A 57671-nucleotide genomic window follows, 5' to 3' on the forward strand; every position below is an offset into this window, starting at 1 on the left:
AAATAAATTAAATTATGATATAAATCAAATAATTAATTTAAAATAGATGACTATTCCTGATCATCAATGATTAAAAATGATTAAGTAAATGTATTTCATCAATAAATGATTGTTGATTTTCAATGAGCAGAATTGGGTTAAGGCGAATTTCCCAATCCTGTAGACGAGCACTTCCCGCAATTGTACCTCGTTGTTGATAGGTCACATTGGGTTCGGGAAAGGTTTGTTCAAGAAAATCACTTGCCTGAACTATTTTTTGTCGCAAAGTACGCATGACTGCTTGCTGAAGAGGAAGTGGAACTTTAACGAATTTCATAACAGCAATAATTATTAGAGTAACTTAGCTAACGAATATGTATGTTCATAGGTATAGCTACGGGCTAATACAATACTAAAAAGCCCGCTGGTATGGGCGGGCTTTTTAGGTATAACAGAGGTTATTTCAACCCTGCTGCATCACGTAGGATCGCGGCTTTATTTGTCGCTTCCCACGGGAATTGCTCACGACCAAAGTGACCGTATGCCGCTGTATCGCGATAGATCGGATGCAACAGATCCAACATCTTGATCAGGCCGTAAGGACGCAGATCAAAGAATTCGCGTACCAATTGGATCAGTGTTGATGTTGGCACCTTTTCAGTTCCGAACGTTTCAACCATGATGGAAGTTGGTTCAGCAACACCGATAGCATAAGACACTTGGATCTCACAGCGATCAGCCAGACCTGCCGCGACAATGTTTTTAGCCACGTAACGTGCAGCATAAGCTGCAGAACGGTCAACTTTAGATGGATCTTTACCTGAGAACGCTCCACCACCGTGACGAGCCATACCACCGTAGGTATCTACAATAATCTTACGACCTGTCAGACCACAGTCACCCATTGGTCCCCCGATCACGAAACGGCCTGTTGGGTTGATGAAATATTTAGTCATCGGAGTGAGCCATTCAGCCGGCAATACAGGCTTGATGATCTCATCCATAACTGCTTCATGCAGTTCTTTCTGGCCGATTTCTTCAGAATGCTGAGTAGAGAGTACGACTGCATCAATACCGACAATTTTACCGTTGTCGTACTGGAATGTAACCTGACTTTTGGCATCGGGACGCAACCACGGCAGGGTTTTGTTTTTACGTATATGAGCCTGACGTTCAACCAGACGGTGAGCATATGTAACAGGTGCTGGCATCAATACGTCGGTTTCGTTGGTTGCATAGCCAAACATCAATCCCTGATCACCAGCTCCTTGCTCCAGAGGATCAGCCCGGTCAACACCCTGATTGATATCAGGTGACTGTTTGCCAATCGCACTAATTACTGCACAAGAATTAGCATCAAAACCCATGTCTGAGCTGGTATAGCCAATTTCGCGCACAGTACTGCGGGTAATTTCTTCAATATCAACCCAAGCGCTGGTAGTAATTTCACCACCAACCATAACCATACCGGTTTTCACATAAGTTTCACAAGCTACACGAGCCTTGGGATCTTGTTCTAAGATCGCATCAAGAACAGCGTCGGAAATCTGGTCAGCAATTTTATCTGGATGACCTTCTGAAACGGATTCAGAAGTAAAAAGGTGTGTAGTCATTATATTTCGTTACCTTAAATATAATTTCGGTTTAAGGGTGGATGTTTTACCATCTAGACGGCTAGTCTAAGTTACTATTGCCGAATATACCAGTTTTTTTGGTTTTAAATATCTTTCACAGTATGACATTTTAGGTTTCTCCTCTGTATTTCTTTAGATTCGAAATCTATCGAGTAAATCTATCTAAATCTGTTAAGTATAAATAAATTTCGTTTTGCAATTTTGCAGGATTACAGGTATAAACAGCGCCCGTAACTGATAGGTTTTTTGCACTTCAAGTTATGGGCGTTTGCAGGGTGCGTTTATGCGTGTTCTGCTTCTCAATTGAGAAACGGCTTTCGTGATAATAAGCCATGTGGGGTGAATGGGGTTATGAACCATTATCTGCTGATTGTTAACGGCCAACAGCCACATTATGCCATTGATGTATCCACATCTTGTTCCTCTCTTATCGATATGAACTCAATCCGATGTTACCTGAAGCGTTCAAGCAGACGGGTAATTTTGAACTGAAGTTATATTGCAAACAGTAAATACATATTGTTTAGTTCCCTCTAAACGTTTCTATAATTTAAGAGCATGCTGTTCCCTGACATTTATTAATGCGCAAGATACGCACAATAAATAGCGTCTTGGGTTATTGACTACAGGTGAAGGCAAATCTCTACTCCATGAAGGAGACTGCCATGAATGATAATATCGCACGTAAAATGCGACAGACCTACAATATTGCATATTGGGGCGGTAACTATTACTACGTCAATGATCTGGGTAATGTCAGTGTTTGTCCAAATCCTGATTTGCCGGAAGCACAAGTTGAGCTTGTCGAGCTGGTAAGAAAAGTTCAGGAAGAGAAAAAACAGTTACGATTGCCTGCATTGTTTTGTTTTCCTCAGATCCTGCAACACCGTTTGCGTTCCATCAATGCTGCATTTAAACGCGCCCGTGAATCTTATGGTTATAAAGGTGATTATTTTCTGGTTTATCCGATTAAGGTAAACCAACAGCGCCGTGTGATCGAATCGTTGGCAAATTCTGGTGAGCCTGTTGGGTTGGAAGCGGGCTCCAAAGCCGAACTGATGGCTGTGTTGGCTCATGCAGGCATGACGCGGACTGTCATCGTCTGTAATGGCTATAAAGATCGTGAATATATTCGTCTGGCACTGATCGGTGAAAAACTGGGACACAAAGTGTATCTGGTTATCGAGAAAATGTCCGAAATAGAGATGGTGCTGGAAGAAGCGGAACGCATTAATGTCATTCCCCGTCTTGGAGTACGGTCGCGTCTTGCTTCACAGGGAGCAGGTAAATGGCAGTCCAGTGGTGGTGAGAAATCTAAGTTTGGTCTGGCAGCGGCGCAAGTGCTGCAATTGGTTGAAACCCTCCGTGCGGCCGGGAAGCTGGACAGCTTACAACTGCTGCATTTCCATCTGGGTTCTCAGCTTGCGAATATCCGGGATGTGGCAACAGGTGTGCGTGAATCTGCCCGTTTTTATGTCGAGCTGTATAAACTGGGTGTTAACATTCAGTGTTTTGATGTTGGCGGAGGACTGGGCGTTGATTACGAAGGTACGCGTTCCCAGTCAGAATGTTCTGTTAACTATGGCCTGAATGAATATGCGAACAATGTCATTTGGGGCATTGGTGATGCCTGTGAGGAACATGGCCTGCCCCATCCAACCGTGATCACTGAATCCGGTCGGGCATTGACGGCTCACCATACTGTTTTGATCTCCAATGTTATTGGGGTTGAACGTAATGAGTTCACTGATACAACGCCACCAGCAGAAGATGCGGCACGTCCTCTGACAAGTTTATGGGATACATGGCTGGAGATGCAGGAAGGGGGCTATAAGCGTTCTTTGCGTGAATGGTTGCATGACAGTCAGTTTGACCTGCACGATGTTCATACCCAATATGCGCACGGGATATTAAGCCTCTCTGAAAGAGCCTGGGCAGAGGAATTATATTTAAATATCTGCCGTCATATTCAGCAGGATCTTGATCCAAGTAACCGTGCTCACCGACCGATCATTGATGAATTACAGGAGCGCATGGCGGATAAATTCTATGTTAATTTTTCCCTGTTCCAGTCTATGCCTGATGCTTGGGGAATCGATCAACTGTTCCCTGTCCTGCCACTTGAGGGACTGGATAAGCCATTAGATCGTCGTGCTGTATTGCTGGATATTACTTGTGACTCTGATGGTATTATTGATCATTATGTTGATGGCGACGGTGTGGCAACAACAATGCCAATGCCAGCTTACGATCCGGAAAACCCTCCATTGATTGGTTTCTTTATGGTCGGGGCATATCAGGAAATTCTGGGCAATATGCATAACCTGTTTGGTGATACAGCGGCCATTGATGTTTACGTTTCAGAAAACGGTGAAGTCACTTATCAGCAGAGTGAAGAGGGTGATACGGTAGCCAATATGCTTCAATATGTGAAACTGGAGCCACAAGTGCTATTGACTCGTTTTCGTGATCAAGTGAAATCGACTGATTTAGGTGAAAATTTGCAAGAGCAATTCCTGCAAGAGTTTGAAAATGGCCTGTATGGTTACACTTACTTGGAAGATGAGTCATTCTGATTAGTTACTAATCTTCATTAATAGCCATTCTTTATCATGGATTTTAAATAATCATTTGATTTGGGATGGCTATTTATTTAATCACTATGCGAAGTCGCACTTTTTCTGTGAACTTTTTTTGCGATAAGTTCGAACACAAAAATAGCGGGTAAATTTAACAAAGAAATGTCTAAATATTTTGATAGCTCTTATGTGATGTGGCACATTGATTTTGGTTACCGTAATAAAAGTGATACTTTCACTTAGAAATTAGAAGTTCCCTTTCCTTCTTAAGCAAAGAAATAAGGAGCGAGTTAGTGATAAATATTAAAGATATTACCTTCTTCCCGGAGCCTGATCCTAATGAAAGTCCCTGGGTACATGGTAAACCTGCTGAAGAGACGATTGACGTTGTAGAATACAATCCTGAATGGTTAGTTACATGGCAATAACTTTCTTCGGTTATCAAAGAAACACTTGGTAACGTTGTCTTGAATATTGAGCACGTTGGGTCGACGGCAGTTCCTGGGATGGTTGCCAAACCTGTTATTGATATTGATCTTATTGTGGAAGATCCAACTCAAGAAGAAAAATATGTACCAGCATTGGAGCGGCTTGGTTATGATTTAACGGTTCGTGAACCGAATTTTTATCAACATCGATGCCTTCGCTTGGCAAAACCTAGAGTTAATCTTCATGTTTTTGGTCTTGATTGCCCTGAACACATCCGACATATTTGGTTTCGTGATTGGCTTAGAGAACATCCTGAAGATTGTGAACGATATATAGCTGCGAAGAACTGCTAAAAATAATGTTAAACAGGTAATGGACTATAATAAGAGAAAAGAAAAAGTGGTACATGAAATTTATCAACGTATATTTCAAAGTAAGGAATTGCTGTAATAATGTTTGATAATTATTGTGCGGAACAAAAAACAAATCTGTTTTGATTTCGACTGACAGAACACTTTTACGTTCTCATTTTTTATAGGCCCCCTATAAGGCGTTTTACCTTTCAAGCCACTGTGTGGTCTGTGATAATTGAAAATCACCTCCCATTTCGCCAAATTGATTCTAATCAACATTCCACATCTAATTCAGAACTAATAACTTAGTCTGTTAAGTCTGTTGCAACTATGAGAGCAGAGAGTGCGGATTTTTATCAGAGCTTTTTGAAGCCGAATAGATGTTTACCTTAATTAACTCTTGGTTAATGACCATAAAAAAAATCTAATTGCTTTTTATAAATTTAAGCATCATTGTTAATAAATAGCATCTTAAGAGAACCGCTAAATATGTTTTTTTAAGCAGTTAATTTGAACATTTTTTATAATTTACCTCATATATTAAAGGTGTTTTTACATACCATACAACGCTTTTATATGAATCAGTGAGAAAATTAACTATGCAGAATAAAATGAAAGATGTGAATGACTTGCTTGATGATTTAATTTCTAAACCTGAAGTACAGGCACGTTGGGAAAATGAACCAGAAAAGGTAATGCAAGAATATCAACTGACACCAGCACAATACCGCGCACTTTCTGAGGGCAATATAGATGCTTTGCTCAATGAAGGGTTAGCGGATAGACATGTCCAGCAAATGAGAATTAGCTGGTAATGATTGATTTCAGTTCCCATTTCGTTTCACTCAGTAAGACCATGATTTTCATCTAATCGAATTCAAGTCAACCCATTTCAGGTAGGTTATCAAACAACGGAGCTATCTCATGATTGAACAAATCCTCGTTTTTCTTTCAGGTCATCGTAGCATTTATTTAATGTAATTCTGCTCAAAATAGTGGTAAGAAAAAAATATGTCTAATACTATAGAAGTAGTTACCAAGCTAGAGTGTTTGGGACTTTTTCTGTTTGTACATGAATAAGTACATATCTGTTCTCTTTAGGCAGTAATTTATTGTTTTCAAATTTAATTTTAAAACCTAGACTATTTTGAAGTTAGCGTAATCAAGCTCCGTGTTCATTAAACATGGGGCTTTGGGGAAATATCATGAGTATTAGTTCCTTAGGAAACCAAATCGATAACTCCTTGGTTTCAAATGCCTTTGGCTTCCTGCGCTTCCCGTTGAATTTCCAACCTTATTCCAGTGATGCAGAATGGGTGATTATCGGCGTGCCTTTTGATATGGCTACATCGGGACGAGCCGGCAGTCGCCACGGGCCAGCAGCCATTCGTCAGGTATCGACTAATCTGGCTTGGGAAAGCAGCCGTTGGCCATGGAACTTCAGCTTGCGTAAACGCCTGAATGTCGTGGATTGTGGTGATCTGGTATTTAATTTTGGTGATGCTCAGGATATGAGCGAAAAGTTGCAGGCTCATGCTGAGAAAGTGCTGGCGTCAGGTAAGAAGATGCTTTCTTTTGGTGGTGACCACTTTGTTACATTGCCACTTTTGCGCGCTCATGCAAAACATTTCGGTAAAATGGCTCTAGTGCATTTTGATGCTCATACGGATACCTACCCGAATGGCAGCAAGTTTGATCACGGTACGATGTTTTACCATGCACCAAATGAGGGGCTAATCGATTCTGCCCATTCAGTACAAATCGGTATTCGTACCGAGCACGATATCGATAATGATTTCACGGTATTAGATGCCGGACAGGTTAATGATCGTAGCGTTGAAGATGTTGTTGAGCAGATCAAAGCTGTTGTCGGTGATCTGCCTGTATATCTGACCTTCGATATTGATTGTCTTGATCCGGCATTTGCACCCGGCACAGGGACACCAGTGATCGGTGGCCTGACTTCAGATCGTGCGTTGAAAATCCTGCGTGGTCTGCAACCTTTGAACATCGTTGGTATGGATGTCGTGGAAGTTGCTCCTGCCTATGACCAATCAGAAATTACCGCGCTGGCGGCAGCGACGATTGGATTAGAATTGTTGTATTTGCAGGCTTCGAAAAAGAGTGTTTAATATAATTCAGCCATAAATAAGCGCTGTTTTAAGACCCGTCCAATGACGGGTTTTTTCTTTTTTTACCGCCTTTACTGATCGTTACTATATCCAGTAGCCATATGAATAAAAAAATGCCCAAAAACGTACTTATTGTTGCCAAATTGAAACAATCAGGTAAAACCATAGCTTAATCTTGCAGCATAAAAAAACTGCGCTAGGATGTTTTTAAAGGCATTCCTATGAGGAGATAAGCGTGATAATCACTTCAACTGAATTTAAGAATAATGACTTCTTGCGCAAAGAACATGAATTTAACGAATTTGGTGCCAATGGTGGTAATCGTTCACCTGAGCTTGCCTGGACAAATGTTCCAGTCGGAACAAAAAGTTTTGCTATTACGGTTTATGATCCGGATGCGCCAACGGGCAGCGGTTTCTGGCATTGGGTTGTTTTTGATATTCCGCTGGAAATACAAACTTTGCCTGCAGATTCGGGACTGAGTGATGGCAATAAGCAGCCAGTCGGCATGATCCAAAGCAAAAATGATTATGGAGTATTCGGCTTTGGCGGGCCTTGTCCACCTGAGGGAGATAAAGCTCATCGCTATATTTTCACGGTGCATGCCTTGTCGGTAGAGAAACTGGGTATTGATTCAGAAACAACAAATGCGGTTGCGCGTTTTGTGATCCAGGCCAACACTCTGGCAACAGCCACTATTACCGGTTACTACCAGCGTTAACGGATTAATCGTTCTTCAGTTTTAAGTCAAAGGGTATCAATATATGAGCGGTAAAAAAATTCAATGGAATCAAGAGCTACAGCAGGAAGCGGTAGAGATCCTTTCTAATGATGGTGGAATGATTGTTTGTCCAACTAAAGTGGGCTACATCATCATGACTTCCGATGCGAAAGGGCTGGAACGTAAATTTGAAGCCAAGCAGCGTAATCGTAATAAACCAGGAGTGGTACTGTGTGGATCTCTGGAACAACTGAAAGAGCTGGCTCAGCTTAACCCGGAAATTGAAGAACTTTATCAAAAGCATTGGGATGCAGATGTATTGCTAGGTTGTATTTTGCCATGGAAAGCAAAAGCTGTAGGACGCATTCCCGATGATGGTTCCAAAGAATTGATGATGGATAATCGTGGTACAAGCTGTTTCGTGATTAAATTCGGCAGACCCGGCGAAATTCTGGCGAAAGAGCTGTGGGAAAAATATGGTAAATTCTCTTTTGCCAGTTCAGCTAATCCATCAGGTAAAGGTAATCGGGGATTGGTTGAATGTATCGGTGAACGTATTGAAGAGCGTGCAGATTTGATTATTGCCGCTAATGATTATGTTAAATCTATCCAGCCAAATGAAACTGAACAAACCCGTTATGAGCAGGGTGTGATGATTTCAATGGTGGATGAAAACGGCAAATTAGTTCCGGACCAAAATGGTCAGCGTGATATTACTCCGTGTCCGGTATTGATTCGTAAAGGTTTGGATGTAAACAAAATTATGGTAATGATGTCTGATATTTTCACGACTTGGGATTACCGTCATGGTAACTATTATTGATAGATAACTGTCACTGGTAATTGTTGGGCTAGCAGGATGATATTTGTTACGGGTACAGCATTGTGGATACAGTGCTGTACTCGTAAAAATCTTCTTGGCTTATTCCTGCCTGTCATTTTCCAGATCTTGTTTCAGCTTATGTTGTAAAGTGTTGGCAAAAAGCCGCACACGTGAAGAGAGTGTCTCTTCTGATTTAAACAATATCCAGGATTGATAGATATCCATGTTCCATTCGGGAAGAAGTCGTATCAGCTTTCCGGCTGCTACCGATTCACGGGTGATGTAATCCGGCAGATAGGCAATACCGGCACCAGCCAGTGCAGAACTCATCAATGCTACACTGTTATTGATGCGAAAACGGCTGCGTACTTCAATATCGAATTTATGTCTCTCTTTTCTAAACGGCAGAGAAATAGTATGTGCGGGGCCACGGAAGAGCAGGTAATCATAGTGGGGGAGATCTTCCGGTTTCTTGATGGCTGAAAACTGGCTGATATAGTCTGGAGCGGCGTAAAGCCCCCAAGTGATATCAATCAGAGGCATAACAAGTGGATGATTTGGTGTTTCACGCCCTATCACAACTGCTATATCGCAGTGATCATCTTCCATATTAATAACTCTGTCTGTCAGTTCCAGATCAACACTGACATGGATATTCCCGGCGACAAAATTGTTCAGGACAGGGACAATACATTGGCTACCAAAAGACACTGGGGCAATCAGACGGAGGCTACCCATTGGCTCTTCATGAAAATTGCGGATAAAACGTTCAGCGTTTTTGGCTTCATCAAGAATACGGTGGCAGTACTGGTAATAATTCATCCCGACTTCTGTCACCTGGATTTTGCGTGTGGTCCGGTTGAGTAATTGAGTGCCCAATCTTACCTCTAGCTGTGCAATTTCACGGCTGACAGAAGACTTGGACAGCCTTAATGATTTTGCAGCTTCGGTAAAACTCAGTGTCTCCACTACGCGAGCAAAGATCACCATTGAGGTAAGATTCTCAATATTATTCATAAAGTAACCTGATGATTTACTCCGAAAAACCATAACATATCACAGGTTCTGCGAAGAAATGCCAATATTCCTGGTGGCAATTTTTCATGTGGCGAACGACTGTTTCATTATAGAAACAGTGTGCTAGATGATGGCATTTCCCCAGAATAAAGAGTAGTAATCTTATCAGGATTACAATTTTTTCCTTTTCAGCATGTCTAAATCTTTTGGAGGGCAATGTGAGATGAACCAAACTATAACACAAAAAATCCTCGCACGAGCAAGTGGGCGCAAACATGTCACTCCGGGTGAGGTGGTTTGGGCGAAAGTGGATATTTTAATGTCTCACGATCCCTGTACTCCGGGTGTAGCCAGCGTGTTTAAAAAAGAGTTCGGACAGGATGCCAGGATATGGGATCCTGCCCGTTTTATTATGATCCCCGATCATTTTGTCTATTCCGCTGATCCACAGGCTAATCAGAACATTCGGGTAATGCGTGAATTTGCCGCTGAGCAGAATATTAAATATTTCTACGATGTTGGGACTCCCAATTATAAGGGGGTTTGTCATATCGGGCTGGCTGAGGGAGGGCATACCCGTCCCGGAGAAGTCCTGTTGGGTACAGATTCCCACACGGTAACTGCGGGGGCTTTTGGTGCATTTGCGATTGGGTTAGGTATTACCGATGCCGCTTATGCAATAGGGACGGGAGAAATTCCGCTCAAAGTTCCGAGTACTATTCGTGTGAACTTTATCGGTACTAAACCAGCTCATGTTCTGGCTAAAGATATGATCCTGGCGGTATTGGCGGAGTTAACTGTGGATGGAGCAACATATCAGGCTATTGAGTTTGGTGGAAATGTCATTGATGAATTATCTGTCGAAGAGCGCATGACGATTTGCAATATGGTTGTTGAGTGTGGTGCTAAAAATGGCATTATGGTGCCGAATCAGGCGACGCTCGATTATCTGGCAGAGAGAAATGATATTCCTTTTGACATCGTTTACCCCGATGAGGATGCGCAATATACCCGGGTGTTAAATATCGATGTTTCTGATATGCAGCCGAAGATTGCCAAACCCCATTCGCCGGATAATGTTGTTTCTATTGAACAGGTTGCCAATGTTGCGATTTCACAGGCGTATATCGGCTCCTGTACAGGTGGCAAACTGGAAGATTTTGTTGCCGCTGCCCGTATTATAAAAGGGCATAAAGTCAAAATTCCGACTTATGCTGTGCCAGCAACAAAAGAAGTGTTCCATAAAACTATCACCACCCAGATTGATGGTATGTCTGTCTATCAAATCTTAAGCGATGCAGGAGTGAAACTTTCTGCTGAATCTGGATGTGCCGCTTGCTGCGGTGGCCCACCGGATACCTTTGGTCGTGTTAATGATCCGATATCGGTGATATCCACCACCAACCGTAATTTTGTCGGAAGAATGGGGCATAAGCGCGCCAATATTTATCTTGCTTCCCCTTATTCTGTTGCTGCGGCAGCGATTACTGGTCAGATCACCAATCCGGGAGAATTTTTATGAGCGATGTTGTTATGAATGAACAAAAGGAAAATATCATTCGTGGTCAGGTCTATGTATTGGCTGACAATATTGATACTGACCAGATTCTGGCCGGAGAATATATCAAAGTAAATCCGTCTACGCCTGAAGGCTATGTGCAGTTGGCTTCATTGGCGATGTGCGGATTACCGGAAGGATCGTTGCCTTTTATTGATGAAGAAAAAGGAAAAGCAAAATATCCGATTATTGTAGCAGGGCAGAATTTTGGTTGTGGCTCTTCCCGTGAACATGCAGTGGTTGCTTTGGGCGCTTCTGGCGTAAAGGCGGTTTTAGCCCAATCTTATGCCCGTATTTTCTTCCGTAATTGCGTTTCTACCGGAGAATTATTACCTGTTGCGGCACAGGAGCGTTTGTGTGACAAATTAGTCACGGGAGACAATGTTGAGATTGATATTGAAAACCAGACGGTGACTGTGTTGAAAAGTGGTGAACAATATCCGACTGACCCTGTGGGAGAACTTGCCAATATTGTTGCTGCTGGTGGACTGTTCTCTTATGCGCGGGCAACCGGAAGAATTAAGTAATACTGGAACCAAATAATACCAAATAATATTGACGTAACATGCCAGTAGATTATGAACTGGCATGTATTTTTGTCATCTCATCTTGCAAGTTACAGTTTTGTAAGCTGCGTCGCCAAATCTTCCGGGTTTTTCATCCCTTATTTTTACCCCACAATATAGGTCAATATCTGTTGTTGTGGCATCAGAACGAAATTTCCATGAAACTGGCAACCAGCTTGATATTCATCAGATAATGTTTGTAGTAATTTGATGGTCATAGTGCGATGAATACAGTCAATTTCCATAATCTCTGCTGCATGAAAATCGAAAAATCGCTTTACATGGGGATAGAGCGCCTTAAAAAGGCTCTCTTTAATGGAAAAAACGAGAGTAAAAGCTTGAATAAAAGAAAGGGAGCATTTCGAAAGTAATTCAGCCTCAGCTTCATTGATAATACTGGCTGAAACACTGTCGATGGTGTCCTGTTTGATTTCCTTCTCGATATCAATGCCTATTAGTTGATATTTATCGCTGGAAGCAGCAAAAACGATAGCGCAATTGGTTGAATGAGAGATGGAACCGTAAATTTTTTCAGGCCAGACAGGGGAACGATCTTTTGCTGTTTCTACCTGAAACTCAGGATATCCCATAGTCTTCAATATCTGTCGGGTGCAGTAACGGGCTGCCAGATATTCTGCCCGTCGTTTGGTGACAGCATTATGCAACCGTGTGGGATAAGTAATGCCATATTTATCAAATAAATTATCCTGATAGAATCTGGGGGCAAAATAAGTCAGCATAACCTGAATCTCAGGGTGATCAGATAATTGGCCTCTTTGTATGTCCGTGAAAAAAGGTTCATTGATGGAGTTCGTTTGTACAGGGATAAAAGTCATTTTTTTCATTGTTGTTCGTGGGTATTGTTCATTGGAAATATTGGTAAATTGTCTTCGGCTGATTTTGCCATACTTGGTTTTTAGTTCACTAATTTGTTAACTCTTTTTATACTGTGCTTTGTTATCGTATATATCGATAAGAAACTGAAAATCGATACTATCCTATTGATTACATAGATTTTTTAATCAGTCCAATTGAAAAAGAGGTAAATGTGGAAATATTAGTGACAGGTGGAATGGGGTACATTGGCAGCCATACCTGTGTCCAGATGATTGAAGCGGGAATGACTCCGATTATTGTCGATAATCTGTGTAATTCTAATTGTGAAGTTTTGAATCGCATTGAAACACTAACCGATGTCAGGCCGCTGTTTTACGAAGGTGATATTTGTGATGAAGCATTCCTGGATTCTGTTTTCTCCCGTCACTCAATTGAGTCAGTTATTCACTTTTCTGGCTTGAAGGCAGTTGGGGAATCAGTCGCAAAACCTCTTGAATATTAAGATAATAATGTTAATGGAACTTTGGTATTGGTGCGTAGCATGCACAAAGTAGGTGTGAAAAGCATCATTTTCAGTTTATCGGCAACTGTATATGGCGATCCTGCGATTGTTCCTATCACAGAGCAATCTGCGGTAGGTAATACCACAAATCCTTATGGTACAAGTAAATATATGGTAGAACGTTGCCTGTCTGATTTCCATCATGCGGAAAATGACTGGTCAGTGGTATTACTGCGCTATTTTAATCCGGTCGGGGCACACCCTTCTGGTACGATGGGAGAAGATCCGCAAGGTATTCCTAACAATTTAATGCCGTATATCTCCCAAGTGGCGGTAGGGCGCCGGGAAAAGTTGTCTGTTTATGGTAATGACTATCCTACACCGGATGGAACAGGCGTCCGTGATTATATCCATGTCATTGACTTAGCTGATGGACATATAGCAGCATTGAATGCAGTTGGCAGGAAATCAGGTCTGCATATCTACAATCTGGGAACAGGCAAAGGAACGAGTGTATTGGAAATGGTGGAAGCATTCGGCCAGGCATGTGGTAAGTCTGTTCCTTATGAAATTTGCCCACGTCGTCCGGGCGATATTGCTGAATGCTGGTCAAGCCCGGAGAAAGCCGAACGTGAACTGGGTTGGAAAGCAAGTCGTACCATTGTAGAAATGACCAATGATGTGTGGCGTTGGCAGTCACAGAATCCTGATGGTTATAAAGCCGGATAACACAAGTCCGGTATCACATAAACATGGCAAGTATAGCGGGCATAAAGGCATTTATGCCCATCGATTCATGTAATTACACAACTCCAGCAATCGAGTGCAGCCGAGTTCTGACAAAGTGTGCAGTCGCCTTCTGAAAAAGAATTTGGGATGGTGATTTACGTCGACGATATTGAAGAAGCCTATTTGGCAACGTCACAATTTGCCGCATTAATGAATATTGATTTTTTGCCGGAGCCAGACAAATTCGATATTGCCGTTATTCCTGTTATTGATAACCCTTTATTTGGCTTAATGCTTAAAAAAACAGTATAACAATATTTTTGACGGTTCTGACTTACAATCCCATATTGGAGCGGTGTAGTTGATTACCTTAACTGACGTAAACAAGAACAATTATGAAGCTGTCTGCGGCCTATCAGTCACTGATGATCAGCTTGACTATATCGCGGAAAATGTGTGGTCCCTTGTTCAATCTAAATTTTACCCTTTATACCAAACGCGCGCAATTTGCCTGGATGGGGAGCCTGTTGGTTTTTTCATGTGGGTACCCGATGCTGACCAAAGAATAACGATTTGGCGGTTTATGGTGGATAAAAACCATCAAAACAAGGGTATTGGGCGTAAAGCACTATCGCTGGCGCTTGATGAAATCAGGCGCACAGATCAGTTGGAAGCAATAGCAATCAGTTATGATCCGAATAATCTCGTTGCGAAAAATCTTTATGCCAGTTTTGGTTTCGTTGAGGTTGGTATGGATGCGGAAGTTGAAGAGATGCTAGCTGTTATCAAGATTTAGGTGTGAATTTTTAGACCTCAACCAACATCGGTTCAATATATACAAACTTGTCAGACGGGGTCTAAAAAGTCACACGCAATGATAGAGATCTGGATATTGCCAATGGAGATCGTTTTACCGTCGAAGCGGTAAAACCAGATTGCGTTATTCTTACAAACGGTCACCGTACAATTGAATTAACAACAGAAAAACCGTTACATCTTGATTATGCTTATGCGAAAACCGTTCATAGTAGTCAGAAAAAATATGAGGCTGATTGATCATAGTTATTGCTGAATACCGTTTTGCAATTCATGCAAAGCAGCCATTTGCAAAAAGTGGCTACGGTTCTTGTACAAGTTTGGGCTTGTTTTAACCTGATCATCGATTTTCTTTGATAACAAATCAGGCAGAGTGACGTTTTCTTCATCTTTAATCCAGTAATCCAATGACTTTGCTTCTGGGGGTAATTGGTTCATTTCGGCTAATGACTCTAAATGCCCTGTGATAGTTTCCTTTGGCGTTTTTTATTGCGTCCTCCATTGAATCACCCGCCGAAAAGTTGCCTATTGTTGTTTCATCGGATGATTATGTTAAGGATATGCAAGACGATGCCATTTTATGCTTTTCTGAGTCTGGAGTTTTAGATTCTAAGATCAGATGTTTGAATTGATTGGGATCCAATATTGCAATGTAACTGGCTAAATAATGGTTACACCCCAAACTGTCAGCTATGTTCAGGCCATCTGGTGGATTGAGTAAGGTCACTTTTGACAGGGATTCATATTCCAGTATGAGTGGAATATGCAGGGGAAGATGAGGAACCAGATCTTTTTCATAGTTGAAGACTTCATAATTGGAGAAATGATTGTCGATATAGGTAACAAATTCATGATTTCCTGGTTTTGGGCTGGCGAACAAACAGGCTTTATGTTTATCACCAAGTAACGGAATATCTCTCATAAGATAAGCTGCAATGGTAGCACCAAGGCTATGACCAAGTATGGTATATGGTGTGTTGATTCCTATGAATTGTGCGATTGCGTTGGAGAATCTGAGATATTGGAGATCACCTTTATACTCAGGATCAACAATAGTAAGTTTTAATGAGTTATAAATACTATAGAAACCCATGCTGACTTTTTGTTCCGGAGTATCTGCCCATGGTGAGGTGAAAACAGGAACAAGGTCATGTAGAGCTTCAAATAGGTTTGAAATATCTGTCCCGCGAATAACAATAATATACTCTTTTGGCGTTTTTTTATTTTCTGCGATATATCCATAACAGACACTAACAGGCAGCATAATTAAAAATTGCTTATTAGTTTTTGGATCTACAGAGAAAGACAGATCATTACCACTAATATAACCGACAAGTTTCCAGCCATCTTCTTCTATACGCGGATCAGGAGGGGGAGTCGGATTGTTGTAATATTGTATGTTCATATCTGCTGCGTACAGTATTAATGATGCCAATTGGGCTTCTTTAGATAGCGTTATGTTATACATAATCTATTTCCTCTTTATTATTGTTGGCTGTGTGTATCATGAACATCTCTGGCATACTGCAATTCGAATATCTTGAGCATAAAAAAATATAAAAGGGTTAATTTAAGCGTATATCATTCTGTCAGAATTTCTGGGAATTTGAACCCACTATGTTTTTGACCAGTAACTAATTAGTAAACTTGTTGAATTAAGGGAACTATCGGGGAAATATTTTCTATTTATCAATATAGAATTAATTACATTTTGTTATATGTAGTTTTGATTTGTTCTTTTAAATCTGCCGCTATGCAGCGTTATCCTTTAGTAATCTGTAAGTATTATTTTTAAATATTACTGAATATTAAGAGGCTAATATGTCAGCACCACGTTCGGTTCTGGAACTGATAGGCAATACACCGTTACTGGAACTGACTCATCTGGACACTGGCCCATGTCAGTTATTTATTAAGTTAGAAAACCAAAATCCAGGTGGTTCTATTAAAGACAGAGTTGCACTCTCAATGATTGAGCAGGCGGAAAATCAGGGGTTACTGAAGCCTGGTGGCACTATCATTGAAGCTACAGCGGGTAATACCGGTATCGGATTGGCGCTGGTTGCTGCTATGAAAGGCTATAAGCTGATCCTGGTTGTGCCGGATAAGATGAGCAGAGAGAAAATATATCACCTGAGAGCACTAGGAACGGATGTTCGTTTGACTCGTTCTGATGTATGTAAAGGGCACCCGGAATACTATCAGGACTATGCATTACATTTGTCAAAGGAAATCAGTGGAGCTTATTATATCGATCAGTTCAATAACTCGTCGAATTCGCTTGCCCATACGACAACGACTGGCCCTGAAATATGGCAGCAAATGGAACATAACGTGGATGCAGTGGTTGTGGGAGTTGGCTCTGGTGGGACACTGGGCGGCTTAAGCCAATATTTCAAGGAAGTTTCTCCTAAGACTGAATTTGTTCTTGCTGATCCCAAAGGCTCTATTCTTGCTGATTACGTTGAATATGGTCACTACGATGAAGCAGGAAGTTGGTTTGTTGAAGGTATTGGGGAGGATTTTATCCCTCCGCTTGGAGATTTCACCCAAATTTGTCATGCCTATCGGATCACGGACGCAGAAGCATTTTCTTGTGCAAGAGAACTACTGCTACAGGAAGGTATCCTTGCTGGTTCTTCTTCAGGAACGTTATTGGCTGCTGCTTTATGCTACTGTCGTGCACAAAAAACACCAAAACGGGTGGTTACTTTAGCTTGTGACAGTGGCAATAAATATTTATCCAAAATGTTCAATGACTACTGGTTATTGGAGCAGGGATTACGTTCACAGCAGAAAGAGAACGATTTAAGCGATTATGTAACGTATCGTTACCGGGATGGTGCGACGGTTTTTGTTTCTCCACAGGATACCTTGCAAACTGCTCATGGGCGAATGCGGTTGTATGACATTTCACAACTTCCTGTGCTTGATAATGGGCAGGTTATCGGCATCATAGATGAGTGGGATTTGATGCATGCTATTCAGGCTGATTCCCGTAATTTCTCTTTGCCTGTCAGTCAGGCAATGACCAGTCAGGTTAATACTCTTCATAAAAAAGCGCCATTAGAGCAGTTGGTCGCGACTTTTGATGCGGGCCATGTGGCGCTGATTGTTGATGATGGTAATCACTTCATCGGCCTTGTTACCCGTACCGATGTGCTGAACGCATGGCGTCAACAACTCAATTAATCTCTTTCAGGAATAATTTAATGACTAAATTTGATACTAAAAGCGTTCATGCTGGCTACGTCCCTGACCATACTGGTGCTGTAATGCCTGCAATTTATGCAACATCCACTTATGCACAACCAGCACCGGGTCAGCATACAGGATATGAGTATTCCCGCAGTGGTAATCCTACACGTGATGCTTTGGAGTGTGCAATTGCTGAACTGGAAAATGGTAGCCGGGGTTATGCTTTTGGCTCTGGTCTGGCGGCCAGTTCGACTATTCTGGAGTTGCTGGATAAAGACAGCCACATTGTTGCAGTGGATGATCTGTATGGCGGAACCTATCGTTTGCTGGAAAAAGTACGTCGCCGGACGGCTGGTTTGCGCGTTACCTATGTTGAAGCGGGAGATATTGAGGCACTGGAAGCGGCCATTCAACCAGATACCCAAATGATTTGGGTTGAAACACCCACTAATCCGCTACTCAAACTGGCTGATTTAGCAGCGATTGCCCGGATAGCTCAACACCATAAGATTATCAGTGTTGCGGACAATACATTTGCTTCGCCTTATATTCAACGTCCGCTTGATTTAGGGTTTGATATTGTTGTTCACTCTGCGACTAAGTACCTGAACGGCCATTCGGATGTTGTCGCAGGACTTGCGGTGGTAGGTAATAATTCTGAACTGGCAGAGCAGGTTGCTTTTCTGCAAAATTCGATTGGTGGAATTCTTGATCCTTTCAGTAGCTTCCTTGTCCTGCGTGGAATACGGACGTTGGCACTGCGTATGGAGCGACATATCAGCAACGCAGAGAAGATTGCTCATTGGTTAGAGCAGCAACCACAAGTAAAAAAAGTTTTTTATCCCGGTCTTGCCTCCCATTCTCAGCATAAACTGGCAAAACATCAGATGAAAGGGTTTGGTGGTATGATTTCTATCGTGCTGAAAGGTGATAATAATTATACGAACAGGGTGATTAAGGCTCTGAAATTATTTACGCTGGCAGAAAGTCTGGGAGGTGTAGAAAGTCTGATTGGTCAGCCATTTACGATGACTCATGCTTCTATTCCGTTGGAAAAACGTCTGGCGGCAGGTATTACACCACAACTAATTCGTATTTCAGTGGGTATCGAAAATGCGGATGATTTGATTGCAGATTTGTCGCAGGCGCTGGGAACAGAAAATCTGTAGAAAAAATATAAGGTCACAATAAAAAGTCATATGCTGGCCGGGTTTCTCGGTTGGCATTTTTTATCACTATAATTTACCGATTTTGATTAAAATTGCCTGTATCCTCTATCTTGAAATCCATTGGGTATAGCGTGCTTGCCTTTTAGTGGTAAAGTATTTTTCAATCCATCCGGATGGGAAGAGATACTACTTTTTCTGAATCAGACGTAAGAGGTGTTTTAGCCGCCTCGTGAACAAAGGAGAATGGTTATGGCTGTTTTAGATATACTCACAATTCCTGATGAGAGATTGAAGCAGAAATGCGTTGATGTCACTCATGTAGAGGATGTTCAAACTCTGATTGATGATATGTTGGAAACAATGTATGACACGGGTAATGGTATTGGGTTGGCAGCTCCTCAAGTGGGGAGAAAAGAAGCTGTGTTAGTCATTGATATTTCACCAGAACGCAATCAACCTCTGGTTTTAATCAACCCTAAAATCGTTGAAAAAGAGCGTCGGGCTATAAATCAAGAAGGATGCTTATCTATTCCCGGATATTACGCAGACGTAGAGCGATTTGAAAAAGTAAAGGTGGAAGCTCTGGATCGGCATGGTGAAGCTATTACAGTGGCAAGTGAGGATTTTTTGTCTATCGTTATGCAGCATGAAATTGACCACCTGCATGGTATTATCTTCATAGATTACTTATCGCCATTAAAAAGACAAATGGCGCTAAAAAAAGTGAAAAAGTATTTGAATAGCAGAGCAAACTAACTGATTGTTACCAGTGAAAATAGTATCTTTAGTTTCATTTCAACACTATTGAATAGTGTGATTTATATATTGGTATTATTTAAATTATTCATTATAAATACATATTAAAAGATTTAAAATCTATACCCAATAGGTTTTGAACTATCGCGGCAATAAAATGGTTTTGGTTTTTGAGTGATTGTTTAGATGGTGAAATAAACAGGGGAGTTATTGTGATTGAGACAAGTGAAATTGTATTTTATCAGCAATCTAATTTTATTATCAGCCTGAGCTTGATAGATACCACTGATGCTAAGGACGGTAATTATGTGATGATGATTGAAGCAGAAGGTATTAATCATTTGAAGGTTTCTTCGGTTAAGACCGGAAATGAAATCAGGTATGCCCACATTCCTTCAATAGCGAGTAGTAATCGAATCACTTGTTCTATTTATATTCAGGACAGGGATAATGGTAGTTATCCTCTGGTTGGAACTATCTATGTTCACTACCATCCATCTTCGGGACATATTGATATTACTGAAATCAAGATATCTCCAAACTCTCTGCTCGACTTAGTTATTGATCAAGTGGATAACACTAAATTTCATTTTATACTGAGAAAAAGGTAATGAATTTGGTTTATTATGCCGAAAGTTAAGCAAGGTGGTCATACCCAGGCCACCGCAGGATTACAATAAATCAGACAAAAAATAATTATGCCGTTGTGAATTTAGCGGCAGTTTCTGGTCTTAGCGTATCCATAAATACGAATGGAGCTATATTAAATCTAAGTCAATACGGAATTATGGAAGAACGATATTGGGTATGATTATTAACTGTTTTATCCCCTTCGTTTTTCAAGTTGTAGTTTTGTTGGCTGCGTTAATCAGATCCTACGAAAAAATGACGGGCCAATAATGGTGCTGTAAAACTTTTCTTTAAATAGAAACCGCGGGGAAGTGTCATAATTGGTTGACCATGTTCACCAATAGCTTCTGTTAATGCCCGGCTATTTGCCGCCTTCGGGCGTAATTGGAGTACTTCACCATAACGGGCGGTAATATTCTCAACTTTACCTAATACAATTAAATCCATTAACTCTTCCCAATCACATCTTAGTAGTTCTTCTTCAACCAAATTTGGACTCCAGAGGAGTGGAGAACCAATACGACGTTCAGAAAGTGGAATTTCTCTTTCTCCTTCAACAGGCACCCATAGAACACGTGACAATTTGCGTCTGACATGGCAATTTTCCCATGTGATACCACTGTTTCCGGTTAAAGGCGCGACACAGACAAAGGTTGTTTCCAGAGGTGTACCTTTTCTGTCCACTGGGATTGTTTTCAATTCAACACCGATATGTTCGAAATCCTGCTCAGGTTTACTGCCCGCATTTGCGCCCAGATAATATTCAAGCAACATACCTACCCAACCTTTATCACGTTTCAAATTAGGTGGTATAGGGAGATTAGCTTGTGCGGCTAGCTCTCCCATGCTTAAACCTGCCAGAGATTGAGCACGTTCGAGTAATTGCTGTTCATTTTCTGGTGGTGTCGGCGGTATGAATTGCATGTTTATAAGATATATTTAATGATGTTCAAAAAATGAACACGTGGTTGTGGAAGTTCATTATAAGTTTATTAGTATACTGATTGACTTGATAATAGCATGATATAAAAGATTTTTTCACGTGTGTTTTTAGTATTAAAAATAGACTCATTATTATTGTTCACCTATTCCCAGTGATAATAAACAGGATCTTACACCATGTTATCCACAGATTTATGGGATAAGTAGTAAAAAGTGGGATTACTGGTTTGATTTACAGCCTTATCAAAGGTGGTTTTCTACAAAAATAAGCAATTTTTGTTTAACTAAAAGGCATATCCTGTGGATAAATTCACCATTGGTTGATCTTTGCTCAGTGAGAGAAGATCGAGAAATTGTGATATATCGCACAGGTTGTAAAAAAGGGAGATATAAACATTAACGTAATGAAAAATAATAGATATTTATTTAATCTTATAAGACATTGTAAAATGCGAAAGAAAATTATACCTGTCTTACCCCTGACTTTTTCACATACATATCCACAGAAAAAGTGAATAAAATTATCATTGTCAGACTATAATTGTTTATAACTTTGGCTTTTTCTGTGAATTATCCTTTCAGAGGTGTAAGCCATGCAGATTTAAAGTCAAACCATCCAAAAGTGTTCATTTTTACCTCTCTCATACTATCGGCGAGTGTCTGTAGGGTGGTTTCAGGGTTTTTATCCTGATAGTGCTGCCACAAATGGATGAATTGTTGTTGCCAAGCGAAGGTTCAGCATAAAAGAGGAACTCCACTGATTTTATCATCAATTTTTATTTCCTTATATTAAACCGATAATAAATCAGATTTAAAGTCATTTATAAGTAGAAAATTCACTTACTAACTCCCGATTTTTTGAGTAATGGTATTTTATACCAGCCAGTAAGGTGACTTACTGGCTTTTTTCAATATTAGCCCTTCTTTATTTAAACTTAGTGCTTAACTTTTAGCGCTTAATTTCCCCCGTCCCCGGCAATATATCGGGCGATAATATCCCCCATTTCATCAGTGCTGACTGCTTTGTCATTACCTGCTAAATCAGCCGTTCGATAACCCTGTTCCAGTGCGTCATTGATAGTGTTTTCAATAGTATCTGCAATATCATCACGTCCAAGGCTATAACGTAGTAACAGTGCTGTGGATAAAATCTGGGCGATTGGGTTAGCGATATTTTTGCCAGCGATGTCGGGAGCAGAGCCGCCAGCAGGTTCATATAAGCCAAATCCTTTTTCATTCAAGCTGGCAGAAGGCAACATGCCCATTGAACCGGTGATCATGGCACATTCATCGGATAAAATGTCACCAAAAATATTAGAGCACAACAGAACATCAAATTGAGAAGGATCTTTGATCAACTGCATGGTGGCGTTGTCGATATACATGTGATTGACTTCAACGTCAGGATATTCCTTCGCAGTCTCACTAACGACTTCACGCCACAAAATAGAGCTTTGTAAAACGTTCGCTTTATCAATTGAAGTGACTTTGTGCTGACGTTTGCGAGCGGATTCGAAAGCAATACGGGCGATTCGTTCTATTTCAAAGCGATGGTAGATTTCAGTGTCAAAAGCGCGTTCGTATTTTCCTTCACCTTCCCGTCCTTTTGGTTGACCAAAATAGATCCCGCCAGTTAACTCACGCACGCATAAAATGTCGAAACCTTTCTCCGCAATATCATGACGAAGCGGGCAAAAAGATTCTAAGCCAGCATATAAACGCGCTGGTCGCAGATTGCTGAATAGTCTGAAATGCTTGCGTAACGGTAACAATGCGCCCCGTTCTGGCTGACTGGCTGGTGGTAAATGTTCCCACTTGGGGCCCCCAACGGAGCCAAACAGGATGGCATCTGCTTTTTCACAACCAACGATTGTTGCTTCAGGTAAAGGGCAACCATGTCGGTCAATGGCAATTCCCCCAATATCGTATTCGCTGGTTGTGATGCGAATATTAAAACGATGACGGATAGCTTCCAACACCTTGTAGGCTTGCTTCATGACTTCAGGGCCAATGCCGTCACCAGGTAATACTGCAATATGATGGTGAGTTGATGTTTGTTTGTTTGCAATAGAGTGGTTTGACATCGTTATTCCGCTTCCTTTGTAACGTTCTGAGACACGTTTTTCTGGGAAATATTCTGGTTAATATTTTTAGAAAGAAAGACTTGTATACGTTGCTTTTCTTTTTTAACCTGTTCTGCCTGCCAAATATTGTTCAGGGCGTGGATCATCGCCTTAGCAGATGACTCAATGATATCCGTTTCCAAGCCCATACCATGAAAACGGCGGCCAAAGCATTCCACAATAATATTGACCTGTCCGAGAGCATCCTCACCATGACCTTTGCTGGATAATTGATAGGAGATCAATTTCAGTGGATAACCCGTAACGCGATTAATCGCATGATAGATAGCATCGACAGTCCCATTTCCGGTCGCAGCTTCAGATTTAATTTCATCACCACAAGTCAGACGCACAGTTGCTGTTGGGACAATATTGGTTCCGGATTGGATGCTAAAATAATCCAGTTGATAATATTCATTTTCCTGATGTTGTCGATTAATGAATACCAATGCTTCCAGATCGTAATCAAATACCTGACCTTTTTTGTCTGCTAACCGCAGGAAGGCTTGGTACAGTGCATCAAGATCATAATCCTGTTCCTGATAGCCCATTTCAGTCATGCGATGCTTTACGGCAGAGCGGCCAGAGCGGGAAGTCAGATTCAGTTGGGTATCTTTCAGGCCGATGGAATCTGGTGTCATGATTTCGTAAGTTTCGCGGTTTTTCAGAACACCATCCTGATGAATACCTGACGAATGGGCAAAAGCATTACTGCCTACAACTGCTTTATTAGCTGGAATCGGGGTATTGCAGATTTGGCTGACTAATTGGCTGGTACGATAAATTTCTTTGTGATTAATGTTGGTATGCACTCCTAACATCTGTTGGCGGGTTTTGATTGCCATGATCACTTCTTCCAGTGAACAGTTTCCGGCACGTTCGCCTAAGCCATTAATGGTTCCCTCAATCTGCCTGGCTCCGGCCTGAACTGCGGTAATAGAATTGGCTACTGACATGCCTAAATCATCATGGCAATGGACAGAAATAATGGCTTGATCAATATTAGGCACCCGATCAAATAAAGTTTGGATAATACCGCCAAATTGGTAGGGTATTGTATAACCGACTGTATCAGGAATATTGATCGTTGTTGCTCCTGCTTTGATAGCCTGTTCTACGATATGACATAAGTTATCGATATTGGAACGACCTGCATCTTCACAGGAAAACTCGACATCATCGGTATAATTGCGTGCTCGTTTGATAGAACGAATTGCCATTTCGACAACATCGTCAAACCCTTTTTTTAATTTATGTTCGACATGCAGGCTGGAGGTGGCTAAAAATACATGCAGACGAAAAGCTTCTGCAACTCTCAAAGCTTCAGCCGCAACGTCAATATCATTATCAACACAGCGAGACAATGCACAGATGCGGCTGTTTTTAATCTCACGGGCAATAGTCTGGACTGATTCAAAATCCCCCGGAGAAGAAACCGGGAAGCCAGCTTCAATGATATCAACGCCCAGTCTCTCCAATGCATAAGCGATTTGCAGTTTTTCTTTCACACTTAAGCTGGCTTGTAACGCCTGTTCCCCGTCGCGCAGAGTTGTATCGAAAATAATGACTTGCTGGCTCATGGTCATGCTCCTGTCAATTGGCTGTTATGTTGAGTTTTAGAGCGCCGAGCCGGTATAAAAAAACCCGCGTACGGCGCGGGTTTTTTTATCTCTGGTAAAGGTTAAATTAGAATTCAGTCTACCAGCATACCGCGCACATTAAAGGCGATTAGTAGTAGGCTTAGTAGACGGAAATTGTGAATCATGTAAGTCAACCTTTAAAAATCTGTTAAACGAGTATTATCGATTCGATATATTTATTGATACGTTATCTGCAAAACAATGTCAAGCAGCATAAATAATGACTTAAGAATAAATAATATTCATTGATAGCTCTTTTTTTGTGCTTATTTTAGCCTTGGTGACTATTTTTTACATTTTTAGCGATGTTTTTATCTATTTTTCATATCAATATATGAAGTAAAATCCGGCCTTAAAGGATAATAGATATGATGTTTGTGCTTTTATACAGATGTTCATTGAAGAGACAGGGATGAAATGAATATTCACTATGGTGTTCTTAGATATATAAATAATAATTATATTAATTATTTATATATTAATAAAAACAATTATTAATGATATTAATTGCTTATGTCATTTTTAGTTGGGAATTGCTAATTGTGATTCATGTAAATTCTTAACCTTTCTGAAGACAATTTTTATAAAAATAAACTTTCTTAAGATAGTTATAGACATTAATTTCTGATAGATAGTTTATTTTTGATGATTTTTAGCGATATATAAAAAGTTGGTTTTGGTTCATATAAGTTTGGCAGTTGGAATACAGTTATTTTATTATTGAATTATTTCTAATTGTTATCCTGTTATTCTCGGCTGCTTTTTATACCTAATTCTCTAAGATAAATTGGAATCCATAGGGTATAGATAAGAATATGTCTTATGAATATTTCTTATACAAGTGACAATCTCAATTAAATTATAACTAATTGGGTAAATGATCTCATTAATTGATATGGCTTTTTAAAATGTCGAAATTTTACATACATGGTAAAGCTGCCAATATTAATTCCTTAATGAGAACGCTGCAATAAATATAGTGGAGTGAAATTAAATAATGGTTGGATACAACTCAGTGACTACGGGTATGGGAAGAAAAGAACCATGTGAAGTTCAATTACGTAGTGTAGATCTCAATTTGCTTACTGTTTTTGATACCGTTATGCAAATGCAGAACATTACACGCGCAGCTCAGGCATTAGGTATGTCACAACCAGCGGTCAGTAACGCAGTTTCTCGCTTAAAAACGATGTTTGATGATGAGTTATTTGTACGGCATGGGCGGGGTATTCAGCCAACAGCAAGGGCAAAGCAGCTTTTCGGGCCACTTAGGCAGGCACTTCAGATTGTACATAATGAATTACCCGGAGCCGGGTTTGATCCCGATAATAGTACAAGAACATTTAATCTTTCTATTTGCAGCCCACTTGATATCCGTTTAGCCGCTCAAATTGTTGGAGAAATAAAAAAACACTCTCCGAATATTGATGTGGTGATTAAAACACAAATTAGCGACAATATTGAGAGGCAATTAAAATATCATGAAATAGGATTTGTGATCAGTTATACCAAATTTGAACATCCTGATTTTCAGCATTTCCCATTATTTAATGACGAGTTGGTTCTGGCTGTTTCTAAAAACCATCCCAGAATTGATGAATGTATCAATCAACAGCAATTGCTGGAGGAGAGGCATGCGATTGTGACATTAGATAATACTGATTCATTCAGTAAACCTTACTACGAAAATAGTGAATTATTGGATTCGATCTCTTTTCAGGGAACAGATTTAAATAGCGTTCTCAACATTGTGTCTCAGACTTATCTGGTTGCTATAGCTCCTAAATGGATGGTTGAACACTATTCCAAACAATTAAATATACGAGCGGTATCACTGTCCAATAGCGACATTTCTCGTCCTTGTTATTTAATATGGCATGCTTCTATGAACAGAGATAAAGGACACCAATGGATGAAATCGTTACTAAGAGATCTTAGTGCACAAGAATAAGGTGTATTTTACTCTACTTATCTATATGTATCTGATAAATCCTGCAAACTTCCCCCGTCAGGGGGGAGAAGATCTTAAAAATATTCTTCCCCCTTTCATCAGGAATGGGTAGACTGCGCAAAAATAGCTAACACATGTAAGCTGAAAAGTAGTCAGTTATCTTTGCTGAATATGATGAACCGAAGATTTAGAACAGGAATATATTGTGATAACAAATTCTTTGCACTCCTATCACTTGATCACGCGATTACAGCAGCAAATCAGCAAGTATCCTGAAAAGATTGCATTTCGCCAATGGTCACCATCAGAACAGTTTGAGATGAGCTGGCAGGATGTGGATAGGAAAACAAAATCCATCGCAAAATCCTTGTTATCGCTTGGTGTGGAGATTCAGGAAAAGGTCGGTATTTTTGCGCATAACTCAATGGCATGGTCATTAGCGGATCTGGCTATCTTACAGCTACGTGCTGTCACTGTACCGCTTTATTCCACCAGTAGTCGTGATCAAGCCGCATTTATTCTTAATGATGCAGGCGTACGGGTTTTATTCGTTGGAGGACAGGAACAATATGATGTTGCTGTGACTCTGATAGCGTTATGTCCGCAGCTTACTCATCTGGTTGTATTGGATGAATCTGTTGATTTACAAGAATGTCCACAAACATTGTATTTATCGGCATTTATTGCGACCGATTGGTCACAGTATCAATCTGAACTCGATAGCCGTATCGCAGGGCAGAATTTGCATGATCTCTTTACTCTGATTTATACCTCAGGCACAACAGGAGAGCCTAAAGGTGTCATGCTGGATTATCAGAATATGGCTGCTCAACTTTATCTGCATGACCGGCGACTAACGTTGACTGAGCAGGATGTATCTCTGAGCTTTCTGCCGTTATCTCATATTTTTGAGCGTGCATGGAGTTATTACGTCATGCATACAGGCGCTTTGAATGTTTATCTGACTGACACAAATTTTGTACGTGAGGCGATGGTTGATGTGCGACCGACAGTGATGTGCTCTGTCCCTCGTTTTTATGAAAAAGTATATAGTGCGATCCTGGAAAAAGTTTCCCGTGCTCCGTTTTGGCGCAGAATGATTTTTCACTGGGCGATCAAACGGGGTGAAAGTCGTTGGTTACGTCAATTAAACAGTAAGAAAGGATGCCCATTTTCGTTATGTGGCGAAAAACTGGCTGATCGGTTGGTATTGGACAAACTCCGCCAAATATTGGGGGGCCGGATCCGTTTTCTGCCAGTCGCGGGAGCACGCCTTGACGATTCCATCATGCATTTCTTCTTGTCTGTTGGACTCAATATTAAGTATGGCTATGGTATGACTGAAACTTGTGCCACTGTTTCCTGTTGGGAAGAAAAAAATTATCTGTTAGGTTCAATTGGTAATCCATTACCCGGAGTTGATGTTCGTATTAGTACAGAGGGCGAAATTCAGGTTCGTGGCCCAATCGTGATGAAGGGATATTTCAATCGGCCGGAAGAAACTGTCCATGCTTTCACCGAAGATGGTTGGTTGCGCACCGGAGATGCCGGAGGGGTAGATGATAATGGTAATTTGTTCATTACAGAACGCCTGAAAGATTTAATGAAAACATCAACGGGAAAATATATTGCTCCACAATTGATTGAGGGGACATTAGGTCAGGATCGTTTTATTGAACATATTGCTGTTATTGCTGATACCCGTCAGTTTGTTTCTGCACTGATTGTGCCCAGCTATGAAGCGCTGGAGGATTACGCAAAATCCATTAATCTCCATTATCACAATCGTCTTGAGTTACTGCGTAATCATCAGGTTATCGAGTTATTTGAACAACGCCTGAAAGAATTACAAAAAAATATTGCGAAATTCCATCAGGTGAAACGTTTTACTCTGTTGCCAGAGGCTTTTTCCATGGAAAAAGGTGAATTAACACCAACGCTAAAATTGCGGCGCAAGGTGATCTCACAGCATTATCAGAGTGAAATTGAATCTATGTATCGGGATTGAAGGGAAATGGGCAAATAAAGATTATTGAAAAATACAGCATAAAAACACGGCAGTTTCTGGTTCAAATTAACTCAATGGCAATATCTTTATTAAAAAAATGTTTTTAGTATGTGAATTGATGTTTGATAACCTTGGTATCTAACGTTATGTTAATGGCTTAGTGTATTCATGAAATGAGCGTTATTAAATACGCTTATTGAATATTCACTTTATATAAATAAGAAATGGAATAAGTAAGGTTGTTTTTCTTGATAGCCTTATGAAGTTCTGACATTAACTTGCAAACAGAGCCTGGAGGCAAACTCGATGGAGATGTTGTCAGGAGCCGAAATGGTCGTCAGATCGTTAATCGATCAGGGCGTTGAACATGTATTCGGTTATCCGGGCGGGGCAGTTCTGGATATTTATGATGCCCTGCATACGGTTGGGGGAATAGAGCATATTCTGGTTCGTCATGAACAGGGAGCTGTTCATATGGCAGATGGATATACTCGTTCAACGGGAAAAACAGGGGTTGTATTGGTCACTTCAGGGCCAGGAGCAACCAACGCTATCACGGGAATTGCAACAGCCTATATGGATTCAGTTCCGATGGTTGTGTTGTCTGGTCAGGTGCCCAGCTCTCTGATAGGTAATGATGCTTTTCAGGAATGTGATATGGTAGGGATCTCCCGCCCTATCGTAAAACATAGTTTTCTGGTGAAGAAAGCAGAAGATATCCCAAGTACAATCAAGAAAGCCTTCTATCTGGCGGCAAGCGGCCGTCCAGGGCCGATTGTTATTGATTTCCCTAAGGATACCGTCAATCCAGCACTGAAATTTCCATATGTTTATCCAGAAAAAATCAGGATGCGTTCTTATAACCCCACTATACAGGGGCATAAGGGACAGATTAAGCGTACGCTGAAAACACTGCTGGATGCGAAAAAGCCAGTGCTGTATGTGGGTGGTGGCGCTATCAGCTCGGGGTGTTCACCGCAATTGCTGAAACTGGCGGAGCGTTTTCATATTCCTGTTGTCAGTTCGCTGATGGGGCTTGGAGCTTTCCCTGCTACTCATCGGCAGAGTTTGGGAATGTTGGGAATGCATGGCACGTTTGAAGCCAACAAAGCAATGCACAATTCTGATGTTATTTTCGCTGTGGGGGTGCGTTTTGATGATCGCACTACCAATAATCTTGCTAAATATTGCCCGGAAGCGACGGTATTACACATTGATATCGATCCGACATCGATTTCTAAAACTGTAACGGCTGATATTCCGATTGTGGGTGACGCTAAACAGGTACTTGGTCAGATGTTGGAGTTGTTGGATACAACGGAAGATACACAAGACCCGGATGCCATAAAAGATTGGTGGCTTTCCATTGAACAGTGGCGTAGTCGCAAGTGCCTTGATTATGATCGCACCAGTCCGAAGATAAAACCGCAGGCGGTGATTGAAACTCTTTATCGCCTGACCGAAGGAAAAGCCTATCTCGCATCAGATGTTGGTCAGCATCAGATGTTCGCCGCACTGCATTATCCATTTGATGAGCCAAGACACTGGATTAACTCCGGTGGCTTAGGAACTATGGGATTTGGTTTGCCCGCAGCACTGGGTGTTAAGTTGGCGAAACCAGAAGCGACAGTTGTATGTGTGACAGGAGATGGCAGTATTCAGATGAATATTCAGGAACTGTCCACTGCATTGCAGTATGGTTTGCCGGTGCTGGTACTGAACTTAAACAACCGTTTTTTAGGGATGGTGAAACAGTGGCAGGATATAATTTACTCAGGTCGCCACTCTCAATCCTATATGGAGTCACTACCTGATTTCGTCAAATTAGCAGAGGCTTATGGTCACATTGGTGTATCTATCCGAACGTATGATGAATTGGAAAATAAACTGACCCAGGCTTTGCGTGAAGTGACTGAAAACCAGCGTCTGGTTTTTGTTGATGTTACCGTTGATGAAACAGAACACGTTTATCCAATGCAGATCCGGGGTGGAGCAATGGATGAGATGTGGTTAAGCAAAACAGAGAGGACCTGATCATGCGCCGGATTTTGTCTGTATTACTTGAAAACGAATCAGGAGCATTGTCTCGTGTGGTGGGGCTGTTTTCCCAACGTGGCTATAATATTGAAAGTCTGACAGTGGCACCAACGGAAGACCCAACATTGTCACGTATGACTATTCAAACCAAAGGCGATGCTAAAGTACTAGAGCAGATTGAAAAACAACTGCACAAGCTGGTGGATGTTCTGCGAGTCAACGAGTTAACGGCTGGTGCTCATGTTGAACGTGAAATTATGTTGGCAAAGTTGCAGGCCAGTGGATATGGCCGTGAAGAAATCAAACGTAGCACAGATATCTTTCGCGGGCAGATCGTTGATGTCACTTCAACGTTGTATACCGTCCAGTTAGTGGGCACGAGCGAAAAACTGGATGCGTTTCTTGATGCTGTGCGCGAGGTGGCAGAAATCGTGGAAGTTGCCCGTTCAGGCATTGTTGGCGTTAGCCGTGGTGAGAAAATTATGCGATGAAAGATCGCAATCTGCGGGTTAATATACAGATATTTACCGGGCCCTACTGTAAAGTAGGGCTTTTTCTATCATATTACTGAGAGGTTAATGTGAAACTGGATGAGATCGCCCGCTTAGCAGGGGTTTCACGTACTACGGCCAGTTATGTTATCAATGGTAAAGCCAAACAGTATCGGGTCAGCGATAAAACAGTAGAAAAAGTGATGGCAGTGGTCAGGGAGCATAACTACCATCCTAATGCTGTTGCCGCTGGTCTCCGGGCGGGGCGTACCCGTTCAATTGGTTTAGTGATACCGGATTTGGAAAACACGAGTTACACCCGCATCGCTAACTATCTTGAACGTCAGGCGCGGCAACGCGGATATCAGTTATTGATAGCCTGTTCTGAAGATCAGCCAGATAATGAAATGCGTTGTGTTGAACATCTTTTGCAACGGCAAGTGGATGCTATTATTGTTTCCACCGCTCTTCCTCCTGAACATCCATTCTATCAGCGTTGGACAAATCGCTCTCTGCCGATTATCGCACTTGATCGTGCATTGGATAGTGAACATTTTGTCAGTGTTGTCGGTGATGATCTTGAAGATGCGAAAATGCTGGCACAGGAATTGAGTCAATTCCCGTCAGAATCTGTTCTTTATTTGGGAGCACTGCCTGAATTATCAGTTAGTTTCTTACGCGAGCAAGGGTTCCGCGAAGCATGGGAAAATGATCCGCGTGAAGTGAACTATCTTTATGCGAACAGTTATGAACGTGAAGCCGCAGCAGAAGTTTTTGCTTCATGGTTGGAAAATAATCCAGTGCCTCAGGCGTTATACACAACTTCATTTGCTTTGCTCCAGGGCGTGATGGATACCATTCTTAAGCGCAGTGGGCGATTGCCGGAACAATTAGTCATTGCAACATTTGGTGACCATGAATTGCTCGATTTCCTTGAATGTCCGGTATTATCAGTGGCACAACGCCATCGTGATGTTGCTGAACAGGCTTTGTTGCTGGTATTAGCTAGTCTGGATGAAAAACAGAGACCAGAGCCGGGAATAACACGTATGCGCCGTCATTTATGTCGCCGCGGAAGTTTGAGCCGTAAAGCCTGATGGGGTGCCCTCATGTAATATGAGGGTGCTATATGCCATATCATGTATCTAAAATTATTCAAATAAATTCGTTGACTTAATTTTGAGATTATTCTTACTAAAATTTTTCTAATCGAAAATCTATGAGTGAAAAAATAGTGAATATGCTATTGAAGGTGAAAAAAAATAGATTTTTTCTTTTAAAATAACATTATAAATGAAAGTTATTTCTTTAATGAGAGAAAATATCCTATTTATTTGATATTAAAATAATTATGGTTTTTAGTATTCTATTTTATTTCGTTTTATTATTACTTTTTATACTATTTTAACTTGAGTATATTTTTATTATTGATAGATTACCACTGATTAACAATTGGGCAATAATGAGATATGCATTACATAAATTAATTTAAGTGGTAATTATTTGCCCTAAAAAATTTTTTTCAGGTTAACCCTGCCAGCATAATTAAATAATTCAGATTTATCATAATGTTATATTTTATTAATATTACTAAATCTGAAAAATCCGTCTTTTTCTCTCTTAAATCTTTCTGTAAATCTAGCTAAAGCACATCGGCTCTGGCTTGACAAGGTTTTAATACCATCCGTAAACTCTTAATTGTGGTGATTTGTGGGATAATGTGGAGATTTGGGCCACTAAGGGGTAACCTGAGTATGTTTCGTGGAGCAACGCTGGTTAATCTCGATACTAAAGGGCGACTTACTGTACCTACCCGATATAGGGAAACATTGAATACGGAATCAAAAGGTCAAATGGTTTGTACAATTGATCTTCACCAGCCGTGTCTGTTGCTTTATACATTACCCGAATGGGAAATCATCGAAGAAAAATTATCTCGCTTATCCAGCATGAATCCAGCTGAACGTCGCGTTCAACGTTTGTTATTAGGACACGCTAGTGAATGCCAAATGGACAGTGCAGGGCGTCTTTTGTTAGCCAATACCTTGCGTCAGCATGCAGGGCTAACAAAAGAAGTCATGCTGGTTGGGCAGTTTAATAAATTTGAATTGTGGGATGAGCAAGTTTGGTATCAGCAGGTACAGAGTGACATTGCTGCTGAACAATCCACACATGAACCTTTATCAGCAAGGCTACAGGATTTATCACTATAAACATGGCAAATAGTCATTTTAAGCATACCAGTGTATTACTGGATGAAGCTGTCAATGGACTGAATATCCGGGAAGATGGAATTTATATTGATGGAACATTCGGGCGAGGGGGGCACTCTCGCCTGATTCTATCAAAGTTGGGGCCGAATGGTCGTTTGATGGCAATAGATCGCGATCCGCAGGCCATTGAAGCATCAAAAGCAATTACTGACCCGCGTTTCTCGATTACTCATGGGCCGTTTTCAGACTTGGCTGCCTATGTAAGAGATGCAGGTCTGGCTGGAAAAATTGATGGTATATTGCTGGATTTGGGAGTGTCTTCACCGCAACTAGATGATCCTGAACGTGGTTTCTCATTTATGCGTGATGGGCCTCTGGATATGCGGATGGATCCCACCCGGGGACAACCAGCCTCAGAATGGTTGATGAAGGCTGAAGCAGATGATATTGCGTGGGTACTGAAAACTTTTGGTGAAGAACGTTTTGCCAAACGTATTGCGAGAGCCATTGTTGCTCGCAATCAGGAAGAACCCATCATGCGGACCAGAGAATTGGCAGAGCTAATTGCTCAGGCGAGTCCAATTAAGGAGAAACATAAGCATCCTGCGACACGCAGTTTTCAGGCTATCAGGATCTACATTAACAGTGAACTGGAAGAAATAGAACGTGCATTGGAAGGTGCATTACAGGTTTTAGCACCACAAGGGCGATTATCAGTCATCAGTTTCCACTCGTTGGAAGATCGCATAGTGAAACGCTTTATCCAGCAACATAGTCAGGGGCCACAGGTTCCAGCAGGTTTGCCTCTTACCGAAGTGCAATTAAAAGCATTAGGGGGGCGTAGTCTGAAATCAATTGGCAGGTTGAAACCCTCAGGGGATGAAGTGGCAACCAATCCGAGAGCAAGAAGCTCGGTATTGCGATTTGCTGAAAAGGCAGGTGAATAATGGCAGGTGAACGTCATGGATTAGTGGGAGTCATTGGCAGCGATTTAATCCGCAATGCCAAAATCCCATTGATTTTACTGGTGGCTGTAGTGATTTCAGCGATCAGTGTTGTGACGGTCACCCATCAGACCCGCTTATTGACTGCGGAGAAGGAACGTCAGGCAATTCAGATTGATGCTCAGGATATTGAATGGCGTAACTTGCTCCTTGAAGAAAATGCATTGGGTGACCACAGTCGGATCGAATCTATAGCGACTGAAAAATTTCATATGCAACATGTCGATCCGGTACAAGAAAACATTGTGATTACTCAATAAGTCCAGTTGACAACTAAAAGGTAGGCGATGAAAGCTGCACGCTCTTTAAAGTTGAAAAAACAAGAAGATAAAGCCAGTTTTGTCAGATGGCGTTTTGTCTTGCTGTGTGGAGGCATTTCGCTTGCTTTAATCGGGCTTTTGATTCGAGTGGCTTATTTGCAGATCATCAATCCTGACCGTTTGGTGAAAGAAGGGGATTCCCGCTCTCTGCGTGTCCAATCTATTCCGACTGCCCGTGGCATGATTAACGATCGTAATGGACGCCCACTGGCAGTCAGTATACCTGTAGATGCTGTCTGGGCGGATCCCAAAGAAATCTTTGAAAAAGGCGGTATTACGGATGACACCCGTTGGCAGGCGTTGGCTGATGCGCTCTCCATTCCTCTTGATCAGTTAACCAGTAAAATCAATGAATATCCTAAAGGGCGTTTTGTTTATCTTGCTCGTCAAGTTAATACCTCTATTGGTGATTATGTTGGAAAACTGAAACTTCCGGGTATCTATCTGCGTCAGGAGTCCCGCCGTTATTATCCGGCAGGACAGGTGACTGCACATATTATTGGTGTGACCAATATTGATGGCAATGGTATCGAGGGGGTGGAAAAGAGTTTCGATAGCTGGCTGACAGGTAAGCCGGGAACCCGGACTGTTCGTAAAGATCGTACCGGACGAGTTATTGAAGATGTTTCATCTACAGACAGAAGAGCTGCCCATGATTTGGCTCTCAGTATTGATGAGCGTCTTCAGACTTTGGTTTATCGGGAATTGACGAAAGCTGTGGTACTTAACAAGGCGGAATCTGGCTCTGCCGTATTGGTAGACATTAACACCGGCGAAGTGTTGGCAATGGCAAACAGCCCGTCTTATAACCCGAATAATCTGGCGGGAACGCCAAAAGATGCCATGCGTAATCGTACCATTACTGATATGTTCGAACCCGGTTCTACAGTGAAACCGCTGGTTGTGATGAGTGCGCTGAATAGTGGCATTGTTAAAGAAAATACCGTGTTGGATACCAGACCTTACCGATTGATGTATGGTTCGAGGGGACATGAAATCAAAGACGTAGCTCCACGTCCTGAGTTAACCATCACGGGGATTTTACAGAAGTCGAGTAACGTTGGTGTTTCTAAACTGGCGTTAGCGATGCCTGCCTCGGAGCTGGTAGATGTTTATTACCGCTTCGGGATGGGGAAACCGACCGATTTGGGGTTGGTCGGAGAAAAGAGTGGTGTGTTTCCAAAAAATAGACAACGGTGGTCTGATCTTGAGAGGGCCTCCTTCTCTTACGGCTATGGGCTGATGGTAACACCGTTACAGTTAGCGCGAGTCTACGCAACAATAGGCAGCTTCGGTATTTATCGCCCATTGTCAATTACTAAGGTCGATCCCCCAGTTCCGGGTACTCGAGTATTTCCTGAGAATATCATGCACACAGTGGTGCACATGATGGAGAGTGTGGCATTACCTGGTGGAGGTGGGGTACGTGCGGCGATAAAAGGTTACCGCATTGCAATCAAAACCGGTACAGCGAAAAAAGTCGGGCCGGATGGTAAATATGTCAATAAATATATCTCTTATACCGCAGGAGTTGCGCCTGCGAGTAACCCACGTTTTGCACTGGTTGTGATTGTCGATGAGCCACAAGCAGGTAAATATTATGGCGGTGCAGTTTCAGCGCCTATTTTCGGCAACATCATGAGTGGTGTTCTCCGTACGATGAACGTTGAGCCTGATGCATTGCCTGCGAACGATAAAAAAGAGTTCGTAGTTAATAACTAATTTGTGACGAATAAATAAAGAGGATAAAAGTGGAAGATCGTAATTTACGCGATTTATTGGCTCTTTGGGGAGTTGATGCTCCTGAGCTTCCGCTGCGAGAAATGACATTGGACAGCCGCAAAGTGGCTGCCGGAGATCTGTTTGTTGCGGTTAAAGGGCATCAGACAGATGGTCGAAAATACATTCCTCAAGCCATCGCTCAAGGGGTCGCTGTGGTGATCGCTGAAGCGAAGGGAAAAGCGGATAACGGCACCATTCAGGAAATGCACGGTGTTCCGGTTATCTATTTTGATGATTTAAATAATAAACTGTCGAAATTGGCAGGTGAATTTTATCAACATCCGGGTAATAAATTAAAACTGGTAGGTGTGACGGGAACCAACGGTAAAACCACGACAACGCAATTATTGGCGCAGTGGAGTCAGGCTCTAGGAGAAACCAGTGCGGTAATGGGCACGGTAGGGAATGGCCTGCTAGGTACGACAGTTCCCAGTGAAAATACCACAGGCTCCGCCGTTGATATTCAGCTTGATTTACAACAGCTCGTCAATCAGCAAGCGACTTTTGCAGCAATGGAAGTTTCTTCACACGGCCTGGTTCAAGGGCGAGTAGCTGCATTACCTTTTCAGGCTGTTGTTTTCACTAACTTAAGCCGTGATCATCTTGACTATCACGGTGACATGAAAAATTACGAAGAAGCCAAATGGTTGTTGTTCAGTAACCATGATGTCAAACAGAAGATTATTAATGCCGATGATGAGGTTGGGCTGAAATGGCTCTCTTATCTGCCAGAAGCTGTTGCTGTCACGATGGAAAATCGTTTGCCGGAAAGTTGGCAGGGGCGTTGGTTATCAGCGGAGGAAATTTGTTATCACGATAAAGGTGCTTCCATTACATTTACCTCTAGCTGGGGAGCAGGAACTATCGAGAGTCCTCTGATGGGGGCCTTTAATGTCAGCAACCTGCTATTGGCGCTTGCAACACTATTATCACTGCAATATCCATTGGAAAAATTGTTGAAGACGGCATCTTGTCTGATGCCAGTCTGTGGACGTATGGAGGTCTTTTCGGCATCAGGTCACCCTACGGTTGTCGTAGATTATGCTCACACGCCGGATGCATTGGAAAAAGCACTGGCTGCTGCACGGCTGCATTGTAAGGGGCAGCTTTGGTGTGTATTTGGTTGTGGGGGGGATCGCGATAAAGGCAAACGTCCACTGATGGGAGGTGTTGCGGAACAAGAGGCTGACCGAGTTGTTGTTACTGATGATAATCCTCGTAGTGAAGAACCTCAGTCCATTGTTGCGGATATTTTGACAGGTTTCATCAACCCGGGAAGTGTAATGGTTATTCATGGGCGTGTTGAGGCTGTCACCAGTGCCATCATGCAGGCGGATGAGGAAGATGTTGTGCTGGTAGCAGGTAAAGGCCATGAGGATTACCAATTAGTGGGTAATCGTCGGCTGGATTATTCAGATCGCCTGACGGTTGCGCGCCTATTGGGGGTGACCGCATGATCTCATTGACACTACAGCAACTGGCACAAATTACAGAAGGAACGTTACATTGCATTTCCGAACAGCAGGCTGCTACAGCTCAGATTCAATCTGTAGAAACTGATAGCCGCAAAATAGCTCATGGTGATCTGTTCATTGCTTTAAAAGGGAAAAATTTTGATGCCCATAACTTCGCGACTGATGTTGCGAAACGGGGAGCAGGAGCATTATTGGTTAGCCGGCCTCTTGAGGTTGATTGTCCTCAAGTGATCGTGCGGGACACCCGTTTGGCAATGGGCAAACTGGCAAGCTGGGTTCGACAGCAAAGTAATGCGCGAGTTGTTGCATTGACCGGTTCTTCTGGCAAAACATCAGTGAAAGAGATGACCGCAGCGATCTTGCGTCAATGTGGTAATACGCTGTATACCGCGGGGAATTTCAATAACGATATCGGTGTGCCATTAACCCTGTTCAGACTCACACAGGAACATCAGTTTGCTGTGATTGAATTGGGCGCTAACCACATTGGTGAAATTGCTTATGCCACTGAAATGGTATGTCCTGAAAGTGCACTGGTAAATAACCTGTTTTCTGCTCATCTGGAAGGATTTGGCTCGTTGGCGGGAGTTGCAAAAGCAAAAGGTGAAATTTTTGTAGGGCTTTCACCAACAGGAACCGCCATTATCAATCTGGAGAGCAATGACTGGCATAACTGGCAGCAGGATATCAGTGAGCAACAGACAGTATGGCGTTTTTCTATTACCCCGACAGCAGAAGCTGATTTTTACGCGACAGATATTCAAGAGCAGTTGTTGGAAACACATTTTTGCCTGCATACACCAATTGGAAGTCGTAACGTCATGTTACCGCTACCCGGCAAACATAATATTGCCAATGTGTTAGCCGCCAGTGCGCTGGCAATTTCAGTGGGCGCCTCCCTTGATGATATTTACGCTGGCCTAATGGAGCTGAAAGCTGTCCCGGGACGTTTATTCCCTGTTTATTTAGCCGAGGGAAAAATGGTACTGGATGACACCTATAACGCCAATCCGGGTTCCATGATTGCCGCAGCGCAAGTGTTATCCCGGATGCCGGGCTATCGAGTGATGGTTGTCAGCGATATGGGTGAATTGGGAGAACAGGCGGTTGAGTGTCACCGTCAGGTTGGTGAAGCCATAGCATCTACAAACATCGATCAACTAATTAGCGTCGGACCTTTAAGTGTGCATATCTCTGATACAAGTGGTCGGGGGCAGCATTTTGCAAACAAGGCTGAATTAGTTGCAGCACTGCTTCCTTTACTGAAAAAACACGAAACGATTTCTGTATTAATTAAAGGTTCACGCAGTACCAAAATGGAAGAGGTAGTGAACTCATTGAAGGAGAACTTCCAATGTTAGTTTGGCTAGCCGAATATCTGGTTAAATATTACACCGGTTTTAACGTCTTTTCCTATCTGACGTTCAGAGCCATTGTCGGCTTGCTGACTGCATTGTTTATTGCACTGTGGATGGGGCCAACTTTAATTGCTTACCTGCAAAAATTACAGATTGGTCAGGTTGTGCGCAATGACGGGCCGGAATCTCATTTTAGTAAGCGCGGAACACCAACTATGGGCGGGTTGTTGATCCTGTTCTCCATTACCATTTCTGTTCTGTTATGGGCGCGTCTGGATAATCTTTACGTTTGGTGTGTACTGGTCGTTCTGCTGGGTTATGGCATCGTAGGATTCGTTGATGATTATCGAAAAGTTGTTCGTAAAGATACCAAGGGGCTGATTGCCCGCTGGAAATATTTCTGGCAGTCCGTATTGGCACTTGGCGTAGCATTTACAATGTACAGCATTGGTAAAGATACACCAGCGACACAACTGGTTGTGCCATTTTTCAAAGAGGTGATGCCGCAGCTTGGTCTGCTGTATATCCTGCTGACTTATTTTGTGATTGTAGGCACCAGTAATGCCGTTAACCTGACGGATGGTCTGGATGGATTGGCAATTATGCCAACAGTGCTTGTAGCAGCCGGCTTTGCATTGGTGGCGTGGGCGACAGGTAATGTTAATTTCGCTAACTATCTGCACATTCCATATTTAAGCCGTGCAGGTGAACTGGTGATTGTTTGTACTTCGATTGTCGGAGCAGGGCTGGGTTTCTTGTGGTTTAACACTTATCCGGCACAAGTATTTATGGGAGATGTTGGCTCATTGGCTTTGGGCGGGGCACTGGGAACTATTGCGGTATTACTGCGTCAGGAATTCCTGCTGGTCATTATGGGCGGAGTATTCGTTGTGGAAACTCTGTCTGTCATTTTGCAAGTTGGTTCGTTCAAGTTACGAGGACAACGTATTTTCCGTATGGCACCTATTCATCACCACTATGAACTGAAAGGCTGGCCAGAACCGCGGGTTATTGTGCGTTTTTGGATTATTTCTTTGATGCTGGTGCTGATTGGTCTGGCAACATTAAAGGTACGTTAATCATGACTAGCTATATGGGCAAAAAAATCGTCATTGTTGGATTGGGCTTAACTGGCCTCTCTTGTGTCGATTTTTTCATAGCACGCGGTGTGATTCCACGTGTGATAGATACCCGTAGCGTGCCGCCGGGAATTGATAAGTTAGCTGATAACGTTGAATGTCATACAGGCAGTTTCAATACACAATGGTTGATGGAAGCTGACTTAATTGTCTCCAGCCCGGGTATTGCACTGGCAACACCTGAATTGCGGGCAGCGGCTGACGCCGGGGTTGAAATTGTCGGAGATATTGAACTGTTTTGTCGTGAAGCAACAGCACCAATTGTGGCTATTACCGGTTCAAATGGCAAAAGCACAGTGACCAGTCTGGTTGGTGAGATGGCAAAAGAAGCGGGATGGCAAGTTGGGGTAGGTGGTAACATCGGCATCCCGGCTTTAGATCTGTTGAAGCCATCGTTTAAACAGTCATCGTGCCAGTTATATGTGCTGGAGCTTTCCAGTTTTCAGCTTGAGACGACTTACAGCCTGTGGGCAGCCGCAGCGACAGTGTTGAATGTCACTGAAGACCATATGGTTCGTTACCCTGAAGGGTTGGCACAATACAGTGCTGCAAAACTGCGTATCTATGATCAGGCAAAAGTATGTGTAGTGAATGCACAAGATGAGCTGACCCTGCCAATGGCAAGTAAAGATAGCCGTTGTATCAGTTTTGGGGTAGGCCATGGTGATTATCAACTTGATAGTGAACGTCAGCAATTGATCGTCAACCAACAACCACTGTTGTCCACACAAGAGATGTGTCTGACCGGGCAACATAACTACACCAACGGACTTGCAGCATTAGCACTGGCGGACGCTGTAGGTATACCTCGTGAGGCGAGCTTGCGGGCACTGCGAACATATCAGGGGTTGGCACATCGTTTTCAGGTAGTACACATGAGAAATGGTGTTCGTTGGGTAAACGACTCTAAAGCAACAAATGTAGGTAGTACTCAGGCTGCTCTGAGTGGCCTGACCCTGGAAGGTACACTTTATCTTTTAGTGGGTGGAGACGGAAAAGAGGCAGATTTCACGCCGCTCAGACCTTATATATTGGGGAATAACATTCGTCTTTACTGTTTTGGTCGTGATGGCAATCAGTTGGCACAATTGCACCCGGAAATTTCCAGATTGACGGATACGATGGAACAGGCGATGCGGGAAATTGCACCGAAATTGATTGCCGGAGACATGGTGTTATTGTCACCGGCTTGTGCGAGTCTTGATCAGTTTCATGGTTTTGAACATCGGGGGTGTGAATTTGCCCGTTTGGCGGAGGAGCTAGGCTAATGACCATTCCAGGCCTTGGTAAATTTAAAAATTGGCTGACGGATAATGTGGAGACAGATCCCACAGATATCGTCATGTATGATCGTACCCTGGTCTGGATGATATTTGGGTTAGCCGTGATTGGTTTTGTGATGGTAACATCCGCCTCAATGCCGGTTGGTCAACGCCTTGCACAAGATCCATTTATCTTTGCACGTCGCGATGCAATTTATCTGATTCTGTCGTTTAGTTTGTCACTTATCACACTACGCATTCCGATGGAGTTTTGGCAACGTTACAGCAACGTCATGTTATTGGTCACGATCATGATGTTGATCCTGGTGCTGTTTGTTGGCAGCTCAGTTAATGGAGCATCACGTTGGGTAGCGATTGGCCCCCTGCGTATTCAGCCGGCGGAATTGTCGAAGTTATCGCTCTTTTGTTATCTCTCCAGTTATTTGGTGAGAAAAGTGGAAGAGGTGAGAAACAACTTCTGGGGGTTCTGTAAACCAATGGGGGTCATGATTGCGCTGGCTATCTTACTGTTGGCACAGCCTGATCTGGGAACAGTGGTAGTGCTGTTTGTGACAACATTGGCTCTGCTATTTCTGGCGGGGGCAAAATTATGGCAATTCCTTGCCATCATTGGCTGCGGGATCTTTGCTGTAGCCGTGTTGATTGTGGCTGAACCATACCGAGTGCGCCGGGTGACCTCTTTCCTGAACCCGTGGGATGATCCCTTCGGTAGCGGTTACCAGCTCACGCAATCCCTGATGGCATTTGGTCGTGGAGATTTTCTTGGGCAAGGGCTAGGGAACTCTGTTCAGAAGCTGGAATACCTGCCGGAAGCCCATACTGACTTTATTTTCTCTATTTTAGGAGAAGAATTAGGTTATTTGGGTGTGGTTTTAGTGTTGGCAATGGTATTCTTCGTCGCTTTCCGCGCAATGATGATTGGTCGCCGGGCATTACAGCTTGATCAGCGTTTTGCCGGTTTTCTGGCATGTGCCATTGGTATCTGGTTCAGCTTTCAGGCATTTATCAATGTCGGCGCTGCCTCTGGAATGTTGCCGACGAAAGGGCTGACATTACCCCTTATCAGTTACGGTGGTTCGAGTTTGATCGTGATGTCAACAGCCATCGTTTTATTATTGCGAATTGACTATGAAGTGCGTCTGGCAAAAGCACAGGCGTTCGTAAGGAGCCCTAAATGAGTGGCAAAAACCGGCGGTTAATGGTAATGGCAGGTGGTACTGGAGGCCATGTGTTTCCGGGATTGGCGGTTGCCCATTATTTAAAAGAACAGGGCTGGGATATTTGCTGGTTAGGAACGGCTGATCGTATGGAGGCTGATTTAGTTCCGAAACATGGCATAGATATTGAATTTATCCAGATTTCGGGATTGCGGGGTAAAGGGATAAAAGCGCTGCTTGCCGCCCCTGTCAGAATTTTTAAGGCGATCCGGCAGGCTAAAGCAATTCTCCAACGCTATCAACCGGACGTGGTGCTGGGAATGGGCGGATATGTTTCGGGACCGGGCGGCATTGCAGCGTGGTTGTGCGGTATTCCGGTTGTTCTGCATGAGCAAAATGGTATTGCCGGATTAACTAACCGTTGGCTGGCGAAGATTGCGAAAACAGTCTTACAAGCATTTCCGGGAGCATTTCCTGAAGCACCTGTGGTTGGTAATCCGGTGCGTAAAGACGTATTGGCATTACCTGTGCCGGAAGAGCGCTTTGCAGGCAGACAAGGGCCTGTCCGCATGTTAGTTGTTGGGGGGAGTCAGGGGGCGAGGATCCTAAACCAGACTATGCCGGAAGTGGCCGCCCGCATGGGAGACAGCATTATTATATGGCATCAGGCCGGAAAAGGTGCGCAAGAAGAGACGCAGAAAAAATATGCGGACGCAGTCAACGCTGAATTCAAAGTGGCTGAGTTTATTGATGATATAGCACAGGCTTATGCGTGGGCCGATATCGTAGTATGTCGTTCCGGTGCATTGACCGTCAGTGAAGTGTCAGCAGCAGGATTACCCGCGATTTTTGTGCCATTCCAGCATAAAGATTGTCAGCAATACTGGAATGCCTTACCACTGGAGAAAGCAGGGGCGGCAAAGATACTCGAACAACCTCAATTTACGGCTGATGCTGTGGTGGAATTGCTGAAACAATGGCAGCGCCCGCAATTGCAGGAAATGGCGGAAAAAGCCCGTTCTGTTGCCATTATTAATGCAACTGAACAAGTGGCTGCGGCATTAATTGATACTGCCGAAAAATATTCAGGCCGTTCTAAATAGTTCTATGTGTTCCGAATAACAGTAGAACAGTGATGTAAACATAACGAGTGAAGATTAAAACGTGAATATACAACAGTTGGCGAAACTAAGAGCTTCAGTGCCTGAAATGAGAAAAGTCAGGCATATCCACTTTGTTGGCATCGGTGGTGCTGGCATGGGTGGTATCGCCGAGGTGTTGGCTAATGAAGGTTACCAAATAAGTGGTTCTGATCTGGCTCCCAATCCTGTTACACAACAGCTGATTGCTCTGGGAGCAACCATTTATTTTAATCACCGTGCGGAAAATGTGCGTAATGCCAGTGTCGTTGTTGCATCCACCGCAATTCCTGCTGACAACCCGGAAATTATTGCTGCCCGTGAAGCACGCATTCCGGTTATCCGTCGTGCAGAAATGTTGGCAGAGCTGATGCGTTATCGACATGGGATTGCGATTGCAGGAACACATGGCAAAACCACGACAACGGCGATGATTGCAGGTATCTATGCTCAGGCTGGCCTTGATCCTACATTTGTCAATGGTGGATTAGTCAAAGCAGCGGGGACTCATGCTCGTCTCGGTACTAGCCGTTACCTGATTGCAGAAGCGGATGAAAGCGATGCTTCTTTCCTGCATTTACAGCCTATGATGGCCGTTGTGACTAATATTGAGCCGGATCATATGGATACCTATCAGGGTGATTTTGAAAACCTGAAGCAAACATTTGTCAACTTCCTGCATAACTTGCCGTTTTACGGTCGCGCGGTGATGTGTATTGATGATCCGGTTGTGAAGGAGTTAATTCCCCGCATCGGGCGTTATGTCACGACTTATGGCTTCAGCAAAGAGGCTGATGTTCGTATTACCCATTATGAACAAAAAGGTGCTCAGGGCTTTTTCACTATCAGCCGTGAGAATTTGCCTGAACTTCATGTAATTCTGAATGCGCCTGGGCGGCATAACGCATTGAATGCCGCTGCTGCGGTTGCTGTTGCGACTGAAGAAGGAATTGATGATACCGCTATTCTGGCATCACTGGCTGAATTTCAGGGAACCGGTCGTCGTTTTGATTTTCTTGGAGAATTTTCCCTCAGGAATATTAATGGCAAAGAAGGCGGTGTGATGTTGGTGGATGATTATGGCCATCACCCGACCGAAGTCGATGCCACGATTAAAGCGGCACGAGCAGGTTGGCCAGATAAACGTGTTGTCATGGTATTCCAGCCTCATCGCTATACGAGGACGCGTGATCTATATGATGATTTTGCCAATGTTTTAAATCAGGTTGATGTTTTATTAATGCTGGATGTGTATTCGGCAGGAGAAACGTCGATTCCAGGGGCGGACAGTCGTTCCTTGTGCCGTACTATCAGAAGTCGAGGGAAGTTAGACCCTATATTCGTGTCAGAACCGGAACAAATTTCGGTCATGTTGTCACAAATAATGGAAAACAACGACTTAGTATTAGTACAGGGTGCCGGAAATATCGGTAAAATAGCGCGCAATTTGGCTGAAACAAAACTACAGCCATCTTTTAATGAGGGAGGACATCATGGTTGATAAGGTTGCTGTTCTATTGGGAGGAACTTCCGCTGAGCGTGAAGTTTCACTGCAATCGGGGCAAGCTGTTCTGGCTGGGTTGAGAGAAGCAGGCATTAATGCACACCCAGTCGATACAAAATACTTTGATGTGACTAAACTCAAAGAAGAAGGGTTCAGCAAAGTCTTTATTGCTCTGCATGGGCGTGGTGGAGAAGATGGTACATTGCAAGGTGTACTGGAATTTTTGCAGATCCCCTATACCGGTAGCGGTGTAATGGCATCCGCCTTATCAATGGATAAATTGCGCACAAAACAACTATGGCAGGCAGTTAATTTGCCTGTTCCTCCTTATGTCGTGATTAACTCGCAAAAATTTGAACAACTTAATGATTTTCGACTCAAAGAATATGTTCAAGAATTAGGGCTGCCGCTCATGGTGAAGCCAAATCTGGAAGGTTCCAGTGTCGGCATGACCAAAGTGAATGACTATTCAGAACTGCGTGGTGCATTGGAACTGGCGTTCCAATATGACGCAGATGTACTGGTTGAGACGTGGCTATTTGGCCCTGAGTATACAGTGGCATTTCTTGGTGATGAGATTCTTCCCTCCATTCGGATTCAGGCACCAGAAGTATTTTATGACTATGAGGCTAAATATGTTTCCAACGAAACGAAATATTTCTGTCCAAGTGGCTTGAGCGCAGAAAAAGAGCAGGAGTTGGCTGATATCGCATCAAAAGCCTATAAGGTGCTTGGCTGCTGTGGTTGGGGACGGGTTGATATTATGGATGATGGCAATGGTAATTTTTATTTATTAGAAGTGAACACTTCTCCAGGTATGACGAGTCATAGCCTAGTGCCCATTGCTGCACGTCAGGCAGGCTTAAATTTTTCACAGTTAGTAGCGAGAATTCTGGAGCTGGCCGATTGATATGTCACAGGCTGCCCGGAATACGCGGGAGATTGAAGTTAGAAGCTCCCGCCCCAGTAATGGTTATTATCTGACTGGGATCCTCTTCTTCTTGATAGTGGTTGGCACTATCACATGGGGAAGCTGGATGACATTAGAGTGGATGAAGGATTCAGACAGGCTGCCACTTTCAAAATTGGTGTTAACCGGTGAGCGGCATTACACCACGAATGATGATGTCAGACAGGCCATTCTGTCACTGGGAACGCCTGAGACATTTATGACACAGGATGTGAATGTCATTCAGGAACAGATAGAGCAACTACCATGGATTCGGCAAGTCACTGTACGTAAACAATGGCCTGATGAACTGAAAATTCATCTGGTAGAATACGTGCCTTATGTGCGTTGGAATGATACTCGCATGCTGGATGCAGAAGGAAGAGTGTTCAGTTTACCTATTGAGCGTAGTTCCGGGGGACGTTATCCCATGCTTTATGGCCCGGAAGGCAAAGAAAAAGTCGTATTGGCAGAATATCGCACAATGGCTGTACAGCTTGCTGCACATAAAATGAAATTGAAAGCAGTGATCATGACGGCGCGTAATTCCTGGCAACTGGTACTGGATAATGATATCCGGTTGGAATTAGGCAATAAAGATCAGGAAGAACGAATTCAACGTTTTATTGAACTTTATCCTGTGTTGCAGAAAAACACGGGAAAACGTGTGGCCTATGTGGACTTACGTTATGACAGTGGTGCTGCGGTAGGTTGGGCTCCTTTATTAACTGATGCGCCAGCTTTAATGAACGGGCAAGAAAATAAATAGTGACTGGCAATAATACAGAGACAGGCAGAATAACGATGATCAAATCAACGGACAGAAAATTAGTAGTTGGCCTTGAAATCGGGACAGCAAAGGTATCTGCCCTGGTTGGTGAAATTCTGCCCGATGGTATGGTTAATATTATCGGAGTGGGAAGTTGTCCATCCCGCGGCATGGATAAAGGTGGTGTCAATGATCTTGAGTCAGTCGTTAAGTGCGTTCAGCGTGCGATTGACCAGGCTGAATTAATGGCAGATTGCCAAATATCTTCAGTTTATCTGGCGCTATCTGGCAAGCATATTAGTTGTCAGAATGAGATTGGTATGGTGCCAATTTCAGAAGAAGAAGTGACACAGGATGATGTGGACAGTGTAGTCCATACCGCCAAATCGGTTCGTGTTCGCGATGAACACCGTATTTTGCATGTAATCCCACAGGAATACGCTATCGATTATCAGGAAGGGATCAAAAACCCAGTTGGGCTTTCTGGCGTGCGGATGCAGGCCAAAGTTCATTTGATTACCTGTCATAACGACATGGCGAAAAACATTGTAAAAGCTGTTGAGCGTTGTGGCTTGAAAGTTGACCAGCTTATTTTTGCAGGATTAGCAGCAAGTTATGCTGTTTTGACAGAAGATGAACGTGAATTAGGTGTATGTGTCGTTGATATCGGCGGCGGAACGATGGATATCGCTGTATATACTGGCGGTGCATTGCGTCATACCAAAGTGATCCCATATGCAGGAAATGTTGTTACCAGTGATATTGCCTATGCATTTGGTACACCTCCGAGTGATGCTGAAACCATCAAGGTGCGCCATGGTTGCGCGTTAGGTTCGATAGTCAGCAAGGATGAAAGCGTCGAAGTCCCAAGTGTGGGAGGGCGTCCTCCCCGTAGTTTGCAACGCCAGACATTGGCTGAGGTTATTGAGCCACGTTATACCGAACTGCTGAATTTAGTTAATGATGAAATTTTGCGATTGCAGGAGCAGTTGCGTCAGCAGGGAGTAAAACATCATCTGGCCGCAGGTATCGTTTTAACAGGCGGGGGTGCTCAAATAGATGGATTGGCCGAATGTGCTCAACGGGTATTCCATACTCAAGTACGTATTGGTCGTCCTCTGAACATTACCGGCTTGACAGATTATGTGCAGGAGCCTTGCTACTCAACAGCAGTCGGGCTTCTGCATTATGGCAAAGAATCTCACCTTGGCGGAGATTCTGATGCTGATAAAAGAACGTCAGTAGGCGGCTGGTTCAAAAAAGTCAGTAGCTGGCTGAGAAAAGAATTTTGATTTTTTATACAGAGGCCGTGAAAATGATGCTGGCCTCGACATAAAGGCACAAAACGGAGAGAAATTATGTTTGAACCACTGGAATTAACCAATGACGCGGTGATTAAAGTCATCGGCGTCGGCGGTGGCGGCGGTAATGCTGTTGAGCATATGGTGCGTGAGCGTATTGAAGGTGTAGACTTCTTTGCGGTTAACACTGATGCTCAAGCATTGCGCAAAACAGCTGTCGGTCAGACTATCCAGATTGGCAACGGCATTACAAAAGGATTAGGCGCTGGTGCAAACCCTGAAGTCGGTCGTACAGCGGCGGAAGAAGATCGCGAATCATTGCGTACTGCACTGGAAGGAGCCGACATGGTGTTTATCGCTGCCGGTATGGGCGGTGGTACAGGAACTGGTGCTGCTCCTGTTGTGGCTGAGATTGCCAAAGAACTTGGTATTTTGACTGTTGCTGTTGTTACCAAGCCATTTAATTTTGAAGGCAAGAAACGTATGGCCTTCGCGGAACAAGGTATCACTGAGCTGTCCAAACATGTGGACTCATTGATTACCATTCCAAATGACAAGTTACTGAAAGTATTAGGGCGTGGTATCTCCTTGTTGGATGCATTTGGTGCAGCCAATGACGTACTGAAAGGTGCGGTTCAGGGTATCGCTGAACTGATCACCCGCCCCGGATTGATGAATGTTGACTTCGCTGACGTTCGTACCGTGATGTCTGAAATGGGTTATGCCATGATGGGCTCAGGTATTGCACAAGGTGAAGATCGAGCAGAAGAAGCGGCTGAAATGGCCATCTCCAGCCCATTGCTGGAAGATATTGATTTGTCCGGAGCGCGTGGTGTTCTGGTCAACATTACAGCAGGTTTTGATTTGCGTCTGGATGAATTTGAAACGGTCGGTAATACCATCCGTGCATTTGCTTCTGACAATGCGACAGTGGTTATCGGTACGTCACTGGATCCAGATATGAATGATGAGCTGCGTGTCACTGTTGTGGCTACTGGTATTGGGATGGATAAACGTCCTGAAATTACGCTGGTGACTAACAACAAATCATCTCAATCAAATACATTGGATCGTCGTTACCAGCAGATGCCTGGTGGAATGTCGTCATTGTCTGATGAGAATAAACCGGCTGCAAAAGTGGTCAATGATCAAAATACACAAACAAGTAAGGAACCTGATTATCTAGATATTCCGGCATTTTTGCGCAAGCAGGCTGATTGATAGCTAAAAAATTGGTTTCTCCGCTTTTTGTGCTAAAATATTCTGCCAATCATATTTTATAGTGGTTGGCAGGATCGGTAACATTGCGAGATATAAACGATGATCAAACAAAGGACATTAAAGCGTATTGTTCAGGCGACAGGGGTCGGTTTGCACACCGGTAAAAAAGTCACATTGACAATGCGTCCAGCACCGGCTAATACCGGGGTCATCTATCGTCGTACTGACTTGAATCCTCCGGTAGATTTTCCGGCAGATGCCAAATCCGTGCGTGATACTATGCTCTGCACTTGTCTGGTAAATGAACAGAATGTGCGGATTTCAACCGTTGAGCACTTGAATGCGGCATTGGCGGGTCTGGGTATCGATAACATTATTATTGAAGTTGATGCACCAGAAATTCCAATTATGGATGGTAGTGCCAGCCCATTTGTTTTCCTGTTGTTGGATGCAGGTATTGAAGAGCTGAGCGTTGCGAAAAAATTTGTGCGCATGAAAGATACAGTACGCGTGGAAGATGGTGATAAATGGGCTGAATTAGCACCATATCACGGTTTTAGTCTGGATTTTACCATTGATTTTAAACATCCCGCTATTGACTCCAGCTCTCAGCGTTATAGTCTGGATTTCTCTGCGGACTCTTTTGTTCGTCAGATTAGTCGTGCGCGTACTTTTGGATTTATGCGTGACATTGAGTATCTGCAATCTCAGGGCTTGTGCTTAGGTGGCAGCTTTGATTGCGCAATTGTGGTAGATGACTACCGCATACTCAATGAAGATGGCTTGCGTTTTGAAGATGAGTTTGTCCGACATAAGATGTTGGATGCCATCGGTGATTTATTTATGTGTGGTTATAACATCATCGGCGCATTTACTGCGTTTAAATCAGGTCATGCATTGAACAATAAATTGCTGCAAGCAGTTCTGGCACAAGAAAGTGCTTGGGAATTTGTCACATTTGAAGATGAAACTGAAATGCCGTTGGCTTTCCGTGCTCCATCTACAGTGTTGGCATATTAATACAAATGTTATTAATACAGACGTTATTGATAAAACATGTATTGAGAATATTCTTATGATTCATCAGTGGGTTATGTTATCTATTACACTTCTCTCGCTGATGTTTTTTATTCAGCGCTAGTCCTTCATCTTGGCTGTACTGGTACTCTCTCCGGCCAGCGCAGCCAATCGTTCCAATTTCCTTTTCAATTTTTCAGGGCAGTGTTCAGCCAATATCTTCAATGTTTCTGCACTTTCATGGCTTAACTGGCGTATTGGTAAATCCCGATTATCATTATTAAGTTTTTTTGCTGAAATTTTTTCGACATTCTGTCCATTATTACGACTTTTAACCATTAATGATGGATTAATCCTGATGTCGATAGAGGATAAAGATGGTAGAATTTCGCATCTTAGGGCTGAGAGTAAGATAGGGATTTCATAGTAAAGTCTGGTTTTCCAACTGGCATTACCTGCTTCCAGTACCAGAATTTGTTTACGATAATTTGCGACCCGGCACCGGGGACGTAGTTGTACCGGAAGCAAACTGAGGACGGTACGATTGAGTTTCAGTAATGCAATGGCATGCCGTTGAATGGTTTGAAGTGGGCTTTTGCCAGCCGTTGCTGCATTTTCAAACAATGGTTCAGACAACAACGTTTCTAGTGATTGTGGGCGGCTATCTCGCATAATGAAGATGGTTCCGTATTTATTAATGAAGGGATAATGAGTATTTTAAATCTTTGGCGACAATTTGGTAGGCGTTATTTTTGGTCTCGCCTTTTACTGGGCATGGTCGCCACAGGAATTGGTGTGCCTCCTGCTCTGGCAAGTGTGACAGAAAATATTCTCCATACGAATACTTCATCTGCTCAGAGAAAACACAATCAGGTGCTTTCTTCATTTGAACATTTGTTTCAATTACAAAATTCTTGGCGTCAACCTTCTAATTACTTAAATTATTGGCAGCAACATACTGTTCGCAATGTTATTCGTCGACTTTCTTTTGCTTTTTCTATTACTGAACCTGTCAGGCACGAAGAAGCAAAAGAAAGTATCCGAATTGCCATGCCATTCATGCAACAGCTAATGCTGGATACGTTACATGCTATGCTGATACAAGCACCAATCCGATTTGAATCTGCGGTTGATGTTGCAGTTTTGGCGGCAATCTCTCCTGACATCCATACACCAGCACTTTGGGTTGCTCAAATTCAAGGTATTCGGGCTGGGCCTGTGGCTAACCATAGTCTTTATCTTAATGCGATTGCCTGATGCCTAAATGAATAGGGCAGTCATGAAATACTAGTCATAAAAGACACAATTGGTTGGCTGCAACTGTGGCCTTATCTGAGATGTATTAATTATGTTGATTAAATTACTTACTAAGATTTTTGGTAGCCGTAATGACCGCACTTTGCGTCGGTTGCGTAAAGTGGTTGATGTTATCAATCGTATGGAGCCTGATTTTGAAAAGCTGTCAGATGAAGAGCTGAAAGCAAAAACTGATCAATTCCGTGCCCGACTCAAAGAAGGAGAATCACTGGATAAGATCCTCCCGGAAGCTTTTGCCACGGTTCGTGAAGCCAGTAAGCGTGTATTTGGCATGCGTCACTTTGATGTGCAATTGTTGGGCGGTATGGTACTCAATGAGCGTTGTATTGCCGAGATGCGTACTGGTGAAGGTAAAACTCTGACAGCAACGTTGCCTGCTTATCTGAATGCGTTAAGTGGACGTGGTGTTCATGTTGTTACCGTGAACGACTATCTGGCGCAACGTGATGCTGAGAATAACCGACCGTTGTTTGAATTTTTGGGTCTGAGTGTTGGCATCAATTTGCCGGGTATGCCAGCTCCGGCCAAACGTGCAGCCTATGCGGCAGATATTACTTATGGCACCAATAACGAATACGGTTTTGACTATCTGCGCGACAACATGGCATTTAGTCCGGAAGAGCGTGTACAGCGCAAACTGCATTATGCGTTGGTGGATGAAGTTGACTCCATCCTAATTGATGAAGCTCGTACTCCATTGATTATTTCCGGGCCAGCGGAAGACAGTTCTGAGCTCTACATTAAAGTTGACAAACTGATCCCTAAATTAATCCGCCAGGAAAAAGAAGATTCAGATACCTTTCAGGGAGAAGGTCATTTCTCTGTTGATGAAAAAACACGTCAGGTTAACCTTACTGAGCGTGGTCTGGTTCTGATTGAAGAACTTTTGGTGAATGCTAAGTTGATGGATGAAGGTGAATCTTTGTATTCACCGACCAACATTATGCTGATGCACCATGTTACCGCAGCATTGCGTGCTCATGTGCTGTTTACCCGTGATGTGGACTATATCGTCAAAGATGGTGAAGTCATCATTGTTGATGAACATACTGGGCGTACCATGCAAGGGCGCCGTTGGTCTGATGGCCTGCATCAGGCAGTAGAAGCCAAAGAGCGTGTTGAAATCCAGAATGAGAACCAAACGCTGGCTTCCATTACATTCCAGAATTACTTCCGTCTGTATGAAAAATTGGCGGGTATGACAGGTACTGCGGATACTGAAGCCTTTGAATTCAGTTCTATTTACAAACTAGATACCATTGTTGTACCGACAAACCGTCCGATGATCCGCCAGGATTTACCTGATTTGGTTTACATGACTGAAGCGGAAAAAATTGATGCGATCATAGAAGACATCAAGGATCGTACAAGTAACGGTCAGCCGATATTGGTGGGAACTATCTCAATTGAGAAATCAGAGCTGGTTTCCAATGCACTGACCAACGCAGGCATTGAGCATAACGTTCTGAATGCGAAATTCCATGCAATGGAAGCTGACATTATCGCACAGGCCGGACAGGCAGGTACTGTAACTATCGCAACTAACATGGCAGGACGTGGTACAGATATCATGCTGGGGGGAAGTTGGCAGGCAGAGATTGCCAAGCTGGAAGAACCTACGGAAGAGAAAATCGAACAAATCAAGGCAGCATGGCAAGAGCGTCATGATGCTGTACTGGTAGCAGGCGGTTTGCATATTATTGGCACAGAGCGCCATGAATCACGTCGTATTGATAATCAGCTGCGTGGTCGTGCTGGACGTCAGGGGGATGCGGGTTCTTCACGCTTCTATCTGTCAATGGAAGACTCTCTGATGCGTATTTTTGCTTCTGAGCGTGTTACAGGAATGATGCGCAAACTGGGTATGCAGCCGGGTGAAGCCATTGAACATCCGTGGGTGACCAAAGCCATTGCAAATGCTCAGCGTAAAGTCGAAAGCCGTAACTTCGATATCCGTAAGCAATTGTTGGAATATGATGATGTTGCCAATGATCAACGTCGCGCTATTTATGCACAACGTAACGATTTGCTCGATGTGAGCGATGTCAGCGAAACTATTTCCAGCATCCGTGAAGATGTTTTCAAAGTCACTATTGATGCTTATATTCCACCTCAATCTCTGGAAGAGATGTGGGATGTGTCTGGCTTGCAGGAACGTTTGGTCAACGACTTTGATTTGGCTCTGCCTATAAAAGAGTGGCTGGATAAAGAGCCAGAGCTGCATGAAGAAACGTTGCGTGAGCGTATTCTTGAGCAGGCAATTGAACTTTACAAACAGAAAGAAGAAATTGTCGGTGCAGAAATGATGCGTAATTTTGAAAAAGGCATCATGTTGCAAACGCTGGATACATTGTGGAAGGAGCACTTGGCTGCGATGGATTACCTGCGTCAAGGTATTCACCTACGTGGCTATGCGCAGAAAGATCCAAAACAGGAATATAAGCGCGAATCCTTCGCTATGTTTGCCAATATGCTGGAATCATTGAAATACGAAGTGATCAGCACTTTGAGCAAAGTTCAGGTCAGAATGCCGGAAGAAGTGGAAGCACTTGAGCAGCAGCGTCGTGCGGAAGCAGAACGTCTGGCAAGGCAACAGCATTTAAGCCATGAAATTGAGCAAGGTGCTTTGATGTCAGAAGCCGAAGCACAAATGGCAAGCGGTGCCAGTAAAGTCGGGCGTAATGATCCTTGTCCATGTGGTTCAGGCAAAAAATATAAACATTGTCACGGTCGTTTATAATTAAAATTAGTCATAAACAGCCAGCGATTCATTCTCGCTGGCTACTTTACCTAATTCTAAGAACTTATTTCCCCAGTACTTGTTCCTGCATATTGCCAACATTCTCAAGAAACTGATCGTCATGAGAAATCAATACTATGGCACCAGTATAATCATGTAGTGCTTGCTGAAGTAACTCTCGTGACTCAATATCCAGATGATTATCCGGCTCGTCCAACAGCAGCAAAGCTGGTGCGGAAGGCCCACAAAATAGACAAGCAAGAGCTACCTTAAGTTGTTCACCTCCGCTCAGATAACTGACGGGTTTTAACGCCTCTTCTCCACGCATACGTAGTTGTGCCAGCCGAGTACGATAACGATCTTCAGTCCAGCCTGGTGACTGTAATTGAAAGTTATACAGGGCTGACTGTGTTTTATCCAGAAATGAAAAATGCTGATCCATCAGACTATGTGAAGAGGTTACGCGGCAGATACCTTGTATTGGTGCCAATAACCCCGCCATTACCTTTAATAAAGTGGATTTTCCGCTACCATTTTTGCCAGTGATAGCGAGACGATCACCATTATTTATGGTTAAACTAATAGGGGAGCCGGAACCAAAGGGCAAAATGATATCTTGTAAATAAAGCAATGGAGAAGCTGCTGCTTGTGGCATTGCAACAGCGATTGACAGTGGATCGATAATTTCAAGTTTTGCATTGGCTTCTGCGGCTAATGAAGAGCTGCGTTGTAATCTCTCTTCATTCTGTTTTGCTATCCGTGATAACGTGACTTCTGAGCGTCCTAATGCGTGATCAAGAAGGAGTTTAGCTTGGTTAGCATTTTCCCTGCGCTGCTTACCCTGACTTTGCCTTTTATCGGTTTTTTCCCGATCTCTTTGTTTGTCGCGCAAAGCTTGTTTGAGGTTTTTCCTGGTCTGATCAACATCACGTTGTATACCCAACCGTAGTTGTTTTTTACTCTCCTGCCATGTTTCCCAGCCACCGATACTACGGGATAATCCTAACCCACTGAGTTCATAAATAACCGACACATGCTGCAATAGCTTAGTGTCATGTGTCACCAGTAAAATACCGCCATTGAATGTTGTCAGCCACTGAGCTAACCAAAGGCGCCCTTGTCGATCAAGATGGTTACTTGGCTCATCCAAGATCATAAAACCAGCTCCTCGTCTTTTAAGTGCCAGCAACCGAAGTCGTGTTTGTTCTCCTCCACTCAGTGAGTCGAAGGGCTGGTTTAATATCTCCGGGGACAACTCACCTTCTGACAGTAAGGATTCGATCTGAAATTGCCAATCCCAATTTCCCTCCATAATGTCAAAATCAACCGTTTCACCAGTACCAGCGAGGATGTGCTCATTGGCATTTATAATATTAGTCAGTCCGAGCATATCTCCAGCGTTGCCGGTAAAAGCAGACAGGCCTTGTGATAAATAACCGACATCACAAAAATGTTTTACACTGCCTTCTGAAGGCGGGATCTGTTGTGCCAATATTGATGCTAACCAAGATTTGCCAATACCGTTACGGCCCACTAAAGCGTGTTGTTCTGTATGCAAAAAAATATCAATATTAGAAAATAATGGGTTGATTTCACCAGAAAATTGATAGGTTATTTGTCTTGCTTCGATTAATGGTTGATCTTCATATTGCATGAATGATTTTTCCTCAATCTTTAAGATGTAAAATGCTTATTTTTAATTATTGGGCAGAGCCTTATTTGCAATTTTTCCTGTTCATTTCCCAAGTTACCTCACAGTTGTATTTTCTAATTATTGCATTTAAATCAAAAATTTAACCATAAGTGTACAGTGATTGCCACTATGATATAATTTGAAATCTATTGAGTATCTGTATACATAATATTCTCTTATCTATGGAAGGTTTGGTAAAAAGAGGTAAGAAGTGACGCAGATCTCGTGATATTAATCCTGTGTTTTTCCCGTAAGGCTGCTTTATTATGGTTTGTGAGAAAGACTATTCTGGAAAAGCATTATGGAAAAAAAACATCTGCATATTGCGGCAGGAATTATTAAAGATAGCAATGATGAAATTTTTATCACCCAACGCCGTGCTGATTCACACATGGGGGGATTTTGGGAGTTTCCGGGGGGGAAGCTTGAACAGGGAGAAACACCAGAACAGGCTTTGATCAGGGAATTAAAAGAAGAAGTTGGTATCACGGTAACTCATTGTGAATTGCTGGAAACTATCACACATGAATTCTCGGACAGAAATATTACCCTTTACTTTTATTTGGTTGATCGGTGGAAGAATGAGCCATTTGGTAAAGAGGGGCAACCTTACCGTTGGATCCCGCAAACTGAATTAGTTGCTGATGAATTTCCACCAGCAAATCGCAGC

At 42.9% G+C, this 57671-nt stretch carries 50 protein-coding genes and 1 pseudogene (1 of these 51 running past the window's edge); 40 read left to right on the top strand and 11 right to left on the bottom strand.

All coding sequences use genetic code 11. The features are described 5' to 3' along the window. Positions 1-70 precede the first annotated feature (70 nt). Together Xbud_RS12175 and metK are read right to left on the bottom strand one after the other, a co-directional pair. Entirely contained in the window at positions 71-274 is a 204-nt protein-coding gene (locus Xbud_RS12175) for a SprT-like domain-containing protein (protein WP_099136315.1), read from the bottom strand. Between the two features lie 163 nt (positions 275-437). Continuing rightward, positions 438-1592 carry a methionine adenosyltransferase gene (gene metK / locus Xbud_RS12180; RefSeq protein ID WP_099136316.1) on the bottom strand — a complete coding sequence of 385 codons (1155 nt, stop codon included), beginning with the start codon at positions 1590-1592 and terminating at the stop codon, positions 438-440. A 686-nt stretch (positions 1593-2278) separates the two neighbouring features. Between metK and speA the strand changes: the two genes are divergently transcribed. From speA to Xbud_RS12210, 7 genes are all read left to right on the top strand, one after another. Beyond that, on the top strand, positions 2279-4189 hold the full coding sequence (speA, locus tag Xbud_RS12185) for a biosynthetic arginine decarboxylase (protein ID WP_099136317.1): 1911 nt from the start codon (positions 2279-2281) through the stop codon (positions 4187-4189). A 296-nt stretch (positions 4190-4485) separates the two neighbouring features. Next, positions 4486-4620 carry a hypothetical protein gene (locus Xbud_RS20940; RefSeq protein WP_280176111.1) on the top strand — a complete coding sequence of 45 codons (135 nt, stop codon included), beginning with the start codon at positions 4486-4488 and terminating at the stop codon, positions 4618-4620. Positions 4621-4659: 39 nt separating this feature from the next. Continuing rightward, positions 4660-4974 carry a GrpB family protein gene (locus Xbud_RS20545; RefSeq protein WP_244589941.1) on the top strand — a complete coding sequence of 105 codons (315 nt, stop codon included), beginning with the start codon at positions 4660-4662 and terminating at the stop codon, positions 4972-4974. A gap of 599 nt (positions 4975-5573) precedes the next feature. Beyond that, positions 5574-5789, top strand: a complete 216-nt coding sequence (locus tag Xbud_RS12195; RefSeq protein ID WP_099136318.1) for a hypothetical protein — start codon at positions 5574-5576, stop codon at positions 5787-5789. Positions 5790-6179: 390 nt separating this feature from the next. After that, positions 6180-7106 (top strand): agmatinase, encoded by a 927-nt coding sequence (gene speB / locus Xbud_RS12200; RefSeq protein WP_099136319.1) that lies wholly within the window; start codon positions 6180-6182, stop codon positions 7104-7106. 235 nt (positions 7107-7341) lie between these two features. Continuing rightward, on the top strand, positions 7342-7827 hold the full coding sequence (locus tag Xbud_RS12205; RefSeq protein ID WP_099136320.1) for a YbhB/YbcL family Raf kinase inhibitor-like protein: 486 nt from the start codon (positions 7342-7344) through the stop codon (positions 7825-7827). Positions 7828-7870: 43 nt separating this feature from the next. Then, entirely contained in the window at positions 7871-8650 is a 780-nt protein-coding gene (locus Xbud_RS12210; protein ID WP_099136321.1) for an L-threonylcarbamoyladenylate synthase, read from the top strand. A 99-nt stretch (positions 8651-8749) separates the two neighbouring features. Here Xbud_RS12210 and Xbud_RS12215 read toward each other — a convergent pair whose 3' ends face one another. Then, on the bottom strand, positions 8750-9667 hold the full coding sequence (locus Xbud_RS12215; protein WP_099136322.1) for a LysR family transcriptional regulator: 918 nt from the start codon (positions 9665-9667) through the stop codon (positions 8750-8752). A gap of 223 nt (positions 9668-9890) precedes the next feature. Between Xbud_RS12215 and Xbud_RS12220 the strand changes: the two genes are divergently transcribed. Continuing rightward, positions 9891-11189 carry a 3-isopropylmalate dehydratase large subunit gene (locus tag Xbud_RS12220; RefSeq protein ID WP_099136400.1) on the top strand — a complete coding sequence of 433 codons (1299 nt, stop codon included), beginning with the start codon at positions 9891-9893 and terminating at the stop codon, positions 11187-11189. Then, the gene (locus Xbud_RS12225; protein WP_244589942.1) at positions 11186-11752 is read left to right on the top strand and encodes a LeuD/DmdB family oxidoreductase small subunit; all 567 of its coding nucleotides are present in this window, start codon (positions 11186-11188) and stop codon (positions 11750-11752) included. The genes Xbud_RS12220 and Xbud_RS12225 overlap by 4 nt, the downstream gene beginning before the upstream one ends. A 143-nt stretch (positions 11753-11895) precedes the next feature. On the opposite strand, the gene Xbud_RS12230 is transcribed toward Xbud_RS12225, so the two are convergent. Further along, positions 11896-12636 (bottom strand): 4'-phosphopantetheinyl transferase family protein, encoded by a 741-nt coding sequence (locus Xbud_RS12230; RefSeq protein WP_099136323.1) that lies wholly within the window; start codon positions 12634-12636, stop codon positions 11896-11898. Positions 12637-12839: 203 nt separating this feature from the next. Between Xbud_RS12230 and galE the strand changes: the two are divergent. The 3 genes and pseudogenes from galE to Xbud_RS12240 all read left to right on the top strand — a co-directional run bounded on the left by galE (position 12840) and on the right by Xbud_RS12240 (position 14655). After that, positions 12840-13859 (top strand): annotated as a pseudogene (galE, locus tag Xbud_RS12235) (UDP-glucose 4-epimerase GalE). 147 nt (positions 13860-14006) lie between these two features. Continuing rightward, the gene (locus Xbud_RS19830) at positions 14007-14171 is read left to right on the top strand and encodes a hypothetical protein (RefSeq protein ID WP_169923066.1); all 165 of its coding nucleotides are present in this window, start codon (positions 14007-14009) and stop codon (positions 14169-14171) included. 49 nt (positions 14172-14220) lie between these two features. Beyond that, on the top strand, positions 14221-14655 hold the full coding sequence (locus Xbud_RS12240; protein ID WP_099136324.1) for a GNAT family N-acetyltransferase: 435 nt from the start codon (positions 14221-14223) through the stop codon (positions 14653-14655). Positions 14656-14921: 266 nt separating this feature from the next. Here the strand turns inward: Xbud_RS12240 and Xbud_RS12245 are convergent, their stop codons facing one another. Next, positions 14922-15113 (bottom strand): type II toxin-antitoxin system HicB family antitoxin, encoded by a 192-nt coding sequence (locus tag Xbud_RS12245; RefSeq protein ID WP_099136325.1) that lies wholly within the window; start codon positions 15111-15113, stop codon positions 14922-14924. 109 nt (positions 15114-15222) lie between these two features. Then, complete coding sequence (locus Xbud_RS12250) at positions 15223-16143, bottom strand: lipase family protein (protein ID WP_099136326.1); 921 nt, start codon at positions 16141-16143, stop codon at positions 15223-15225. 353 nt (positions 16144-16496) lie between these two features. On the opposite strand from Xbud_RS12250, the gene Xbud_RS12255 reads away from it, so the two are divergent. The 4 genes from Xbud_RS12255 to Xbud_RS12270 all read left to right on the top strand — a co-directional run bounded on the left by Xbud_RS12255 (position 16497) and on the right by Xbud_RS12270 (position 20409). Next, complete coding sequence (locus tag Xbud_RS12255; protein WP_099136327.1) at positions 16497-17867, top strand: pyridoxal-phosphate dependent enzyme; 1371 nt, start codon at positions 16497-16499, stop codon at positions 17865-17867. Between the two features lie 20 nt (positions 17868-17887). Continuing rightward, positions 17888-19042, top strand: a complete 1155-nt coding sequence (locus tag Xbud_RS12260; protein WP_099136328.1) for a trans-sulfuration enzyme family protein — start codon at positions 17888-17890, stop codon at positions 19040-19042. Positions 19043-19291: 249 nt separating this feature from the next. After that, complete coding sequence (def, locus tag Xbud_RS12265) at positions 19292-19798, top strand: peptide deformylase (protein ID WP_099136329.1); 507 nt, start codon at positions 19292-19294, stop codon at positions 19796-19798. Between the two features lie 212 nt (positions 19799-20010). After that, positions 20011-20409: a hypothetical protein gene (locus tag Xbud_RS12270; RefSeq protein WP_099136330.1), complete on the top strand. Its 399-nt coding sequence runs from the start codon at positions 20011-20013 to the stop codon at positions 20407-20409. A gap of 253 nt (positions 20410-20662) precedes the next feature. Here Xbud_RS12270 and mutH read toward each other — a convergent pair whose 3' ends face one another. The 3 genes from mutH to leuA form a co-directional block, all read right to left on the bottom strand. Then, positions 20663-21352 carry a DNA mismatch repair endonuclease MutH gene (mutH, locus tag Xbud_RS12275; RefSeq protein ID WP_099136331.1) on the bottom strand — a complete coding sequence of 230 codons (690 nt, stop codon included), beginning with the start codon at positions 21350-21352 and terminating at the stop codon, positions 20663-20665. 974 nt (positions 21353-22326) lie between these two features. Then, positions 22327-23454, bottom strand: a complete 1128-nt coding sequence (leuB, locus tag Xbud_RS12280) for a 3-isopropylmalate dehydrogenase (RefSeq protein WP_099136332.1) — start codon at positions 23452-23454, stop codon at positions 22327-22329. Between the two features lie 2 nt (positions 23455-23456). After that, positions 23457-25073, bottom strand: coding sequence for a 2-isopropylmalate synthase (gene leuA, locus Xbud_RS12285; protein WP_244589943.1), 1617 nt, complete (start codon positions 25071-25073; stop codon positions 23457-23459). Positions 25074-26130: 1057 nt separating this feature from the next. On the opposite strand from leuA, the gene leuO reads away from it, so the two are divergent. From leuO to lpxC, 21 genes are all read left to right on the top strand, one after another. Then, complete coding sequence (gene leuO, locus Xbud_RS12290; protein WP_099136333.1) at positions 26131-27084, top strand: transcriptional regulator LeuO; 954 nt, start codon at positions 26131-26133, stop codon at positions 27082-27084. 208 nt (positions 27085-27292) lie between these two features. After that, on the top strand, positions 27293-29092 hold the full coding sequence (locus Xbud_RS12295) for an AMP-dependent synthetase/ligase (protein WP_416778763.1): 1800 nt from the start codon (positions 27293-27295) through the stop codon (positions 29090-29092). A gap of 306 nt (positions 29093-29398) precedes the next feature. Continuing rightward, entirely contained in the window at positions 29399-31126 is a 1728-nt protein-coding gene (ilvI, locus tag Xbud_RS12300) for an acetolactate synthase 3 large subunit (RefSeq protein WP_099136335.1), read from the top strand. Positions 31127-31128: 2 nt separating this feature from the next. Next, complete coding sequence (gene ilvN, locus Xbud_RS12305) at positions 31129-31620, top strand: acetolactate synthase small subunit (protein WP_169923067.1); 492 nt, start codon at positions 31129-31131, stop codon at positions 31618-31620. A gap of 89 nt (positions 31621-31709) precedes the next feature. Continuing rightward, on the top strand, positions 31710-32717 hold the full coding sequence (gene cra / locus Xbud_RS12310; RefSeq protein ID WP_099136336.1) for a catabolite repressor/activator: 1008 nt from the start codon (positions 31710-31712) through the stop codon (positions 32715-32717). Positions 32718-33374: 657 nt separating this feature from the next. Further along, positions 33375-33833 carry a division/cell wall cluster transcriptional repressor MraZ gene (gene mraZ / locus Xbud_RS12315; protein ID WP_099136337.1) on the top strand — a complete coding sequence of 153 codons (459 nt, stop codon included), beginning with the start codon at positions 33375-33377 and terminating at the stop codon, positions 33831-33833. Between the two features lie 2 nt (positions 33834-33835). Further along, a complete protein-coding gene (gene rsmH, locus Xbud_RS12320) occupies positions 33836-34780 on the top strand; it encodes a 16S rRNA (cytosine(1402)-N(4))-methyltransferase RsmH (RefSeq protein ID WP_099136338.1) in 945 nt (314 codons plus the stop codon). Then, positions 34777-35097: a cell division protein FtsL gene (gene ftsL / locus Xbud_RS12325; RefSeq protein ID WP_047681743.1), complete on the top strand. Its 321-nt coding sequence runs from the start codon at positions 34777-34779 to the stop codon at positions 35095-35097. The genes rsmH and ftsL overlap by 4 nt, the downstream gene beginning before the upstream one ends. 27 nt (positions 35098-35124) lie before the next feature. Next, complete coding sequence (locus tag Xbud_RS12330; RefSeq protein WP_099136339.1) at positions 35125-36879, top strand: peptidoglycan glycosyltransferase FtsI; 1755 nt, start codon at positions 35125-35127, stop codon at positions 36877-36879. Positions 36880-36908: 29 nt separating this feature from the next. Continuing rightward, complete coding sequence (gene murE / locus Xbud_RS12335; protein ID WP_099136340.1) at positions 36909-38396, top strand: UDP-N-acetylmuramoyl-L-alanyl-D-glutamate--2,6-diaminopimelate ligase; 1488 nt, start codon at positions 36909-36911, stop codon at positions 38394-38396. After that, positions 38393-39775 (top strand): UDP-N-acetylmuramoyl-tripeptide--D-alanyl-D-alanine ligase, encoded by a 1383-nt coding sequence (murF, locus tag Xbud_RS12340; protein ID WP_099136341.1) that lies wholly within the window; start codon positions 38393-38395, stop codon positions 39773-39775. The genes murE and murF overlap by 4 nt, the downstream gene beginning before the upstream one ends. Then, entirely contained in the window at positions 39769-40851 is a 1083-nt protein-coding gene (gene mraY / locus Xbud_RS12345) for a phospho-N-acetylmuramoyl-pentapeptide-transferase (RefSeq protein WP_099136342.1), read from the top strand. Before murF ends, mraY begins: the two co-directional genes overlap by 7 nt. 2 nt (positions 40852-40853) lie before the next feature. After that, positions 40854-42179: a UDP-N-acetylmuramoyl-L-alanine--D-glutamate ligase gene (murD, locus tag Xbud_RS12350; RefSeq protein ID WP_099136343.1), complete on the top strand. Its 1326-nt coding sequence runs from the start codon at positions 40854-40856 to the stop codon at positions 42177-42179. Continuing rightward, positions 42179-43372, top strand: coding sequence for a cell division protein FtsW (gene ftsW, locus Xbud_RS12355; RefSeq protein ID WP_099136344.1), 1194 nt, complete (start codon positions 42179-42181; stop codon positions 43370-43372). Before murD ends, ftsW begins: the two co-directional genes overlap by 1 nt. Beyond that, positions 43369-44454, top strand: coding sequence for an undecaprenyldiphospho-muramoylpentapeptide beta-N-acetylglucosaminyltransferase (murG, locus tag Xbud_RS12360; RefSeq protein WP_099136345.1), 1086 nt, complete (start codon positions 43369-43371; stop codon positions 44452-44454). Before ftsW ends, murG begins: the two co-directional genes overlap by 4 nt. Positions 44455-44515: 61 nt before the next feature. Beyond that, a complete protein-coding gene (gene murC / locus Xbud_RS12365) occupies positions 44516-45991 on the top strand; it encodes a UDP-N-acetylmuramate--L-alanine ligase (protein ID WP_099136346.1) in 1476 nt (491 codons plus the stop codon). Further along, a complete protein-coding gene (locus tag Xbud_RS12370) occupies positions 45984-46904 on the top strand; it encodes a D-alanine--D-alanine ligase (protein WP_099136347.1) in 921 nt (306 codons plus the stop codon). The genes murC and Xbud_RS12370 overlap by 8 nt, the downstream gene beginning before the upstream one ends. Position 46905: 1 nt before the next feature. Beyond that, entirely contained in the window at positions 46906-47712 is an 807-nt protein-coding gene (gene ftsQ, locus Xbud_RS12375) for a cell division protein FtsQ (RefSeq protein ID WP_099136348.1), read from the top strand. A gap of 35 nt (positions 47713-47747) precedes the next feature. Further along, positions 47748-49004 carry a cell division protein FtsA gene (gene ftsA, locus Xbud_RS12380; RefSeq protein ID WP_038269974.1) on the top strand — a complete coding sequence of 419 codons (1257 nt, stop codon included), beginning with the start codon at positions 47748-47750 and terminating at the stop codon, positions 49002-49004. Positions 49005-49070: 66 nt separating this feature from the next. Then, complete coding sequence (gene ftsZ / locus Xbud_RS12385) at positions 49071-50234, top strand: cell division protein FtsZ (RefSeq protein ID WP_099136349.1); 1164 nt, start codon at positions 49071-49073, stop codon at positions 50232-50234. Positions 50235-50333: 99 nt separating this feature from the next. Next, positions 50334-51254, top strand: coding sequence for a UDP-3-O-acyl-N-acetylglucosamine deacetylase (gene lpxC / locus Xbud_RS12390; RefSeq protein WP_099136350.1), 921 nt, complete (start codon positions 50334-50336; stop codon positions 51252-51254). A gap of 117 nt (positions 51255-51371) precedes the next feature. Here the strand turns inward: lpxC and Xbud_RS12395 are convergent, their stop codons facing one another. Further along, positions 51372-51923: a DUF721 domain-containing protein gene (locus Xbud_RS12395; RefSeq protein WP_099136351.1), complete on the bottom strand. Its 552-nt coding sequence runs from the start codon at positions 51921-51923 to the stop codon at positions 51372-51374. A gap of 36 nt (positions 51924-51959) precedes the next feature. Between Xbud_RS12395 and secM the strand changes: the two genes are divergently transcribed. Next, on the top strand, positions 51960-52508 hold the full coding sequence (secM, locus tag Xbud_RS12400; protein ID WP_099136352.1) for a secA translation cis-regulator SecM: 549 nt from the start codon (positions 51960-51962) through the stop codon (positions 52506-52508). Positions 52509-52599: 91 nt separating this feature from the next. Then, positions 52600-55308, top strand: a complete 2709-nt coding sequence (gene secA / locus Xbud_RS12405) for a preprotein translocase subunit SecA (protein WP_099136353.1) — start codon at positions 52600-52602, stop codon at positions 55306-55308. Between the two features lie 64 nt (positions 55309-55372). Here secA and Xbud_RS12410 read toward each other — a convergent pair whose 3' ends face one another. Then, positions 55373-56962: an ATP-binding cassette domain-containing protein gene (locus Xbud_RS12410; RefSeq protein ID WP_099136354.1), complete on the bottom strand. Its 1590-nt coding sequence runs from the start codon at positions 56960-56962 to the stop codon at positions 55373-55375. 340 nt (positions 56963-57302) lie between these two features. Here Xbud_RS12410 and mutT point away from each other — a divergent pair, with 340 nt between their 5' ends. Next, positions 57303-57671: the 5' portion of an 8-oxo-dGTP diphosphatase MutT gene (mutT, locus tag Xbud_RS12415; protein WP_099136355.1), read on the top strand. Its footprint extends 27 nt past the window's final position; 369 of the gene's 396 nt are visible here — the first part of the coding sequence; its start codon is at positions 57303-57305; its stop codon lies beyond the right edge, outside the window.

Source organism: Xenorhabdus budapestensis, from assembly GCF_002632465.1.
GTDB lineage: Bacteria > Pseudomonadota > Gammaproteobacteria > Enterobacterales > Enterobacteriaceae > Xenorhabdus > Xenorhabdus budapestensis.

What these genes read in the sequence shown, in the direction of transcription:
- rsmH (WP_099136338.1), top strand. Translation starts at nt 33,836, where the DNA reads ATGGCAAATAGTCATTTTAAGCATACCAGTGTATTACTGGATGAAGCT.
- lpxC (WP_099136350.1), top strand. Translation starts at nt 50,334, where the DNA reads ATGATCAAACAAAGGACATTAAAGCGTATTGTTCAGGCGACAGGGGTC.
- speB (WP_099136319.1), top strand. Translation starts at nt 6,180, where the DNA reads ATGAGTATTAGTTCCTTAGGAAACCAAATCGATAACTCCTTGGTTTCA.
- leuA (WP_244589943.1), bottom strand. Translation starts at nt 25,073, where the DNA reads ATGAGCCAGCAAGTCATTATTTTCGATACAACTCTGCGCGACGGGGAA.
- Xbud_RS12215 (WP_099136322.1), bottom strand. Translation starts at nt 9,667, where the DNA reads ATGAATAATATTGAGAATCTTACCTCAATGGTGATCTTTGCTCGCGTA.
- speA (WP_099136317.1), top strand. Translation starts at nt 2,279, where the DNA reads ATGAATGATAATATCGCACGTAAAATGCGACAGACCTACAATATTGCA.
- Xbud_RS12260 (WP_099136328.1), top strand. Translation starts at nt 17,888, where the DNA reads ATGACTAAATTTGATACTAAAAGCGTTCATGCTGGCTACGTCCCTGAC.
- Xbud_RS12195 (WP_099136318.1), top strand. Translation starts at nt 5,574, where the DNA reads ATGCAGAATAAAATGAAAGATGTGAATGACTTGCTTGATGATTTAATT.
- Xbud_RS12225 (WP_244589942.1), top strand. Translation starts at nt 11,186, where the DNA reads ATGAGCGATGTTGTTATGAATGAACAAAAGGAAAATATCATTCGTGGT.
- ftsA (WP_038269974.1), top strand. Translation starts at nt 47,748, where the DNA reads ATGATCAAATCAACGGACAGAAAATTAGTAGTTGGCCTTGAAATCGGG.
- ilvI (WP_099136335.1), top strand. Translation starts at nt 29,399, where the DNA reads ATGGAGATGTTGTCAGGAGCCGAAATGGTCGTCAGATCGTTAATCGAT.
- Xbud_RS19830 (WP_169923066.1), top strand. Translation starts at nt 14,007, where the DNA reads ATGGTGATTTACGTCGACGATATTGAAGAAGCCTATTTGGCAACGTCA.
- ftsQ (WP_099136348.1), top strand. Translation starts at nt 46,906, where the DNA reads ATGTCACAGGCTGCCCGGAATACGCGGGAGATTGAAGTTAGAAGCTCC.
- Xbud_RS12395 (WP_099136351.1), bottom strand. Translation starts at nt 51,923, where the DNA reads ATGCGAGATAGCCGCCCACAATCACTAGAAACGTTGTTGTCTGAACCA.
- ftsZ (WP_099136349.1), top strand. Translation starts at nt 49,071, where the DNA reads ATGTTTGAACCACTGGAATTAACCAATGACGCGGTGATTAAAGTCATC.
- Xbud_RS12220 (WP_099136400.1), top strand. Translation starts at nt 9,891, where the DNA reads ATGAACCAAACTATAACACAAAAAATCCTCGCACGAGCAAGTGGGCGC.
- murD (WP_099136343.1), top strand. Translation starts at nt 40,854, where the DNA reads ATGACTAGCTATATGGGCAAAAAAATCGTCATTGTTGGATTGGGCTTA.
- Xbud_RS12230 (WP_099136323.1), bottom strand. Translation starts at nt 12,636, where the DNA reads ATGAAAAAAATGACTTTTATCCCTGTACAAACGAACTCCATCAATGAA.
- Xbud_RS12410 (WP_099136354.1), bottom strand. Translation starts at nt 56,962, where the DNA reads ATGCAATATGAAGATCAACCATTAATCGAAGCAAGACAAATAACCTAT.
- Xbud_RS12250 (WP_099136326.1), bottom strand. Translation starts at nt 16,143, where the DNA reads ATGTATAACATAACGCTATCTAAAGAAGCCCAATTGGCATCATTAATA.
- leuB (WP_099136332.1), bottom strand. Translation starts at nt 23,454, where the DNA reads ATGTCAAACCACTCTATTGCAAACAAACAAACATCAACTCACCATCAT.
- mraZ (WP_099136337.1), top strand. Translation starts at nt 33,375, where the DNA reads ATGTTTCGTGGAGCAACGCTGGTTAATCTCGATACTAAAGGGCGACTT.
- mutH (WP_099136331.1), bottom strand. Translation starts at nt 21,352, where the DNA reads ATGCAATTCATACCGCCGACACCACCAGAAAATGAACAGCAATTACTC.
- secA (WP_099136353.1), top strand. Translation starts at nt 52,600, where the DNA reads ATGTTGATTAAATTACTTACTAAGATTTTTGGTAGCCGTAATGACCGC.
- murG (WP_099136345.1), top strand. Translation starts at nt 43,369, where the DNA reads ATGAGTGGCAAAAACCGGCGGTTAATGGTAATGGCAGGTGGTACTGGA.
- def (WP_099136329.1), top strand. Translation starts at nt 19,292, where the DNA reads ATGGCTGTTTTAGATATACTCACAATTCCTGATGAGAGATTGAAGCAG.
- Xbud_RS12210 (WP_099136321.1), top strand. Translation starts at nt 7,871, where the DNA reads ATGAGCGGTAAAAAAATTCAATGGAATCAAGAGCTACAGCAGGAAGCG.
- murF (WP_099136341.1), top strand. Translation starts at nt 38,393, where the DNA reads ATGATCTCATTGACACTACAGCAACTGGCACAAATTACAGAAGGAACG.
- secM (WP_099136352.1), top strand. Translation starts at nt 51,960, where the DNA reads ATGAGTATTTTAAATCTTTGGCGACAATTTGGTAGGCGTTATTTTTGG.
- mraY (WP_099136342.1), top strand. Translation starts at nt 39,769, where the DNA reads ATGTTAGTTTGGCTAGCCGAATATCTGGTTAAATATTACACCGGTTTT.
- metK (WP_099136316.1), bottom strand. Translation starts at nt 1,592, where the DNA reads ATGACTACACACCTTTTTACTTCTGAATCCGTTTCAGAAGGTCATCCA.
- Xbud_RS12370 (WP_099136347.1), top strand. Translation starts at nt 45,984, where the DNA reads ATGGTTGATAAGGTTGCTGTTCTATTGGGAGGAACTTCCGCTGAGCGT.
- Xbud_RS12245 (WP_099136325.1), bottom strand. Translation starts at nt 15,113, where the DNA reads ATGAACCAATTACCCCCAGAAGCAAAGTCATTGGATTACTGGATTAAA.
- leuO (WP_099136333.1), top strand. Translation starts at nt 26,131, where the DNA reads ATGGTTGGATACAACTCAGTGACTACGGGTATGGGAAGAAAAGAACCA.
- Xbud_RS12330 (WP_099136339.1), top strand. Translation starts at nt 35,125, where the DNA reads ATGAAAGCTGCACGCTCTTTAAAGTTGAAAAAACAAGAAGATAAAGCC.
- Xbud_RS12175 (WP_099136315.1), bottom strand. Translation starts at nt 274, where the DNA reads ATGCGTACTTTGCGACAAAAAATAGTTCAGGCAAGTGATTTTCTTGAA.
- ilvN (WP_169923067.1), top strand. Translation starts at nt 31,129, where the DNA reads ATGCGCCGGATTTTGTCTGTATTACTTGAAAACGAATCAGGAGCATTG.
- ftsW (WP_099136344.1), top strand. Translation starts at nt 42,179, where the DNA reads ATGACCATTCCAGGCCTTGGTAAATTTAAAAATTGGCTGACGGATAAT.
- Xbud_RS12255 (WP_099136327.1), top strand. Translation starts at nt 16,497, where the DNA reads ATGTCAGCACCACGTTCGGTTCTGGAACTGATAGGCAATACACCGTTA.